Source organism: Acinetobacter sp. 12966, assembly GCF_031196995.1.
Classification (GTDB): Bacteria; Pseudomonadota; Gammaproteobacteria; order Pseudomonadales; family Moraxellaceae; genus Acinetobacter; species Acinetobacter geminorum.
Window position 1 is genome coordinate 1 of record NZ_JAVIMC010000009.1, and the last position, 51,399, is coordinate 51,399.

Genomic DNA, 51,399 nt, shown 5'->3' on the forward strand with positions numbered 1-51,399 from the left:
AATTCTCTTAATGATCTTCTTACTGGTTCGTCACCAGCAAGCTAGGTCGGCTATATTACTCTTAATCTCTTAAAAGTCAACAGGTAATTTCGATATTTTTAAAACTTATCTCTCAAACCAACTTACCATCAAATTCACTGCTCAAAGCAACTAACTCAATCACAAGTAACTGTTTTTCAACAAGTTTCTATCTGCATCACCGCCGATGGATGTGCATTATAGATGATTAAGATCCCTTTGCAAGGGGTATTTCAGCCTTTTTCACTTGAGTGCCGTTTTTTTCTACTATTTTGCGAAAAAAGTGATATATGTGGCTTTTTTTTAGGCATTTTCATTACTTTTTATTAGTTTTTATATTTAAGAATTTAGGACATTTTTAATTTTCTATATCTTCAATAGACGTTATAGACATATATAGTCCCTTAATTCTAAAGAATCTAAAGAATCTAAAGAATCTAAAGAATCTAAAGAATCTAAAGAATCTAAAGAATCTAAAGAATCTAAAGAATCTAAAGAATCTAAAGAATCTAAAGAAATAATAGAGTAAATACTCTACCCTGCTTTATATTTCTTATTATTTTTAATTTAATTCTTTAACTATTAATTATGTTTAGATGGTTCCACGTGGAACGCTTTAATTGATTTTGTGATCCAGAAATAAAAAAAGCAGGATTACTCCTGCTTTTTTAATCTATAAATTTTTTATTAGTCAGTGAAAATTACACGTGCAATTGCTTTTTTACCTGATTGAATAATAAAGCTTCCGTTTTCTTTTACAGAGAAGCTTGCATCAACAGCATTCCAGTCAACTTTTACCGCACCACGAGCAACCGCATCTTTTGCCGCAGCTGCATTTGGGTTTAGCCCCGCTACACGTAAAATCGTGGCAATAAAGATTTCTCCTCCAAACTCACCAAGTGAAATAGTCACTTCTGGTGTGTCTTCAGGTACTTCACCTTCTGTAATACGGTTACCAGCACTCTTATGGGCATTAGCAGCAGCTTCTGCATCATGGAAGCGTTCAACTAACTCAAGCGCAAGGATACGTTTTACTTCTTGCGGATTACGACCAGCAGCAATTTCATCTAATAGAGCTTTGATCTCATCAAGAGATTTGAAGCTTAATAAATCGAAATAGCGTTCAATTAAAGAGTCTGGCATTGATAAAACTTTTTGGTACATGGCCCCTGGTGTATCAAATACACCAATATAGTTACCTAAAGATTTAGACATTTTATTTACGCCATCTAGACCTTCTAGAATCGGCACAGTGATACACACTTGAGATTCTTGGCCATAACGGCTTTGTAAAGTACGACCCATAAGTAAGTTAAAGGTCTGGTCTGTACCGCCTAACTCAACGTCAGCTTCAAGCGCAATTGAGTCATAACCTTGAACTAAAGGATATAAAAACTCATGAATTGCAATCGGCTGATGATTGCTATAACGCTTAGTAAAGTCATCACGCTCTAACATACGTGATACGGTTTGCTGACTTGCTAATTGAATAAGGTCAGCAGCAGACTTTTGATTAAACCATTCTGAGTTAAAACGTACTTTTGTTTTATTCGGATCTAATATTTTGAAAACTTGTTCTTGATAAGTTTTAGCATTGGCTTCTACTTGTTCACGTGACAACGGCGGACGAGTTGCGCTTTTACCAGTTGGGTCACCAATCATCGCTGTATAGTCACCAATTAAGAAGGTAACCTCATGGCCCAAGTCTTGGAAAGTTTTTAGTTTATTAATAAGAACCGTATGTCCTAAATGTAAATCTGGTGCTGTAGGGTCAAAACCAGCTTTAATTTTAAGAGGGCGATTCTCTTTAAGCTTTTTCAGTAAATCTTCTTCTGAAATAATTTCGTGCGTGCCTCGTTGGATGAGGGCAAGCTGTTCTTCGGCGGGCAAGAAATTTGACATCACAAAACCTAAACACATCAGTTATTCAATTTGTGCGATATACTAACATTTTTTCAGCGTCTTGCAGGGGAAGTTGCATATGAGCGCAATCTATATCGGCGTAATGACTGGCACTAGTATGGATGGTGTGGATATTGTTGCGGCTTCATTTGAGCCACTACAGCTTCATGCCACTCTTACAGTTCCATTCGAACCCGAGTTACGTGATGAGCTTATGGCATTAACTTTACCTGATGACAATGAAATTGACCGCATGGGTAAAGCTGATGTTGCTCTAGCCCAAATGATTGGTCATGGGATTAATACTCTCATTGAAAAGCACCAATTAGACCGTAGCCAAATAAAAGCAATTGGGTCACACGGGCAAACCATTCGTCATCGTCCAGAACATGGCTTTACGTTACAAATTGGTGATCCAAACATCATTACTGAAATCACTCAGATTCCGGTTGTTTCAGATTTCCGTCGTAGAGATATGGCAGCAGGTGGTCAAGGAGCGCCATTGGTTCCGGCTTTCCATCAAGCATTATTTCAACATCCAAGTATTCATCGTGTAATTTTGAATTTGGGTGGTATTGCTAATGTGAGTATGCTGCCTGCCAATAACAGTGACGGCGTATTTGGTTTTGATACAGGTCCTGCAAATATTTTGATGGATGCTTGGTGCCATCGCCATACAGGTCATCCATATGATGAAAATGGTGACTGGGCAGCTTATGGTCATCCTATCCGCTCTTTACTCGACCGTCTCCATGCCCACGAGTATTTTTCTAAAGAACCGCCTAAGAGCACAGGACGTGAAGACTTTAATATTGACTGGTTGGATGATCAGTTAATCGATTGGCGAAATGATTTAACTTATGATGAGTTAGAAGATACCCCTGAAAACATTCAAGCAACCCTATTAAAACTTACTGTTCGTGCAATTCAAAAAGCAATTTATCGCTCTGAGATGGAAACAGGTGAAGTATATGTTTGTGGTGGTGGAGCTTATAACTCTTATTTACTAGAACAATTACGTTGGCGTTTACGTAAACATAATTGGTCTGTTCAACCTACCGATGTGTTAGGACTTTCCCCTACTTGGGTCGAGGCTACAGCATTTGCATGGTTAGCAATGCGCTTTGTAGATGGTTTAAGTGGAAATTTGCCAGCAGTCACAGGCGCTTCGGATTTCAGAATCCTAGGTACGATCACAGCAGTATAAAACTATTTATTGATTTGTTTGGTTAGATTCGACCTCATAGCACATTTACTGACCCGAAATGCTGTTATGTAAATGAGCATAAAAACTCATGATAAATGCCGATAAAAATAATTTAAGGCATGTTTGTATGGATCTGACCAAACGTATTCATCAATATACACGCGGGGCTTGGACATTCGATGTGATTGATTCAGGCCCTATAGATGCTCCTCTCGTTGTTTTATTGCATGGTTTTCCAGAAACTGCTCATAGTTGGGAGCAGACTTCGGAATTATTGCATGAGCATCAATTTAGAACACTTGCGATTCATCAACGTGGTTATAGTTTAAATGCTAGGCCTCAAAGCCGATTTAAATATTCATTGAGTGAACTTGTAGAAGATGTGGCAAGTTTAATCGAACAGCTTGGCCAGCCAGTTTATTTAATTGGGCATGACTGGGGCTCGGCAATTGCTTCAGGCGTTGCTATGAAGTATCCACAATATATTCAACATCTCACTTTAGTTTCTGTACCTCATCAAGCTGCATTTTTAAAAGCTTGTTTAAGCAGTAGACAACTTTTTAAATCTTATTATTTTGCAATTTTTCAGTTACCGATTCTGCCCGAACTTTTATTTAAAAAGATACCTAAATTGGGTCGTAAGTTTCTAAAGTCATCAGGAATGACTGAACAGCAAATTGCGATATTTGAGGCTGAGTTTATAAAGGAAAATAGATTAACCACGGCGTTGAATTGGTATCGTGGCTTTTTTTGGGACAAACCTCAAAATCCGTTTAAAGCCATAGATGTCCCCACTCTTTTTATTTGGGGTAAACATGATATTGCCGTTACAGAAAAAAGCGCCGAGCTAAACTCACATTATTTTAAAAATAGTTATGAAGCAGTTTTTATGAATGCGTCGCACTGGATTCCATATCAGAATGCACCTGAACTGGTACAATACTTTTTAGAATCTGTCCTTAAAAAATAATGATTTGATCAATAAAAAAACCTCTCAAAATAGAGAGGTTTTTTAAATTTTAGAATTCTTTTAAATCGAGAATGAAGAACCACAACCACATGTTGTTGTTGCATTCGGGTTTTGTACGATAAAACGCGAACCTTCAAGACCTTCTACATAGTCAACTACTGAACCAATGAGGTATTGGTAGCTTAGTGAGTCAACCAGCATTTTCACATCACCATTTACGAATTCTGCATCATCTTCATTTACGCTTTCAGCAAAATTGAAGCCATACGAAAACCCTGAACATCCGCCTCCCGTTACATATACACGTAACATGAGATCGTCATTCCCTTCACTATCACGGAGTTGGCGTACCTTATTGGCAGCATTATCTGTCAAAACTAGAGCTTGGGCATTCATGATGATTGTTCCTCGGATTTTGCTGTGCCTTTCAAAATAAAAAAGACCCTATATTGAGTATAGCATAATCAATATAGGGTCTGTCTTCGAAGTTTAAAGCGAATCTTGAGTATTTTTATCAAGATTATTTGTAATTCTCGTCTTGTAAGCCACATTCGAAGTTTTTAGCATCTTGCTTACAACGGAATTGCCATAATAGTTTCATCATGCGTTTATCATATACACCACGTTGTGTAAGGTTAATTCGAGACTCACGCATGAGCTTTTGGTAGCCCGGTTTATCGGCTGCTGGGACATCCATCCAGTATTTTTGTGGAATATCAGCTTTCATTTTACCCAAGATGGTAAAAGCACGTGGTAACTGACCGGAAACCCATTCCCTAGATTTCTGGCCAAAACCAGCTGGGAACTTATCAGGACGGATAATAATATTTCCTGTGACCTGTAAGATTGGATAATTCACGATCGCACCTTTTGTTCCTAAACCTTTTTGTAGTTCCAAAGGTTTAAATGCTGCTGCTGGCGCACCAATAATATCAACTTGATGGTTATTAAATTTCGCACCAAAATTTGTTACATCAGCACTAACCGCCTGTGCCCCGACCTGCTGAACCATAATTTTTTGTGCTTCATCATAGTCAAGAACAGCAATTTTCTTACCTGCGGCTTTCGCTACTGTATTGATACTACGGTCATTTACTAAAAGGTAAGCATCACCAACCGGAATAACACCGACGACCTCATAGCGACCATTCACCATATATTTACTAAAAGTCGGACTTGCTAAACCTTGCATCACTTTTACAGCAAGCTTGAGGTCAGGAATCGCTCCAATTGCGTCTAATGAACCAGTAAATGAGTTAAATTGACGCCCGCGCATCCCTGACACGCTAATACCATCACATTTACCCGCTTTAAAATCTTCAGCAATCACGGCTTCATTCTGGTTTACTTTAAGCTCGATATCAGCTCCCCAGTTTTTTGCGGCAAGTTGATAATCCTTCATCAGCGCATAAACGTCGCCATTTTTTCCAACGAAGTCAAAAACACATACTGTTTGTTTAGCCTCGGCTGCAAAAGAAACTGTGGTAAGTCCCATCGCAAGTAATAGCGTTTTGGAAAATTGCATATTCTTTTTCCTTTCCTTGTGGAGTTTTTGTTTTTCGATACCAAGAAATTTCACACCATCAGGTATGAATCGGATAGGCTTCATATAAAAATCATGATGGAATATTTGTATAGACCGTTTTTGCTTTTATGATTTTATTTCCCTGAAAAATAGATAGCGAATGACCTATCTATTAGCAATTATTTTAATCACTCAAGTCCTTGATCCATTTTTATACCTTCATGTTTCCTTATGAAGTTTTTATCTAAATTTAGCTTAACGTCTTTCTATTTATCCACAATGGCAGAACTGACAGCGCATATAAAACAAAAAGCCTAGAACTCAGTCTAGGCTTTTTTAGAAAAATTAAGATTATTCACCAGGCATTGAACATTCAAAGTTAGCCTTGTCTACAGAACAACGTGCTTTTTTAAGTACAGACATCATTCCAGCATCGTAAACACCGCGTTTAGTTAAGTCCATACGGCCATCACGCAACATTTTTTGATACTTAAGTTTGTCTTCTGCACTTAAGTTCATTTTGTATTTGCCAGGAATTTGCGCTTCTAAACGGTTGATCATTGCAAAGCTCTTCGGTAACTGTTTAACAAACCAGTCACGAGATTTTTGACCAAAACCAGCTGGGAATTTATCAGAACGTAATACTAGATCTGCTGTAACGTGTAATACAGGGAAATTCCACATTACACCGTTTGCGCCTAAACCTTTATTTAATTCTAATGGTTTGTAAGCATAAGCAGGCGCACCTACCATATCTACCTGACCATTGTTAAATTTAGCAGCAAAGTTTGAGATATCAGAAAGAACTGCTTGAGCACCTACACGTTGCACCATAATTTTTTGTGCATCGTCATAGCCAAGTACAGCGAATTTTTTACCCGCAGCTTTTTCAACAGAGTTAATGTTTTTGTCGCGTACGAAAATGAATGCTGAACCTAGCGGAGAAATACCAGCAACTTCGTATTTTTTACCACCCATATTTGTGGTCATTTTTGCTGCATTACGCGCATCTAATACATAAGTAATTGCACGTTGAGCGATTTGGTTATTTGGAACACCACCAAGTGAGTCGATAGATCCTGCGAATTTGTTATATTGGCGTGCACGCATTGCTGTCATTGCTACAGCATCACATTTACCCGCTTTAAAATCATTATCGGCAACAGCCTCGTCCTGACGAGGAACTAAGTTAATTTCAGTACCCCAGCCTTTTGCAGCAAGAGCCCATTCTTCCATCATTTTATATGAGTCGCCTGCTTTTCCTAAGAGGTCGAATACACATACGGTACTCGCTGCTTGCGCTGAAGCAGAAAAACCAACAACAGAAGCGGCAGCCATAGCAAGTACGATTTTTTTCATTTTCTTCATCCTTCCACGGAACAGATTTTTTGTTTGAAGTTTCCTTTCAAACACAGATATTAATCATGTTTTTTAGAAAAAAATAGAGCTTTTACTCAAATATTTTTATCTCATTGAACCATTGTTTGTTGGTTTTAAATTATTTATTAAAAGGAAAAATCGCTAATTTTCCGTAAGTTATTTTTTATATTCACAATTTTCATACCCATATTCAGCTTTGAAATATATGTAGCGTTTTTGTGTTTAAAAAATAAACTACTCTCCATTAAGCGTACATTCAAAATTTGTCCGTTCAACTGTACAGCGGGCACGCTTTAGCACACTCATCATTGTTGCATCGTATACACCTTGTTTTGTTAAGCTGAGGCGACCTTCACGTAAAATTTTTTGATACTTGGTTTTATCTTCTACTGAAAAATTAATTTTAATTTTTGAGGGTACACCCATTTCTAGCCGCTTTATCATGGCAAAATTCTGAGGTAATTTTTGTATAAACCAAGTACGTGACTTTATACCGAAATCTGTAGGGAACTTATCACTTCGGGCAATTAAATCACCTGTGACGTTAACCACGGGGAAAGTAAACATTGCCCCTTTTACTCCCACCCCTTTACCAATCTCTAAAGGTTTATAAGCATAGGCTGGTGCCGCAATTGCATCGACTTGGCCACTATTAAACTTTTTCACAAAATCGGTAATTTCTGAAGGAATGGGCTGAGCGCCAACGCTTTCCACCATAATTTTTTGTGCTGCGTCATATTGCAAAATAGCAAACTTAGTCCCACGTACTTTTTCAATTGAATTAAGGTTTTTATCTCTCACAAATAAATAAGCTAATCCAATCTGGACAATACCAACGACCTCGTAATTAGTTCCATTTTGTGCAGTCACCAGGCGATGTTTATTACGCTTATCTAAAACATAACTAATAGCTTTTTGAGCAATTGCATTACTGGTTACCCCTCCAATCGCATCAATTGAACCTGCAAATTTATTATAATTTCGCGCCCGCATGGAGGTCATATAAGCGGCGTCACACTTACCTTCACGCAGTCTACGGTCAACTAAGCTTTCATCTTGAAATGGAATTAAAGTGATATCTGCTTGCCATTCTTTCGCTGCAAGCGCCCACTCTTCCATCATTTTATAGGACTCACCTGACTTTCCTAATAAATCAAACACACAGACACTTTGTCCTGCATGTACTGTCCCCACAGCACAGCAAAATGCTGCACCAATTATCCCCAATCTTTTTTTCATTTGACTTTCCTTAGTCTAGTTTTATTAGTAGCTCATTAATCAACCAAATTTCAAACTGTTTTTATTTTAGCCATATTTTTTTAAAAGTATTCTATCTTGTTCAATATTTTGAAAATTTCGGATGAATAGCGAAATTTAGAATGTCTAGATATATCTAATTATTAATACCTACTCACTAAAATCCGGAAAGTTTTGTTTTCATCGGCAGTTCTCTTTAAAATACAGCATCCCTAACTCACCTCGATACAATAAGATGATTCAATTTGACCAAGTTTCTTTACGCCGCGGTGGACGTATTCTATTTCAAAAAGCGTCTATGCAATTACACCCAGGTTGGAAGATTGGTCTAACTGGGGTAAATGGTGCAGGTAAATCGACCTTATTTGCTGCATTACTTGGAAGTTTAGGTGCAGATGAAGGTTCACTTACTCGTCCTTCAGGCTGGACCGTGGCGCATATGGCGCAAGAAGTAAAAGCCCTAGATATGCCTGCAATTGATTTTGTTCTTTCAGGTGATGAAGAGTTTTGGGATATTCAAAATAAGCTTGCTCAACCAGATCAACTAAGTGATTTTGAATTGGCTAAATTGCATGGCCGCTTCGATGAAATTCATGGTTATTCAGCGCCCTCTAAAGCTGCGCAGCTCATGGCAGGCCTTGGTTTTCTAGAAAATCAATTACGTTTGAATGTTGAGAGCTTCTCGGGTGGATGGCGTATGCGTTTAAATTTAGCGCGTACCCTCATGAGTCGTTCTGATCTACTCTTACTGGATGAGCCAACAAACCACTTAGATTTGGATGCAATTCTGTGGTTAGAAGATTGGCTTAAAGCCTATGAAGGTACACTCATTCTAATTTCGCATGACCGCGACTTTTTAGATGCGATTACAGATCATATTCTTCACATTGAAAATCAAGAACTCACACTTTACACCGGAAACTACTCTACATTTGAAACCACACGTAGTGAACGTCTTGCCCAGCAACAACAAGCTTTTGAAAAGCAGCAAGAAACACGTGCTCACTTACAAAAGTTTATTGATCGTTTTAAAGCAAAAGCGACTAAAGCTCGTCAGGCACAAAGTCGTATTAAACAACTTGAGCGCATGCAGCAACTTGCACCAGCCCATGTAGATACGCCGTTTACTTTTAGTTTCCGTGAACCAACTAAAATGAGTTCACCTTTGCTGACTTTAGACAACGCCAGCATTGGTTATGGTGATAAGCAAATAGCCGAAAAAATCAGATTACAAATTACGCCAAACTCACGTATTGGTTTACTGGGTATGAACGGCGCAGGTAAGTCAACATTGATTAAGAGCTTGGTAGGTGATTTACCACTCTTGGCAGGTGAACGTAAAGCTTCCGAGCTGCTTAATATTGGTTACTTTGCGCAGCACCAGATGGATGCTTTAGATGGTCACGCTAGCCCAATGCTACAGCTTGCACGTATAGCAGATAAACAAATTAGTGAAGCCACTTTACGTTCATTCTTAGGTAGTTTCGGATTTAGTGGTGAACGCATGGATACACCATGCGAAAGCTTTTCTGGTGGAGAACGTGCTCGTTTAGCCCTAGCACTCATTGTATGGCAGCGTCCAAATGTTTTAATTCTCGATGAACCGACGAACCATTTAGATCTTGATATGCGTCATGCACTGAGCATGGCATTACAAGATTTTGAAGGTGCCGTTGTTCTGGTTTCCCACGAACGTCAACTTATTGCAAGTGTATGTGATGAGCTTCTTTTAGTACACGGCGGTAAATGTACTGAGTTCGAGGGTGATTTACAGGACTATGCTAAATGGCTACGTGAAGCACGTCAGCAGCAAATCAATGCTCAGACTGCGGCACAGAATAATTCGTCCTCTGCCGCTCCAGCGCCTGCTAAAGTTGATAAAGAAGCGCAGCGTAAAGAAGCAGCTCGCCGTCGTGAACAGACTCGACCTATTCGTAAAAATATTGAAAAGGTTGAATCACAAATTGAAAAGCTACAATCACAGCTCGCCAAAATTGAAGAATCCTTAGCAGACACATCTTTATATGAGGCTGCACGTAAAGACGATTTACTCAAACTTATGAATGAACAGACTGAGCTGAAGGCTAAACTTGAGCAACATGAAGAGCAGCTTTTAGAACTCATGATGGAGTTAGAAGAAATGGAAGCTTCTTTTGATTAATCTGTTTTCTAAAATAAAAAAGCCGATTTCTTAATCGGCTTTTTTATTAATTAGTAAGGGGTATAAAAAGCCCCTAATTCATTTAAATTGCTATTTACAGGTAAAGGCCAAATATCGCTTGATAAGCTGTCAGCAATATATAAATCGTATCCGCCTCGACTCCCTGTTTGTCCTGCAAGAGATACCACCATGTAACGCTGATCTAAAGGAGCTGGATCGGAAGTATCATAATTAATATTGTTAAATGGCAAACGTGTAGTTTGTTTATTAGCCATATCATAAATATAGATCTGGTCATGAGGATTTGTTGGGCTATACCAGCGCACATATAAGAACCGACTTCCTTGCCACCATACTGGATAATATGAAGCGATATTGGTCAGCTGTGTATCATAAGCACCCGACTGATCAATACTAAAAATTCTAGAATTATTTCCAGCACCTTTTGCATACAAAATTTGAGTGGTATTCACCATCGGATAAGGCATCGATTCTTCTATATCCCAACCATTTTGAGTCACAGAAGTCATCGTCCGATCCGTCATTTTAATGATTTTTAGATCGCCATTTTGTTTAAAAATAATACGCTGGTTATCTATAAATTTAGGGTCTTCATCGCGCTTATTATTGCCTTGAGTTAAGTTAATAGGTAACTCAGTGCTTCCGACCTTCCACACATATACATCCCATGCATCACCATAATGCTGTCCAGAATTCACTCCCATAAACGTTAACCATTTTCCATCTGGAGAGAAATGGCCATTCATCATATGGTCAATTTTCCAATTTGCGCCGAGTAATGTGGTCTGCTGTGTTGTGAAGTTATAAAGATAAAGCTTACTGTCCCATGCCTCATAATCACTATAACGATGAAATACTAATTTTCCATAAAAGGTGGGGGCTATCGCAGCATGCAGTTGAAATAAACAATTAAAAAATATGATTCCAATGCATAAGAGTTTTTGTATTTTTTTCATAATTATATTTCCTATTGTTATTAGAAAGTACCGCATAGAGAATATAACTTCGAATAGTTTACTTGTTAAACAAAATACTTTTTTCGGATACAAAAAAGGGCTAATGATGATTAGCCCTTTACCATAAAAAATCAATTATCTAAATTTTTTATGATTTTCATTTCGTATTTTGACTAAATTAATTGCTTCAGTTTTGGCTTGATCTAATTGTCCTTGCTCAACTAAAACAGTTACTTTATCAATTTCGGCAACAAGCTGATCTAAACCAGCTTGGTACTCTTTTACCTTTACATTTTCTGATGGCAAACCTTCGAGTTTATGCGGCAAATATTGCTTAGAAGAAACTGCTGCTTCACGCATTACAACAAGCTGTTTTTTTGCGTTATCAGCATCTTTCGCTTCAGCAAATGCTTTAGTACTCTTAGCTAAAGTTTTCATATTCGTTTCTAGGTCTGCCGCCCAAACAGCAGAACTTCCTAAAAACACACATGAAATTAATAGGCTAGCTAATAATTTCTGACTCATCATTCTCTCCCTAGACTGATTTAGAATCATGTTATGAATTAAGCATCAATATCCGCATTTAAAGCATTCTCTTCAATGAATGCACGACGTGGTTCAACATCATCACCCATTAAGCAAGAGAACATACGATCTGCTTCAATCGCATCATCAATTGTCACCTGCAACATATTACGGTTTTCAGGATCCATTGTTGTTTCCCATAACTGTTCAGCATTCATCTCTCCAAGACCTTTATAGCGTTGGATCATCATACCGCGGCGTGAATCTTGTAAAATATGTTGCCAAACTTGATGGAAATTAGCCACTTGAATACGGCGGTCGCCTTTTTGTAAAAAAGCACCCTCTTCAAGTAAAGTGAACCAACTCTTCGAGTTTTTTAATAAACGTGCATATTCAGCTGAATTCAATAAAGCTGCATCAAGCAAATACGCATGCGGCAGATTATGAACATAGACAGTAATACGCGGCCAATAATGCGCAGATTTTTCACCTTGAGCATTTTCACGCTCAAATGCCTCTAAAGAGATTTCTGGACGTAAACTTGGCTGTAATCTGGTAATGATATTGCGTACCTGATCTGCCCATTGTTGTACATAAGCTTCATCATGGTTTTGATCACTCTTGAATGCTTCTACTTCAAGTAAAGCATCAAGTAAGCTAGCTGGATAACGTAAAGTTAAGCGCTGTAAGCTCTTTTGTGAAACTTGGTAGTCTTGGATCACTTTCGCCAGTGCTTCACCTGTAATTGCAGGTGCTTCAGCATTGGTATGCAAAGATAGCTCATCAATCGCATTTGAGATGAGATAAGTTTCTAAAGCATCATTATCTTTGATGTATTGTTCTTGCTTACCTTTCTTCAATTTATACAAAGGTGGCTGAGCAATATAAATATGACCACGCTCAACCAACTCCGGCATTTGACGGAAGAAGAACGTTAACAACAAGGTACGGATGTGCGAACCATCGACGTCGGCATCGGTCATGATAATGATTTTATGATAGCGAAGCTTATCAGGGTTATATTCTTCACGACCAATACCACAGCCAAGTGCAGTGATTAAAGTACCGACTTCCTGACTAGAAATCATTTTGTCAAAGCGTGCACGTTCAACGTTCAGGATTTTACCTTTCAACGGTAAAATAGCCTGCATTTTACGATTACGACCTTGCTTAGCACTACCACCAGCAGAGTCACCCTCGACTAGATATAATTCAGAAAGTGCCGGGTCTTTTTCCTGACAATCTGCCAATTTACCTGGTAAACCTGCAATATCAAGTGCACTCTTACGACGTGTCATTTCACGCGCCTTACGTGCAGCATCACGTGCACGCGCAGCATCAATAATTTTACCGGCAATTGATTTTGCAGCTTGCGGATTTTCAAGTAAGTAAGCAGAGAACTCTTTGTTCATTGCTTGCTCAACCGCTGGTTTTACTTCACTCGATACTAGTTTTTCTTTAGTTTGAGAAGAGAACTTCGGATCAGGTACTTTGACCGAAATAATCGCGGTTAAACCTTCACGGGCATCATCACCTGTCACATTGACTTTTTCTTTCTTGAGAATGTTTTCATTTTCAAGATATTGGTTAAGACCACGTGTTAAAGCCGCACGGAAACCTGCTAAATGAGTACCGCCATCCTTTTGAGGAATATTGTTGGTAAAACAACGCACGTTTTCTTGATAACTTTCATTCCACTGTAATGCAACTTCTACACCAATACCGTTTTCTGTATCAGCAGTGAAATGGAAAATCTCGTTTAGATGAGTTTTACCTTCGTTAATGTATTTTACAAACTCAGATAAACCACCTTCGTAGTCATATACGTGCTCAAGGTTAATACGTTCATCACGTAAAACAATACGCACGCCCGCGTTTAAAAATGAAAGCTCTCGTAAACGACGCGCTAAAATTTCAACGTTAAAAATAGTTTGACTAAAAGTTAGTTCACTTGGCCAAAAACGTACAGTTGTACCACTGCTATCCGTTTCACCAATCACACGTAATGGATATTGCGGATCACCGTGGTGATACTCTTGTTCGTGCACTTGGCCAGCGCGATTAATAATTAAATGCAATTTACTTGAAAGCGCATTTACAACTGAAACGCCTACGCCGTGCAAACCACCTGAAACTTTATAGCTGTTGTCGTCAAACTTACCGCCTGCGTGCAAGATCGTAAGAATTACTTCCGCTGCAGACACCCCTTCTTCAGGGTGGATATCTGTTGGAATACCACGGCCATTATCAGAAACACTTACCGATTCATCTTCGTGAATTGTGACAATAATTTCGTCACAATGCCCAGCTAAAGCTTCATCGATTGCGTTATCGACAACCTCGAATACCATATGGTGTAAACCGGTACCGTCGTCTGTATCCCCAATATACATACCCGGACGTTTACGAACTGCATCTAATCCACGTAATACTTTAATACTAGAGGAATCATAAGCCTTTTCATTGGTTTGTTCTGTTTGAGAGGCTGATTGAGACTCTGAACTCATGGTTTCTCCCTAGCAAATATAGGTTTATTCAAAGATGGGTAACATCAAAAAATTATGGTGAAGCAAGACTAACTTGACCGGATTCAACATTGAATAATTGATATGAAATAGACAGATCATGTAAGTGTTTTTTTACCGATGCATGATCTAAAGTTGTCATAAAAACCTGGCTACCAAGTTGGCTTAATCGTTCAATTAAACGTTGTTGTGCGGTTAAGTCTAATTCTGCTGTCAGATCATCTAATAATACCACAGTTTCCTTATTACTCGCATGTAACATTGCAATTTGTGACAGTTTTAAAGCAATAATCAAGAGTTTTTTCTGACCTCTTGATAAAACTACATCAGCATGTCCAAACGGGGTTTTTAAGCGCAAATCTGCACGATGTGGGCCATATTCGGTATAGCGTCGTTCGATGTCTTTTTGGTGTTGATTCAGCAAGTCTTGCATGAGTCCCTGCTCTGTATGAAAACCAGGACTATATTCCAGTTCAATCTCTAGATCAGGTAGCAATTGACTTAAATCATTTTGAAAAAAGACATTCCATTGTTCCACAATACTTAAACGCTGAGAGTGTAAAATTTCACCATAATCACTCAACATTTTATTCCACGGCTCTAAATCCGCTAGAGAAATATTCCGTCTGGTTTTAAGTAAAGTATTACGCTGCTTTAATGCACGAGAATAATATTGCCAAGCAAAATAAAACTCAGGTTCCACGTGGAACATCAGCCAATCTAAAAGCTGGCGCCGAGGTTTCGCCCCATGGTCAATAATATCTGTACTTTGTGGATCAATATGCTGCAAAGGAAGCAGTTTAGCGAGTTGTCCTTGTGTAGCCACTGTATCGCCATTGACCTTCATCAACTGCTCACCAGAGGCCAACTTTTGCATGCCAATTTTTTCAGTTGCAGATTGCGCGAAAACAATCGCATCTTCAGCAGAGTATTGAATATAATTTTTAGGTATGTGGGTGCGGAACGACCGCCCTGTTGCAAGCAAATGGATTGCTTCCAGTATTGAAGTTTTTCCTGAACCGTTAGCGCCATAAAATACATTAAACGGTTGCAACCCTTGGAGTGCAACCGTTTTTAAATTACGCACACGTTCAATATTTAAACGCGTAAGATGCATATTAGATAGCCAGATTATACACGCATCGGCATAACGACATAGGTTTGATCAGGATGTGCCGGATCTTGAACCAATACAGATTGATTTGCCTCAGTCATGCTCATATTTACATCATCACCATCAAGCACACCTAAAACATCCAGCAAATATTGCGCATTAAATGACATTTCAAGCGGTATGTTTTGATACTGAATCGCTAAATCTTCAATCGCTTCGTCTTGTTCAGGGTTATTTGCACGTAGCTGTAAAGAATCTTGATTAAAATTCAAGAAAACACCACGTAATTTCTCATTACTCAAAATTGCGACGCGTTGTAATGATTGTTTGAACACATCATGGCTAATTAACACATGTTTATCGCCACCACGTGGAATTACACGACGATAATCAGGGAATTTTCCATCAATCAACTTTGTAGTAAAGCGAACAGTGATATCGCCCTGCTCTTTGTCACGGCTTGGCGTATTAATTGTGACATTTAACAATTCACGACCAATCAGCAACGTTAATTGTTCATCTTCAATGCTAAGTAAACGCTGTAATTCACCAACAGCTTTACGAGGCACAATTGCTTGGACCAATTGAGATGATGTAGAAGAAGCAGTAATTTCACAAAGTGCTAAACGGTGACCATCTGTTGTTACTGCACGCAATTGATTTTCATCAATTTCTAATAAAGTACCCGTTAAATAGAAGCGTACATCTTGTACGGCCATAGCAAAAGCCGTTTTTTCAAATAAACGCTTTAACTCACGTTGAGTGACCTGTACTTGTGTACCTTGACTATTTTCAGTGGTCAATAATGGATAATCTTCTGCCGGTAAAGTACCTAATACAAAACGGCTATTACCAGATTTTAAAATACATCTTTGATCTTCAGTAATTTGTAAGTCAATCAATGCAGCTGTAGGCAATGATTTACAAATTTCCATCAACTTACGAGCAGGAACAGTTGTTTCACCTGCTTCAATGCATGCCCCTTCTGTTAAAACAGTACTGGCAACCAGCTCAACTTCTAAATCAGAACCGGTAATGGTGAGTGCCTGAGCATTAGTCTGAATTTTGACGTTTGAAAGAATATTCAATGTATGACGACGTTCTACCGCACCGACAACATGCGATAAAACATTGAGTAAGCTTTCTTTAGCGATTTTCAAACGCACGATTCATTCCTCTAGCAACTTGGAGCAAATATTTCATTTTTTAGCTGTGTACTATGCTGCACTTACGTAGACTTTGCAACAACGTCTTATCATTTCATTAACTCTGGAGTAGACGCAGTAAATTTTTATAATCTTCGTCAAAAATCGGATCTTCTTCACGTAGACTTACTACTTTTTCGCAAGCATGCATCACTGTACTGTGGTCACGTCCACCAAAAGCCATTCCAATTTCGGGAAAACTATCACCAGTTAACTCACGAGCAAGTCCCATTGCTAACTGACGTGGTCGCGCATAGATTCGAGTCCGCTTTGGTCCTACCAATTCTTTTAAAGGAATACGGAAATATTCACTCACCACACGTTGGATATTTTCTACACTAATTGTACGTGCACGGATTGCCAACACATCTTTTAAAGACTCGCGGACAACATCAAGATCAATTGGTGCACCTTTAAAACGAGAAATTGCGACGACTTTATTGAGTGCACCTTCAAGTTCACGTACGTTGGCAACTACTTGTTGTGCAATAAATAATGCACAATTTCGAGGTAAATCAACGCCGCTATTTTCGGCTTTTTTCAATAGAATTTCGATACGAGTTTCAATATCTGGCGGTTCAACGCCTACAGAAAGTCCCCAAGAAAAGCGAGAAACCAAACGCGGGTCTAACTCGGTCAATTCTTTTGGATAACGATCTGAAGTTAAAATAATCTGTTTAGATTCATCAAGTAAAGCATTGAATGTATAGAAGAATTCAACCAAGCTGGCTTCTTTACCGGCTAAAAGATGAATATCATCGACCAACAATAAATCTAAAGAACGGCAATTTTTCTTAAATTCTTCAACTTTGCCTTTTTGCAAAGAACTTACAAAATCCTGAACAAAGCTCTCAGAGGTCATATACATCACCCGTGCATTAGGCTTGGCTTGCAATAAAGCATTACCAACTGCCTGCATCAAGTGAGTCTTACCCAATCCTGTCGGACCATATAAGAATAAAGGGTTATGCTGTGAAGCACCTAATTGTGTTAATACCTTTCTACATGTTTCAGCAGCCATCTGGTTCGAACGGCCTTCAACAAATAAAGAAAAAGTAAATTGGGGATTTAATAGTTTCTTTTTCGGTGTTTTTGGGTTCACTACACTATTAGTAGTAGGTGAACTGGAAATAGAATCTGGTTCTTTTTTTACTTTAATACTTTGTTGGGGCGCAGTTTGCAAAGCAGCAGTTGTAGTTGCTGGCTGCTCACCTGATGACAAAATACTACCAGGACGAGAATCAACTAAAATCTCAACCTGACGTACACGCCCTTCTGATAACTGTTCGGCCAATATAGAAATTAATTCTAGATGGTTCTCTTGAATGTAACGCGTCCAATAAGGATTAGGTGCATAAAGACGCAGTGTCCCTTCTACTTCTTCAGCAACTAATGGGCGAATCCACATCGCAAAGACGTTATCAGAGAGCTCTTGTCGCAAGCGAGTTAAGCAGTCTGTCCAAAGCATGTGTATCCCCTATTTCTGCGTTTTTAAATTCAAATAATCTAAAGATTAACCCTTCCTGATGAGAAGGGGTCGCCATTCTAACCAAGTTATCCACATCTGTCATGACGATTTCAGTTGATTTTGTCTAAAAAGAAATCTCTTGTGAATAAATTTAAATTCAAAATGGCTTGTGTATAACTTTTTGCACAACCTGTGGATAAATTAACACATAAACTTATCCACAATCCATAAATATAGTAAAAACAGAGTTATCAACAACTCAAATATATGTTTTTTAAATTTAAAAGTGCGAAATCCACAGAAAAAGTTATCCCTAATAAGAATAAATTTAAATTTCTAAATTTGAATTTATTTAATAGGGAGGTGATCTTTTGTGGATAACTGCAAAATATGAATTTAAATTCAAATACAGCAAATCCAAACCAAGATGGTATCTTGTTTTGTTGATAAATATGTATATAAGGTGTGTATATATTAAAAGTTCTAATAAAAATAGACAATTACTTTGTGTATAACTTTTAAAGCTATATATTGCACTGAATTATGACCGTGATAAAAAGAAGAGAAGAGATTAAAAATTTGGGTTAAATACAAAACTTTCTTGGTTTTTCATTGACAGCGTAAACATTGCACAATAAAATCGCGGACCTTTATAGAAAGATCATTTTTGGGAGTTTCAATATGAAACGTACTTTCCAACCATCTGAATTAAAGCGTAAACGCGTTCATGGTTTCCGTGCTCGTATGGCAACTAAAGCTGGTCGTCAAGTATTAGCTCGTCGTCGTGCAAAAGGTCGTCATAGCTTAACTGTTTAATACTGTTACGCTGACCAGACTTGGGTGTGATGACACTTTACAGTTTTAGCACAGACGTGCGAATACGCTGTGCTGCAGATTATAAAAGTGTATTTGATGGTGCGCTTTTTAAAGTGCATCAACCCCATTTTTTATTTCTTGCAAAATTAACCGAACAGCCTAAAAGCCGTTTGGGTATTGTTGTTGCTAAGAAAAAAGTGCGCCGAGCGCATGAAAGAAATCGAATAAAACGTCTTGCTCGTGAGAGCTTTCGTCTACATCAGCCGAATTTTGGATCAGACATAGATGTTGTGGTGATGCCGAAAGTTGGTATAGAAACGATTACGAATGCTGAGCTATATCAACAATTAGACTTTGCTTGGCAAAAATTACAGCGCTTAGCAAAAAAACATTCTAAAGTTGGCACAACCTCGCAGAATTAAGAGATAGCCAATGGTCCGTTTTCTACGTTGGTTGATTCGACTGTATCAAATTGCGATTAGTCCGCTTCTTGGACCCCGTTGTCGTTATATCCCGACTTGTTCCCAATATGCGATAGAAGCATTGCAAACTCATGGTGCGATAAAAGGCGTTTGGTTATCTTCTAAACGGATATGTCGTTGTCATCCGTGGGGAGGATCTGGATATGATCCAGTACCGCCAAAAGCAATTCGTTTTATTTCGTTTCATCAAATAGATTCTCAAACGCATCATGTTGCTGTACCCTTTCGTGATCGTTTACTGAAGCAAAATCTCTCTAACCATTTGGGGTAATAGATATGCAACAATGGGCCAGGTTTGCAATTCTCGGGGCCATGTTTGTCACCGCATATTTGCTCATTTTGGCTTGGCAAAAAGATTATGGAAATGCTGCAACTGCTCCGCAACAACAAGCGGCAGCTGTAAGTTCGCATGAAGTATCTGCTGATTTGCCAAATGCTAAAAATGCAACAGTGGCTTCCGATGTGCCACAAGCAAATATTGCGCAGTCACAAACCACAGATGCAACTGCACCTGTGAATCAACAGCTTATTTCAGTACAAACTGACCTTTACCATATTTGGATCAATCCAAAAGGTGGTGATATTGTTCGTATTGAATTACTCTCACACGACAAAAGCAAAGACAGCGATCAACCTTTTGTTATGCTTGAAAATGATGCCAAGCGTACATATGTTGCTCAATCTGGCTTAATTGGTTTGAATGGACCAGATAGTAGTCGTGGTGGTCGTCCATTATATGCTGTTGAAAAGACATCATATACTTTGGCTGATGCTAAAGGTGTACAGGACCAAAAGGGTCAATCTGAAAAAGTTTTAAACGTTCCGATGGTATTTAAAACACCTGAAGGCGTTGAAATTATTAAAACTTTTACCTTTACTCAAGGTCAATATCCAATTGTTGTAAAACATCAAGTCATTAACCGTAGCCAACAAAGCTGGCAAGGTCAGATGTTTGGACAATTAAAGCGCGATAATTCTGAAGATCCAGGTAAATCTTCTCAAGGTATTTTCACTCTAGGAACTTTCTTAGGTGGAGCTTGGGGAACGCCTGATGCACATTACAACAAGCTTAAATTTGCTAATTTCTCAGAAGAAAAAGTAAATACTGAAGCGAAAGGTGGATGGGTTGCGATTGTTCAGCATTATTTTGTAAGTGCTTGGATTCCTGGAAACCTTAAGCTGACTCAAGCTAATGGTCAGCCTTATGTAGCTAAGCTTGAATCTCGTCAATCTGCTGATCACATGAATATCATTGGTTTTACCTCACCAGTGATTAATGTTCCGGCAGGCACTTCAATGGAAGTGGATGCAAAACTTTATTCAGGTCCGAAAGTACAATCTGAATTAAAAGATTTAGCAGTTGGTTTAAATCAGACTGTTGATTATGGTTGGTTATGGCCGATTGCTAAACTCTTGTTCTTAGGTCTTCAATTCTTCCATAGCATTGTGGGTAACTGGGGATGGTCAATCATCTTGCTTACCATTATGGTGAAGATGATCTTGTGGCCTTTATCTTCAAAAAGTTATCGTTCTATGGCGAAAATGCGTGTGATTGCACCAGAAATGCAACGCATGAAAGAAGAGTTCGGTGAAGACCGTATGCGCTTCTCGCAAGAAATGATGGCTTTATACAAGCGTGAACAAGTAAATCCACTTTCAGGTTGTTTACCATTGTTGCTACAAATGCCAATTTTCCTTGCTTTGTACTGGGTACTCATGGAAAGTGTGGAATTACGTCACGCACCATGGCTAGGTTGGATTCAAGACTTGTCAGCAATGGATCCTTGGTTCATCTTGCCGTTAATCATGGGTGCTACCATGTTTGCACAGCAAATGTTGAACCCGCAACCGGCTGATCCAATGCAGGCAAAAGTGTTCCGCATTATGCCGATTATGTTCACGGTATTTATGTTGTTCTTCCCTGCCGGTCTCGTACTGTACTGGATTGTGAACAACAGTATTACTATTTTACAGCAGTCGTTTATTAATAAGAGCGTTGAGAAAAGTCGTATCAATAAGACTGAATCAGTTTCTTAATCGTTGAACTTTTGCTGAATAAATCCGCTTAAGATGGTAATCTTAGGCGGATTTTTCTTTGGCTGGATTTTAGGTTTTTAGGTGAATAATATGCAAAGTCAAACCACGATTGCCGCAATTGCAACGCCACCTGGGCGTGGTGGTGTGGGCGTGATTCGCCTATCTGGACCTAAGGCTTATGAAATTGCTCAAAACCTGACACGAAAAAACTTGCCAGAAGCGCGTATGGCGGGTTTCCGTAAATTTTATGATGCTGATGGCATTATTATGGATGAAGGGATTGTTCTATGCTTTCCTAATCCTCATTCGTTTACAGGTGAAGATGTTGTAGAGCTACAAGGTCACGGCGGTCCAGTCATCCAAAATGCCTTGCTTGGACGTCTATTTGAGCTTGGTGCAATTGCTGCAAAAGCCGGCGAATTTTCCATGCGTGCTTTTGAAAATGGCAAGATGGACTTGGTACAAGCGGAAGCGATTGCCGACTTGATTGATGCGACTTCGCAAGCTGCGGCACGCTCTGCGGTTCGCTCTTTACAAGGCGCTTTTTCAACAAAAATTAATACTGTTTTAGAAAAACTGATTCATTTACGCTTGCATGTTGAAGCAGCAATTGATTTTCCTGAAGAAGAAATCGATTTCTTGGCAGATGGCAAAATTTTAGCTTTACTTGAAGATGTTCAGCAGTCGGTACATGCCGTTCAAATCTCTGCACGACAAGGGCAATTACTCCGTGAAGGTTTGCAAGTCGTTATTGCGGGTAAACCAAATGCGGGTAAGTCGAGCTTATTAAATGCACTTGCTGGTGTTGAGCGTGCAATTGTGACCGATATTGCAGGTACAACTCGTGATGTTTTACATGAAAAAATTAGCTTAAATGGTCTACCAATCACCTTAACAGATACAGCGGGTCTTCGTGAAACAGGTGACATCGTTGAGAAAGAAGGGATTCGTCGTGCAATCAAAGAAATTGAACAAGCTGATTTGTTATTGCTGGTTTATGATTTAAACCAAGGTGATGACCCATTAAAACTCGCTCAAGAGTATTTTGCGGAACATATTGAACCGCGTCGTTTAATATTAATTGGTAATAAATGCGATTTAACTGGTCAATTAGCTGAAATAAGCGATTTTCAAGGTTTCCGTCATATAACCGTTTCTGCAAAACAAGAGATGGGCGTACAAGGCCTCGTAGACGCGATTACAGCGCATGCAGGCTTCCACCCTGAGGAAGACACCTTTATTGCAAGAACACGTCATTTAGACGCAATGAAGCGCACGCAGCTCTATCTTTCAGAAGCACGTGAGCAACTTGTTGTGTTTAACGCAGGTGAACTGGTTGCTGAGTCACTACGTCTTGCTCAAAATGCTTTAGGTGAAATTACTGGTGACTTTAGTGCCGATGACTTATTAGGCAAGATTTTTGGTTCATTCTGTATTGGAAAATAATTACAAAATTCTGAATGATGCACATCGCTGTGTCATTCAGTCACCTTGTTAACCGTATCTTTTTAGAACCTTTAAAAACTCATCTAGCTCATTTTGATCAACTTGTGCATCTTTGAGCACGTGATGATGTAAATGCTGTTCCATTAATTCACTCATCAAACCGTTTATTGCCCCTTTAATTGCAGCAACTTGTTGTAGTATTTCTATACATGAAATATCTGGCTGTTCAACAGCATGCTCAATGCTGTTGATCTGTCCTTTTAGTCGTTTTACACGATTAAGTATTTTTTTATCCTGACCAATGTGACTCATCTGTGTTCTCTTGTATAATTCAATATACTGGTAGGGAGTATATTGGGTTTAAATATTATGCAGGATCATAGTGTATCACGTCATCATCAACATCAGTTTGATGAAGGAAATCCACTTGCACAAAAACGTATTTTGATTGCAACGATTTTAACGGCATCCATGATGGTGTTAGAAATATTCGGTGGATGGTTTTTCAATTCAATGGCACTACTGGCTGATGGTTGGCATATGAGTTCCCATATGTTGGCTCTCGGTTTAGCCTATTTTGCCTATCGCGCGGCTCGTCATTACTCCAAAGATCGTCGGTTTAGTTTCGGAACTTGGAAAATCGAGATTTTAGCGGGTTATAGCAGTGCAATTTTGTTGATGGTTGTCGCCATTTTTATGGCGTTTCAGTCGATCCAACGTTTATTTAATCCAGTTGAAATCTTTTATAATGAAGCGATTCCGATTGCAATTTTAGGTTTGGTCATTAACTTGATTTGCGCATGGTTACTTCACGATGATGGGCACCATCACCATCACCATCACCATCACCATCACCATCACGAGCATGGGCATCATCATCACGATTTAAACCAAAAAGCTGCATTTTTACATGTAGTTGCAGATGCAGTAACTTCTGTTTTTGCAATTATTGCACTTTTCGCAGGTAAATATTTCGGATGGGATTTTTTAGATGCACTTTTAGGAATTTTAGGTGCTATTTTGGTTGCAAAATGGTCTCTGGGATTAATGAAAGAGACAGGAAAAACCCTTTTAGACGCAGAAATGGATCATCCTGTGGTTGAAGAGATCCGTGAAGTCATTGCTGAGTTTCCTAAATATATTGAAATTACGGATATTCATGTCTGGAAAGTCGCGAAAGGTAAGTTTTCTTGTATTTTGGCACTCGAAACTGATGATATTTCTTTAACCGCAGATCAGATTCGTCATGCTTTATCCATTCATGATGAAATCGTGCATATATCTGTAGAAATTAATACTCTAAAACCTATTTATGTTCCACGTGAAACATTGGCATAAATGAGTGGAAGTTTGGTTATAACTCGGTAATCAGTTCTGTTTTAAAAAGCTGAACTGATTAAAATGATCTCCTCTCCTACCTATGAGTCAGTTTTATGCTTAAAAAATTAGGAATATTGGTATTATTTAGCCTAACTGCAAGTGTGAGTTTCGCTAATGTAGATACTGTTAGGGAAAATATTAAAAAACAATATCCTAATTTGAAAATTAGCAATATTCAGAAAACTGAAATGCCTGGGCTATATAGCGCTAATCTTGATCAGCAAATCATTTATGTTGGTGAAGATGGGCAACATATGTTTGTAGGCTCTATGATTCGGTTAAAAGACCAAAAGAACTTAACCAAAGATCTGGTTTTAGGACAGAACTCAATTGATTGGAAACAACTGCCTTTAAAAGATGCGATTAAAACAGTCAAAGGTAATGGCCAGCATGTTTTAGCAGTATTTTCTGATCCAAATTGTCCTTATTGTAAGCAGCTTGAACCTGAACTCGATAAGCTTAAAGATGTGACTATTTATACGTTCATCTATCCTTTAAAACCTCAGTCTATTGTGGTTTCTAGACAAGTTTGGTGTGCACCAAATCAATCTTACTCATGGAAAAAACTGATTCAGCAAGGTGTTAAACCAACAGTTACGAGCTGTGCAAACCCCATTGACCGTAATTTGGAATTAGGAAAAAAACTCGGCTTTAACGGCACTCCTACTTTAATTTTTGCAAATGGTTTCAAACTGGTTGGCGCACGCTCTGCTGAAGAAATTCAGGCCGTATGGAAAGAGTTAGGTCTTTAAAATAAATTAAAAAAAGCACCATAAGGTGCTTTTTTTATAAATGAATTAAAGTTTAGCTTTTTCGTGCAATCAAGTTGTAGATAAAAAGAATAACGATGGCACCAATCACGGATGCGATAAAGCCTGCAGCTGAGTTTTCGCCGTAAAGTCCAAGTAAACGACCACCATAAGTAGCTAGAAGTGAACCCGCAATACCAATTAAGGTCGTTACGATGAAACCTGCTTTATCATCCCCTGGATGCAAAGCACGAGCGATTAAGCCAGCAAAGAAACCAACTACAATAGCGACAATAAGTGACCACATATTTGTTCTCCAGTTGTTTTTTTGATGAAGTTAATGATTTTGCTTCATATTCTATCGTGCGGTAGAGCTGTCTATTTTGTCTGTAGCAGATTGCGACTTTTTGTGTCTTTTTTGTTCAAAGCTAAGGCTTTATATAAAAAAATAGCACCTTGCGGTGCTATTTCTCTGAAATTTATAAACCAATTTCACCAATAAATGGCAAGTGGCGATATTTCTGGTCGTAGTCTAAGCCGTAACCCACAATGAATCTGTCTTCAACTTCAAAACCTAAAAATTTCACTTCAAGATCAATTTCACGGCGAGATGGTTTACTCACTAATGTGCACAATTGAATCGAATTTGGCTCGCGAGTTTGCAACATTTCAACGACTTTGCTTAAGGTATTGCCTGAGTCGATAATGTCTTCAACAACCAATACATCTTTACCGCGAATTTCACCGTCAAGATCTTTTAAGATTTTAACATCTCGACTTGAAGTCGTACCGCCGCCGTAGCTAGACACTGTCATGAAGTCGAGTTCATGCGGTTTGGTAATTGTACGGCACAAGTCTGCCATGAAAATAACAGAACCACGAAGTAGTCCAATAAGAACTAATTCTTTATCACTATTTGCATAGTGAGCGTTAATTTGCTCGCCGAGCTCTTTGACTTTTGCTTGAATTTCTTCGGTTGAAATCATGATGCTCATTGCAACAGTCATGGCAGATTCCTACAAGATATAAAAGAAAAAATAAAAAAGGTGTTGACCTGCAACACCTCGAAAATCTGAGTTAATGGTAAAATTTTAAAGCAAAATGACGTTTCATGCACCCTTTGATGGCTGTGAAATTTTATCATTTTGCGGATTATGTCGATCACGCTTTAATGCAAGAGCGCATATTCCAAATAATAACAAAAACTTAACAATGCCTTTTTTATTTGGCTGTTTCTTTTTGATAAGCACGGTTTCCATAAATATAAGTCGCCTCAATATTACGGTCATCACCTAAAGTGAATAATGCAAACAGTGAATCTTCAACAGATTTGGATTTAGACTGGCGAAGTTGCTGGAGTGCGGTTGGTTTTAGGTTGAGTACCACAAAGTCTGCTTCTTTACCGACGTTGAAGTTGCCTAACTGATCTTGTAAATCAAGCGCTTTTGCTCCACCTAAAGTTGCATGATAGAGCGCTTCATAAGCTGAAAGTTTATCACCCTGTAACTGCTGAACCTTATAAGCTTCGTTAACGGTTTGCAGTAAACTAAATGATGTACCAGCACCGATATCTGTACCCAAGCCCACTTTCACTTGTTTTTCCCATGTTTTTTTCAATGGAAATAAACCACTGCCTAAGAACAAGTTTGATGTTGGACAAAATGCGATAGCCGATTGTGTATCATGCATACATTGCCATTCTTGATCTTCTAAGTGAACGCAATGCGCAAATACAGAACGTTTACCAGTCAAGCCATAATGTTGATAAACATCTAAATAGCCTGCTTGTTCAGGAAATAAAGATTTCACCCAAGCGATTTCATCTTTGTTTTCACTTAAATGGGTATGTACGTAAACATCCGGAAATTCTTGTTTTAACTGCCCTGCTCTTTCTAATTGCTCAGGTGTAGAAGTCGGTGCAAAACGTGGTGTAATCGCATAGAGAGCACGGCCCTTACCATGCCATTTCTCAATCAGTGCTTTGGTGTCGCTGTAAGCTGTTTCTGGCGTATCACAAAGCGCTTCAGGTGCATGGCGGTCCATAAGTACCTTACCAGCAATTAAACGCATCTGAAAGTGTTCTGCGGCTTCAAATAAGGCATCAACAGACTCGGGGTGAACTGTACAGAAAACCAGTGCTGTGGTTGTACCGTGTTTCATTAGTTCTTGAACAAAGAACTGGGCAATTTCACTTGCATATGCTTTGTCCTGAAATTGGATTTCAGTTGGGAAAGTATAAGTATTGAGCCAGCTTAAAAGTTGTTCGCCGTATGCTCCAACCATTTCTGTTTGCGGGAAATGAATATGGGTATCAATAAAGCCAGGTACAATCAATTGTTCTGGATAATGTTGAATCTCAACCCCAGCAGGTAGATGCGCCTGAGCGTCTTCCCATGCACCAAACCATTTGATTTTTCCATGTTCACTAACCAATACACCATCTTCTAAATAACGCACTTGATTTGGAATATCAGTTGGCTCAGAGACGGTTTGCTGGATATCTAAAAAACGACCACGCACAACGGTGGTATTTGCGATCAATGACATGGAAAGCCTTTATATTTTCACTTTTTTCGATTGATTGTACCCCAGTTAGCCAATATTTAAACGGTATAACGTTTACTTAGTCCCCATTCAGCCAAAATCCGTCGATAAGTTGTTGATGAACGGTCTGCTTCAAAATGTGCTTCCATCATTAAATCAAGCGGCAGTTCTTCTGGCTTTTGTGATTCGACCATATCTTGGTCTTCGGCAAAAATTTGGGCATTAAACGCATATACCTTTTCTAAATCACCTGTCTGATCAAAGTTACGGGTGAGTGGAACAAATAAACGGGTGTTATTGATTGAAATAGGACAGCACGCATTCAAGATTTTTAAGACCCCACCTTCTGGAAAATCGACTGTAAGGACGGCTGAAAAAGGTGGATAGACATCAAAGGTGCGCTTCCACAAAAAGCCTTCTGGCTCGAGATGTTTTAGTTCATGCGGATAATTACTGACATTGCTGATATAGACCGTTTTTAAACCATAGTCGGTACGTTCAGTGTGATATTTAGGGACGATGGGATTATCGCGATTTGCAAAGGCATTGTGATGTACCCACGCAAAATGAGCGACATCGATAAACCCTTCAAGTTGACGTCCGCTAGAACCACCAATATCGACGAAAGGCGGTAAAATTGATTGATGCTCTGCGTGGTCCCAAGTATCTAATATAGGAATATTAGCTTTAGCAATATTACGACCATGAATACTGGTCCAAATGAGACCATATCTTTGTACAACTGGAAATTTGGTCAGAGAAAAACGATCAGAAATTTTAGTTAGTTCGGGCTGAGCTGGTATTTGGGTACATTTCCCTTCGCTGTTATAGCGTAGACCATGATAAGGACACACAATCTCCTCACCATCCACCCAACCTTTGGTTAATGGCACCCCACGATGTGGGCAAATATCTCGAACCAGATGAATTTCCCCACTTTCTGTTTTATATAACGCCATATTGACGTCTAGTAGCGTGACTCGTTGAGGTGCAGTAGAGACATCTTGAGTACGTGCGACGGGATACCAGTGAGTAGATAAAATTTCCCAATCTTTTGCTTGAAAACTGCTGTTACACGGCATGGCAAGGGGCGTTAAAGTTGGAATCGCATTCATGGCATCACTCCTTAAAAAAATCAGGGCTCTCACGAGCCCTTAAAATCTAGGCTTTTTTCTTTTTAGGAGATGCAAAGAGCTTGCCAATATTGATTTTTAATTAAAGAAATAAGAATAAAAGTATTAAATTACATAACATTAAGTCATTATATTTTTGAATTTTTGTTCTAATTTAGCTTTAGAAACTAAAGTTCATTATTCGCTATATGCTTAAAATGCACTGATTGACTGCGTGGAAGGCACAATAAAAAAGCACCTAAAAAGTGCTTTTTAAAATACCTCTGGGTACTTATTACTCGACAAAATAATGTGCTGCAAAGTGAGCATCATTACTAATAATGTCATAGCAATCTTCACGAATAGACATGCCTGCACATTGATGTCCGACCATCCATAAACCGAGTGTAGGTAGTTGTCCTGAAAATAATGGGGTATCTACCCATTTCTGTGCGACATAACCGTATTTGTCATAGTCATCAAAATAAAAGCTACCAGAAGCCGCACCTTGGTCATGGCCGTCTTGTAAAACTCGAATATTGGCCCCTTCTCTTGCCAAAATTGGCTTTTTCACCCATTTGCCAGACAAAGCTTGTTGCGGGTCATACGTATGGGTTTCGACCAACAATGGATGGTTTGGATAACGCTTCCAAAGCTCAACCAGAATCGCTTTATTTGAAAGTAACATTTTCCAGCAGGGTTCAATCCACTGTGTTTGTGGGTGGATATATTGAGAAAATGCTTCTTCCCAGATCCATTCCCATGGGTAGAGCTTAAATATGTTTTGAATAGGCTGATTATGGAGATCAACAAAATCTTGCCCGTTCCAGCCTATGTTCTCCATAGAAAGCTCGGAAACTTGTAGATGAGCTTGATAAGCGGTATCCATCAAGTACTCTAAATTACCCCAGTCTTCCCTTCCAGCCTCCTGACAAGCAGCAAAATGCACATGGCTACCACGCGGTAAAATTGTTTTCCAGCGTTTAATCAGGTCTTCATGAATGCTATTGAATTGATCTCGGTTTGCAATGCCTGAGACTTGTTCTATCCACAGCCACTGCGCGACAGAGGCTTCGAGTAAGCCAGTCGGCGTGTCGGCGTTATATTCCAGCATTTTGATATTTCGCCCATCGTAAGCGAAATCAAAACGGCCATACAGCATAGGGGCATTTTGTTTCCATGAATGTTCAATATGGTTTATGGCAACTTCAGGAATTTGAAAACAAGCAGGATAGTTTCCCCGTTGAATGAGGTCTCCTACTACTGCTAAACACATCTGATGCAGTTCATTTGCCGCATCTTCCAGTTGTTCAATCTGTTTAAGGGTAAACTCATAAGCAACACCTTCAGACCAGTAAATTGAGCCATCAAGAGAAGGTAAATTAAAATAATCAAAACCAATATTTTGATGCTCCACTTGCCAGTCTGGTCGTGGAGTAAATATTTTTCTTTTCATATTAAGTGAATGCCTAAAGACTTAGCCGCCGAAAGAAAAACCGCTACGGCCAAAACCACCACGAATTGGGGATGAAGAAGATGCGCTTTTCGCCGTACTTGAAATAATGGGGTGACCTACACTCAAGTTGCTGTAAGGATGTAAGGTATTTCCGCGAAAAGAAACTTCCCGATTATTTCGATAATACGCAGGACCTAAATAGCGACCACCAACATAGCTAGAACCATGTCCACTGGAGCTATTTTCTTGTTTACATGTTTCATTATTCCAGTCGCGAGCACAGTCATATTGGTTGTTATATACGTCTTGTACTAAAGGACCATCATTATGGCTACATGCCGTGAGTAATAGAGGGACCACTACAAGATTAATTTTTTTAGAACGCATGAGACTCCACACATTTTAATAAGTATGTTCGGCATAAAATACCGAATAGCTGTTATCTATTATGTTTCTGATTAGGAAAGATAAATTTTAAGTTGGCATATAATATTAATCTGTTTTTTTAAAGTACAGTCTATTTTTAAAATTTAGATAACAAGGCATCTCACGTGTAGATGCCTTGTTGTGATGAATTAAGACTGCAATTGCTTTTTGTTGTGTCGTAGAGAAAGGTAAGCAGTGATTGCTAACACTATGACGATAAAGCTTAATGAGATCCAGATTGGCATGTGGAATACATCAAGCAACAACATTTTTGCACCAATGAACAATAAGATGATGCCTAAGCCATACGGTAAGTAATGCAACTTAGTTGCAGCGCCAGCAAGTAAGAAGAACATTGCGCGTAAACCTAAAATTGCCATTAAGTTCGCCGTTAAAACAATAAACGGGTCGCTAGTTACCGCGAAAATAGCAGGAATAGAATCTACTGCGAAAATCACGTCTGAAGCTTCAACCAAAATCAAAACTAGAAATAACGGCGTTGCCCACAATAAACCGTTCTGACGTACAAAGAATTTGTCACCTTCAAGCTGTGGTGTAATACGCATATGGTTACGTAACCATTTTAAGAGCTTGATATCTTCAATATTGGTTTCTTCATCTTGGCCTTTTAAGAACTTAAAGCCTGTATATACTAAGAACGCACCGAAAATATAAAGCACCCAAGAGAACTCTTGAACGAACCATGCACCAATAAAAATAAAGAGGGTACGCAGTACGATTGCGCCTAATACGCCGTAGAGCAAAATTTTACGTTGTAGTGCAGCTGGAATAGCAAACGCTGCGAAAATCATTAACCAGACGAAAACGTTGTCAATTGCGAGGGACTTTTCGAGTAAGTAACCCGCAAAGTATTCCATGGTTTTTTGGTTTGCTAAGGTCACCCCAACTGTTTGTTGTAGGTAAAGCCATAAACCACCACCAAATAGGGCTGCGACGCTTACCCACGCTACACTCCAGTAAGCAGCTTGCTTAATTGAGACATCCTGACCTTGCTTTTGCTTAAAGCCTAAAAAGTCAATCAGGAGCATGACAATGACTATGCCAAAGAATGCTATGTACAGCCATAAATTACCGATTGTTTCCATAAATCCTCCATACATCCGGCAATTGGGCATAAAAAAACCTCGACCAGTTGCCAGATGAATTAAACATCTGTTTCAACATGATCAAGGTCTTGCCTACATCATGAATTTCACGATGCTCAGATACCGACTTTTTAATAAAAGTGTATTGACGATATCTGACACATAACATTGCTGTTATGTTTGGAGGAGGCTACTCCCCTTGTCAAACTAAATTCTTTTTTGGATAAAACGTATCCAAGTCCACATAGAATGGCAGATTTTTTTGTATTACGCAACTGAACTTAATGTCGTGGTTTGAATGCCAAAAAGATCTATGGGTTATTTAATCAAACCGCGGTCTAAAAGTGGTTTGCATATAATTTGATAAAGGTGAATACAGAATGCCGTCAAACTTGTACCGTAAGCATTCCAGAAGTAATAACCTGCTGTATTGACTAGTAGTGCGACAATAAAAGCCCCTAACATGTCTAAAGGGAAATGCACACCTAAATAAATACGTGACCATGCCACTACAAATGATAAAAATAAAAGGATAACTCCAATTATTTTGCGCTGAGCAAACAAATAAGATAAAGCAATGGTGCTAAAAATCAGCATATGATTACTTGGAAAAGATGCTGTTGGCGCATGTTCAATAAACGTAGTACCCACACCCATGACAAACGGTCTTGAGTGATGGTAAAACAGAGAAATAACGTAACCGACTAAAAGTGATACGCAGGTTAAAAAGACAGATTTAATGACCCTATTTTTTAAATCTTGATCGCCATAAAACCATAAAAATGTAAGGATGAATAAGAGAATATAGAGGAGATCATTAGCAAAAAAGATAGCAAGACGAATGATAAATTGACTCGCATCCTGAGCCCCATTAATCATATGGAATAAGCTAAGGTTGAGTGTTTCTAAAGACATTCATATTCCAAACAAGAACAAAAACGTGAGCTATGATAAAGAATTAAGCTTAAGGTCTTGATAAAGAATTGTCACAAAAATGAAATATAGTTTGTTTGTGAGTAAAGATTAAACAGCAGGTCTAGATAATTTTTAATGCGTGTTCTGGACGTTAATATTAAAGTGTTAACGTGTTGGCACTTTATTCGAGAACGTTATTTTATGACTACTCAAGAAAAACAGAAAAAATTAAGCTTGAGGCCCCTATCCCCAAGAGATCCTGATCAGCAGCATAGAGCAGCGACTCCACTCGAATTATTGTTCGATTTAATTTTTGTGGTGGCGATTGCAACAGCGGGTCAGCAGTTACATCATGCAATTATTGAAAATCACCTCTGGCATGCATTACCAAGCTACTTGATGGTATTTTTTGCGCTGTGGTGGGCATGGATGAATTTTTCATGGTTTGCTTCTGCTTACGATAACGATGATGCATTGTATCGATGCCTTACCTTTGTACAGATTGTAGGTTCATTGGTGATGGCAGCGGGTATCCCTGATGTATTTCGTAGTCAGGATTTTGATGTAATCATTATCGGTTATGTGATCATGCGCATGGCCTTGGTGACTCAGTGGCTCAGAGCAGCAAAACATGATCCTGAACGGCGAGTTACGGCTTATCGCTATGCAATAGGTATAGTCTTAGTACAAATTGGCTGGCTTGTCGCTAACTTTGCTCATGTACTTTCAATACCTCTATTTTTATTTCTGGTTGTAGTGGAATTATTTGTTCCAATCTATGCAGAAAAATATTCACCAACGCCGTGGCATCCTCATCATATTGTAGAACGTTATGCCCTACTCACAATTATTGTGTTGGGTGAGTCGATTGTCGGTAGTTTTAATGCCATACGTGATGCTTTAGCCGCTCAGTCGATGAATATCCCTGCTGTATTCTTGATGATTGGTGGATTGATGCTGATGTTTGCCATGTGGTGGGCTTATTTCGATCGTAGTGAACAACACCATCATGTTAAAGGTGTGCGTCCGTTTGTTTGGGGTTATGGCCATTATTTTGTTTTTGTCAGTATTGCTGCGGTAGGTGCTGCGCTTGCTGCTGCCGTGGATGTTACAACCCATCATGCGCATATTTCTGATTTATATATGGGAATAGTTGTTGCTGTGAGTGTAGTGCTTTATACCACCTGTATTTGGATACTTTATGAGTTCCAATGCTTATCTGGCATCACGAAATGGTTTTACCCGATCACAGCCCTAATTATTTTATGTATTCCGTTTATTTGTAATAACGTGGGATATAGCGTTTTTGCGATGGGCATTGTCTATAGTTTACGTTTAATGGTTTCTAATAAATTTATGGCCAATATAGAGCCAGAAAAGCTTTAAAAGTCACTGACAAAAAAACGGGTTTTAATTTGAAACCCGTTTTTTATTGAATCATCTAGAGCGAAAGTTAAGCAGCTTTTGCCTTTAATGCGCTCATAAGTTTTTGATGTAAGCCACCGAAGCCACCATTAGACATAATCACAACGGCATCGCCCTCACCTGCTTCATTAACAATACGTTTAATAATTTCATCAAGTGAACGGCTCACTTGAGCATGGTTAGAAGCAGCTTCAATCACAGGTTGTAAATCCCAATCTAAGCCTTCTGGCTGATACCAGATCACTTCGTCTGCTAAGCGTGCTGAATGTGCCAAGCCATCTTTGTGACTGCCCATACGCATCGTGTTTGAACGTGGTTCAATAATGGCCCATAAACGGCGTTCACCTAAGCGTTTGCGTGCGCCATCTAAAGTTGTGTCAATTGCTGTTGGATGGTGCGCGAAGTCGTCATAAACCTCAATGCCATTGACTGTGCCGAGTAACTCCATACGACGTTTCACACCGCCAAAGTTAGACAAAGCTTCACAAGCTTGTTCAAGCGTAACACCTACATGTTGAGCAGCTGCAATTGTTGCCAAAGCATTCGCTACACTATGTTGCCCTGTCATGCTCCATTTCACTTCGCCAACGACATTGCCATTTTCGAGTACTTTAAAATGGCTGCCATCAATTGAAATTAATTCGGCAGAGAGAGCAGCTTTTTCATTTGCTTCTAGACTTGTACGAATTACTGGTGTCCAGCAACCCATTTCAAGCACTTCATCAATATGCGTTTCAGTAATTGGCGCAATAATACGGCCTTCACTTGGAATGGTACGCACAAGATGATGGAACTGCTTTTGAATCGCTGCTAGGTCATCAAAAATATCGGCATGGTCAAATTCAAGGTTATTTAAAATCGCCGTTTTTGGGTGATAATGAACAAACTTAGAACGTTTATCAAAGAAAGCTGAGTCATATTCGTCGGCTTCAACGCAGAAGTATTTTCCACCGCCTAAACGAGCACTTTCACTAAAACCAAGTGGAACACCACCAATTAAAAAGCCCGGATTTAAACCAGCCTGATCAAGTACCCAAGCGAGCATAGTTGTTGTGGTTGTTTTTCCGTGAGTACCTGCTACACCAAGTACATGTTTACCTTGTAAAACATGATCGGCAAGGAACTGTGGACCAGAAATATATGGCAGGCCTTCGTTTAGCATGTATTCGACAGCATCAATACCACGTTTCATGGCATTGCCGACAATAACCAAGTCTGGATGAGGCTGTAAATGACTACGGTCATAGCCTTGCATGAGTGTAATGCCTGCATTTTCTAACTGGGTAGACATCGGTGGGTAAACGTTTAAATCGGAACCGGTTACCTTATGTCCTAAATCACGAGCTAAAAGTGCTAAAGAGCCCATAAAAGTGCCACAAATACCCAAGATATGCAGATGCATTGCTCGCCTTCTCCACTGCTTTTGTACACAACATTAAAATGAATTGCTGTGTGTGCATTATTGATAAATTTGCCAGCAACGATAGCAAGGCTAAACTCGAAAAGATAGTCAAAAATCGTTGTTGTTCTATGTGTTTGAGGCCCTGATAAAACTACAGCTTTATTTTTTAGATTTAAGCTGAATTACAGTTTTATCTTTTATAATGTTTTGTATCGTTAAAATACTTAAATCATCGTGATGATGAAGGATGTGCCTTTGAGCCCAACGGTTTTAGCTTTTACGCTATTAATTATTTCTAACTGCTTTATGACACTTGCATGGTATGGGCATCTTAAATTTTTGCACCATGCCCCACTTTGGCAAGCGATTCTATTCGGTTGGATTATTGCCTTACTTGAATACAGTTTTATGATTCCAGCCACTCGTATGCTAAGTGCACAAGGCTGGTTACTCGGTGAAATGAAGATCACTCAGGAAGTGGTTACATTGGTCGTGTTTGTACCTTTTATGATTTTCTTGTTTAAGCAACCCTTTAAACTCGATTACTTATGGGCGATGTTATGCCTATTTGGTTGTGTTTATTTCGTATTTAGAAGCCAGTAAGCTCCTATGGCTTGTGAATTAAATGATTTATTCTATTTAATAACAAGCCATAGTTAGTAGACATAACTATTTATTTAGCTGAATACTTACATGCTTTTTTTAGAATTTTAGAAAATTGCTGATCTCTTGGCGTTGGGTCTTCATAGTCAAAAGCATAATTACTGTCTGTTGTAGTTAAACTTAAGGCGCCATCAGGCTCAAAATTAGACATGGCAAAACCATAGGTCTGATCGTCACAGTAAATGCGATATTCAGTAATTGAATATAAATTTCCTACCTCAGTTGCTCCAAGATAATAACCAGTCATCAGAACTGGTTCTCTCTCATCAGTAGCAGATGTTCCAGTAACAATAAATTTCTCTTGGACTTTACCAGTTAATGCTCCACTTTTGATTTCTCCGTTATAACCTTTTTCTTTATTTAAAGTTTTAATGGTTTTTTGAAATTCATCGATGTTTAAATTTACTAAAGCCGCGTAACTCGTTGTTGTGCAAAGTGTGAGTGTTAGGACTCCAAGAAATTTTTTCATTATTAAGCTCTTATTGATTTGATTAAGCGCGTTATATTAATAAAAATTGAGAATGTGTCACTATTAAAGCATGACATTTTTCTATCAAATTAAAAATATTCACAGAGCTGGTCAGTTAAATTTTCGTGAGATGAAAAATCAGTCTATAATAATGGGCTTCCGAACCATTTAAAACTTGGCTCTCGTCGAGATTTATCTTCTTTTACTTTTGTCTCTGGAACATTAGCAATGAATGCGGCCGCAGCACAAGACGCTCAACCTCTCGTTGGAATTATTATGGGTTCTCAATCTGATTGGGCAACTCTCGAAAACACAGCCAATATGCTTAAACAGCTTGGTGTCCCATTTGAAGCGGAAGTGGTATCTGCTCATCGTACTCCAGATCGTTTATTTGAATATGCAGAAACTGCACGTGATCGCGGTATTCAAGTGATTATTGCTGGTGCAGGCGGTGCAGCGCATTTACCTGGAATGTGTGCCGCAAAAACTGATTTACCTGTTTTAGGTGTGCCAGTTAAATCATCAATTTTAAATGGCGTAGACTCTTTGCTTTCAATTGTACAAATGCCAGCAGGTATTGCAGTGGGTACTTTAGCAATTGGTCCAGCTGGTGCGACGAATGCAGCAATTATGGCTGCACAAATCTTAGGTTTAACTCGTCCTGAAATCGCAAAAAATGTTGCTGATTTCCGTGCTGCGCAAACTGATAAAGTGGCAAGCAAGAATATTCCGGGGCAGGTGTAAGAGGCTGAGATGGATAAAACTATCGGTATTTTTGGTGGTGGGCAACTGGGCCGTATGATGGCTCAAGCAGCGTTACCATTAAATATTCAATGTACTTTTTTTGAAGCAAATACAGATTGTCCTGCAGGTGTTTTAGGCCAGGTCTTTTCTAGCCAAGATGAGCAAGGTTTAAAGCAGTTTATTGAAAGTGCTGATGTTTTCAGTCTTGAATTTGAAAATACGCCAGTTGAAGATGTTGATGTTTTGACACAAACCAAAACATTACACCCTCCCCGTGTTGCTTTAGCAACTGCGCAAAATCGTTTGTCAGAAAAAGCATTGTTTGATGAGCTTACTATTCCTGTTGCGCCGTATCGTGCTGTAGATAGCTTAGAAAGCTTGAAAAAGGCTGTGGCTGAGCTTGGTTTACCGATCGTGCTTAAGACTGCAACTGGCGGATATGACGGCAAAGGTCAGTTTGTACTTCGTTCAGAAGACCAGATTGATACTGCTTGGGCTGAACTTGGTCCTGCAAAAAGTCTAGTTGCCGAAAGCTTTGTTAAATTCTCTCGCGAAGTTTCAATTATTGCGGTGCGTGGCCAAAATGGTGAAGTAAAAACTTGGCCATTGGCTGAAAACCATCATCATAATGGTATTTTATCGCATTCAATTGTTCCTGCACCGAATAGTGAAGCTTTGCAACCCGTTGCTCAAGACTACATTACTCGTTTGTTGAATCACCTTAACTATGTTGGTGTGCTGACTCTCGAGCTATTTGTAACAGAACAAGGTTTGTGTGCAAATGAGATGGCACCGCGTGTGCATAACTCAGGTCATTGGTCCATTGAAGGCGCTGTTTGTTCTCAGTTTGAAAACCACATTCGAGCTGTTGCAGGACTACCATTGGGTTCAACAGATGTTGTTCGCCCAACGGTTATGATCAATATTATTGGTCAGCATCCTAAAACTGAGGATGTACTTGCCTTAAATGGTGCTCATCTTCATCTTTATAATAAGTCTGAACGTGCTGGCCGTAAGTTAGGCCATATCACTTTAATGCCTGTGGATAGTAATGAATTGACGAATTTATGCCGTCAATTGGCAGAAATTTTGCCAGAACCACTTGCTTTAACAGCAGATATGACCCTCTAAAAGTATTTTTAATTCTCTAAAAAGCGATCTTCGGATCGCTTTTTTTATCTTTTAAATTTAAAAAATAATAGAACATACATATTTTAGGGTTGTGGATAACTTTAATTGGAACTTTTGAATTTAAAAAAGCTACTGTAATTTGAATTTAAAACCACAAAAGGTGGTCTTGGTTGTTTTTGAATTTAAAATTAGTTATCCACAAAAGTATTTTTAAATTTAAATGAGAGAGTTGGATGTACCTTTTTAAATTCAAAAATAGAAGTCTATTGGTATGGGGGTTTGAATTTAAAAATTTTGGCTGATCTTTAAATTTAAAAAAATACGGATTTCTGTGGTAGTAGATAGACTCTAGCCTGTAATAAATAATAAGGAGATATAGAATAGGGTTAAGAAATAGAAGTGTTTTTTGCTGTGCTGTGGATAAAGTTATCCACAACAAAGAGAGGTTTATAGTTTAAATTTAAAGAAGTACTTTTGAATTTAAACTTGAGTATCGGTTTTGAATTCAAAAACAATAATTTTGATCTAGAGAATTTTAAATTCAAAAATAAAGTAGAAAATTTGAATTTAAAACATGGGAAATGAATTTAAAGTAGAGATTATGAATTCAAATTTACGTTTTCTCTCTGAAATTTTGGACTCATAATGGTATGGTACTTACAAATTTAAATTTAAAAATCGAACTAGGATAATATGCGACGTTTTTCTTGTATTGTTGGCTCTGTATTTTTAGCGATGACTCAGGCTCAAGCAGAGCTCGTAATTAATGGTTCTACAATACCTAGCAGTGCTACTGTTCCAGTAGTGACGAGTGAAGATTATACGCCTAATAATAATTTCCAAAGCTGTTTGGCAAATTTACGTTCTCAAGCAATTGCTGCTGGAGTATCTGGTACAACTTATGATCGTTATACCCAAAACTTGACCCCAGATTATTCAGTTATTGATAAATTAAACTATCAACCAGAATTTTCGACACCAATTTGGGATTATCTTTCTGGTCTAGTTGATGAAGAGCGCGTTGAGCTTGGTAAACAAAAACTGGCGCAACATCGAGATGTTTTAAACCGTGCTTCTCAAATCTACGGTGTGCCGCCGGAAACAATTGTAGCAGTGTGGGGTGTTGAAAGTAATTTTGGTGATATTTCTGGTAAATATCCTTTATTACAAGCACTCGGCACTTTAAGTTGTGAAGGGCGTCGACAAAGTTATTTCCGCACTGAGTTTTTTGCCACTATGCGTATTTTACAACGTGGTGATTTAACCGAAGATCAACTGAAAGGTTCATGGGCTGGGGCATTTGGTCATACTCAATTTATGCCATCTACCTATGAACGTTTAGCTGTTGATTTTGATGGAGATGGTCGTCGAGATTTAGTGTCGAGTACAGCTGATGCACTGGCTTCAACTGCTAATTTCTTAAATAAAGCAGGTTGGCAAACAGGAATGCCGTGGGGTTTTGAAGTCAAAGTTCCCCAAGGTATGTCAATTGATGGAGAAGGGCGACGTTCAAAGAAAGCTTTAAGTAGCTGGAGTGCACGAGGGGTGACCCGAATTGATGGTTCTCCACTTGTTCAAGGAGCTTTATCTGGTAATACTTCAGCGGGTTTAATGGCACCTGCAGGTATAAATGGTCCAGTATTTTTAGTATTTAAGAATTTTGATGCTATCTACAGCTATAACGCTGCGGAAAGCTATGGACTTGCGATTGCACATTTATCTGATCGTTTAAAAGGTGCTGGTCCATTTGTTGCGTCTTGGCCAACTGATGATCCGGGAACTTCACGTGCAGAACGTCGTGAAATCCAACAATTTTTGATTAATCGTGGCTATGATATTGGTGCAGTTGACGGTCTTATTGGAGATAAAACCCGCGTAGCTATTCGTCAGGAGCAGACTCGTTTAGGTTTAAATCCAACAGGACGGGCAGGGCAGCAAATTTTACGCGCATTCCGTCAAGAACAAGCTCAAAAAATGATGCAATAAACTGGAAATAATAAAAAAGGTCTGCTCATGCAGACCTTTTTTATAGGTACTTATATAAGATAATTACTCTAATTTAACTGCTTCCAAAATATCAAAAATAACTGACGTAACATCTTGGCTTAAATCACGATCATTAAAGATTTCATATGCAGTAATGGTGACATCAGTATCACTTGGTAATTGCTTTTGCTCTTCTTCAATTAAATGTTCAATCGGTAACAGAGTCTGTTTTACTTCAAGATGGAGAATATCTTTATATTCGATATTTTCATCCTCAAGCTCGATTTCATGCTCATTGAAAAAGGGAATTAAAATAGAATGGAGGTATGGTTTAATTTCAATAATATCAAACAGTTCAATATCACGAGTCTGTTCAATCGTGCTGATATGATCATTTACTTCAATCAGGATATGATAATAACTCATCTTGATCTCCATTCTATTTTCGTTAGCTCTTATGACCACAATAACATGACTTTGATATCAATTTCGATGTATCTACATAGAAATAGATACATCATTTTATATCAAGCTTTTAATTATTGAGGTAAAGCACTTAATAGATCACGGTCAGCATCCGTAAGTCCAGTGATTTTTTTGTCACCATCTTTACGTACTGAGTACATCAATGCATTTGGTTGATCACTATGTTTTAAACCCAGTGCATGTCCTAACTCATGAGCAATGGTTAAGCGTAAATCATCAATAGACTTAAACTCATAAATCACAATTTGTTTGCCGTTATAGATACCTTTTTTAAAGACATCCGCTTGAGCATTTTGCTTAAATTGGTTCAATGAATTATTAAACTCATTATTAATCTGATTAAAATGAGTCACTTTGACATTTAAGTCTTTAGCTTGCTGATTATATGCAGCAATTTCTTTCTTTAAAGCAACAGTTTGTTTTTGCAAATCTTTCTGAGTTTTAGCCAAAGATTTAGCGCTGTATTCAGGTGCTAATTTGCCTTGGTTAAGCTCCATCATTAGTTGGTCAAGATTTTTCAATTTGCCATTCAAAATCTGCTTCTTATTTTCAAGCTCAGACTGAGTTTGACCAAGGGTTTGCTTCAATTGCTTAATTTGTTGCTGTTCATCAATTACACGTTGCTGTTCTTGTTGGAACTGAGCTGCGATTTTTTGACGCTGTTCAGAACGGCTTTGACTATTATCGTAAACTAAACGAATTTCTAACTTTGCATTTGGATCATAAGTAAAATAATCCTGTCCAGTACCTTGTTTCCAAATGTCCGCAGCTTGTTGACTAATTTGAATTAATTGATCTTGGCTTAAACCAAAACGTGGATCAATATCAGCAATTTTGTAAGTCAAATGTTGACCTGCTTTTTGCTGGATTTGAGTATGAGCTGGAGTTGCAAGATTAGCATTAGCCTGAAAATTAGAAAAAGCAAAGGCTACGCCTAATAACAAAGATGTTAAACGCATAATCGAAGGGGGGAGATTTTAAAAAAAACGTATTATAAGAATATAAAATGAAAAATCAATCAAAAAACGTACAAATCAGAAAAATAAATGAGACTTTAGTCTCATTATTTTTTACCAAATGCCAAATTATTTTTTAGAAAAAATTTAATATATTTGGTTTTGTTTAGTTTTTTTAATCATTTAACTTTAACGATTTTTCCTTAATTTGGTCTATAAATTGAACTTAATAAATCTAAATCTGAATCTGTTAGTTTAAAGTTATGAATATCTTGCTCTTTTAACCGTGGATACATTAATGATTTAGGATCAGTAGTATGTTTTAGTCCTAATGCATGGCCGAACTCATGAGCAAGGGTCAAACGTAAGTCATTTAAAGAAGCATAGCCGTAAATCTGGATTTGGTTTTGACTGAATAAACCTTTATGGAAGGGTTGAATACTAGTTTTCTGCTCTAGTTTGAATTGTGTTTTTAAAGCGCTTAAATCACTTTGCTCTCGATTTAGCTCTTTAATTTTTAAGTTAAGTGATTGAATCTTAAGATTTAGAGTGTTGGATTCATTTTGTAAATCTTCCGATTTTTGCTTTAGTTGTTTTTGCCATTCTTTTAAATTATTGGCACTAGAGTACTGCTGTTCTCCTTGATTAAAGCGCGTTACCTCTTGTTGATATTGTTCAAACTCCGTTTTTAGATTGGCCTTTTTCTTGTTCAAATCAGTTGATAGTTGAGCAACTTGCTGTTTGTTTAGAACAATTTCTTCATTTTTAATGCGCCAAGCTTCCTGCTTTTGCAAAAGTGCATCCAAATTGTTTTGTTGTTCATCTTTAAGCATTTGATGATCATCATAGATTAAGTTAATTGACAATTGAGCCTGTGAATCATAAACAAAATAGGTCTTCCCAGTTTCTTTTTGCCAGATTTCAGCAGCTTGCTGACTTACCTCGACTAATTGTTCTTTAGTAAGTTGAAATCGTGGATCAATAAAAGCAATTCGGTATTTTAAAGGCTGATGAGATGAATTAATTGGCAGATTGCTTTGAGCAAAAAGTGTTGTTTGTAAGCCCATGCATAAGCATAAGCTCAATCCCCACCATAGAAATTTTTTCATGGCAAAATAAAAAATATAAATAAATCTTATTGTTAGCTACTTAATTTAATTCGTCAAAACGATAAAAATCTCAATAGATTAGGTGAGGTTTGTGATATTGGTCGAAAAATTAAAAAAGATGTTCTCAGACTTGGCAATAATCAATTAATTAATGTAGTAAATAACAGTGGGTTTTTAACAAAAAAATATTATTTAAAATTAAATATTTAGTTTTTATTATTGATCTTTTTGACAGAAATTTTTGAATAATATTATTAAAAAACTTATTGTTACTTTTTGTAAGCAATAAAAAACCGCGCCTAAGCGCGGTTTTTTATTAAAGAAACAAATTATTTTTTGTCATCTTTAACTTCAGTGAACTCAGCGTCTACAACACCATCATCTGCTTTTTGTTGACCCGCATCACCACCTTGGAATGCATTTGGATCAAAGCCTTCAGCACCACCAGCTTGTTGCGCTTGTTCATAAGCACGTTGAGTGATAGGCATCAAGATGTTTTGTAAAGCTTCAGTTTTTGCTTTGATATCTTCTACATCATTTTCTTTTGTTGCTGCTTCAAGTTCAGAAACGGCAGTGCTTACAGCTGTTTTTTCATCTTCAGTAACTTTGTCACCAAGATCTTTAACAGCTTTATTCGAGCTTGAAATTAATGCATCAGCTTCGTTACGAGCTTTTGCAAGTTCTTCAAACTTACGATCTTCTTCAGCATTCGCTTCAGCATCTTTAATCATTGCTTCAATTTCAGCATCAGACAAACCTGAGTTCGCTTTAATCTGGATCGATTGCTCTTTACCAGTGCTCTTATCTTTAGCAGATACTTTCAAGATACCATCAGCATTGATGTCGAAAGATACTTCAATTTGTGGCACACCACGTGGAGCAGGTGGAATATCGCCTAATTGGAAGTTACCCAACAATTTGTTTTGTTGAGCCATCTTACGTTCACCTTGGTAAACTGAAATGTCTACAGCAGGCTGGTTGTCAGCAGCAGTAGAGAACACTTGTGATTTCTTCGCAGGAATCGTCGTGTTTTTCTCAATGATTGGTGTTAATACACCACCCATTGTTTCAATACCTAAAGTTAATGGTGTTACGTCTAATAAAAGAACGTCAGTTTTGTCACCAGACAGTACAGCACCTTGAATCGCAGCACCGATTGCAACAGCTTCGTCAGGGTTCACGTCTTTACGTGGCTCTTTGCCAAAGAATTCTTGTACTTTTTGTTGTACAAGTGGCATACGAGACTGACCACCAACCAAGATCACGTCAGAGATGTCTGAAGTCGAAAGACCAGCATCTTTAAGTGCGATTTTACAAGGCTCAATAGTGCGAGCAACTAAATCAGCAACTAAACCTTCAAGTTTCGCACGTGTTACATTGATTACTAAGTGTTTAGGACCAGTTGCATCAGCAGTGATGTATGGAAGGTTGATTTCAGTTGCATTTGATGAAGAAAGCTCGATTTTTGCTTTTTCAGCAGCTTCTTTCAAACGTTGTAACGCAAGTGGATCATTTTTCAAGTTCACACTTTGTTCTTTCTTAAATTCTTCAACTAAGAATTCAATTAATGCGTTATCAAAGTCTTCACCACCAAGGAAAGTATCACCGTTTGTTGATAACACTTCGATTTGTTGGTCGCCATCAAGGTCTGCGATTTCAATGATTGATACGTCAAAAGTACCACCACCTAAGTCGTAAACTGCAACTTTACGGTCGCCTTCTTTTTTGTCCATACCGAACGCAAGTGCAGCAGCAGTTGGTTCGTTAATGATACGTTTAACGTCTAAACCAGCGATTTTACCCGCATCTTTAGTTGCTTGACGTTGAGCATCGTTAAAGTAAGCAGGAACAGTAATAACTGCTTCAGTAACTGTTTCGCCTAAATAGTCTTCTGCAGTTTTCTTCATCTTTTTCAAGATTTCAGCAGAAACCTGTTGAGGCGCTAATTTTTTATCGTTTACTTCAACCCAAGCATCGCCATTGTCTGCTTTGATGATTTTATAAGGTACAAGACCGATATCTTTTTGTACCGCTTGATCTTCATAACGACGACCGATTAAACGCTTGATAGCGAATAATGTATTTTTCGGGTTAGTTACTGCCTGACGCTTAGCACTTTGACCCACTAAGATCTCGCCATCTTTATAAGCAATGATCGATGGAGTTGTACGTGCGCCTTCAGCGTTTTCGATTACTTTTACTTTATCGCCTTCAAGTACAGCAACGCATGAGTTGGTAGTACCTAAGTCAATACCAATAATTTTTGCCATGTGACGTTTTCCTCAAAAATTCTTTTGCAATGTTTTTGCTTGTTATCCGATATGAGAGTGAATCTATTTTTTTCAAGCGTTTTAGCGAAAAAAAATCTAAAAACTCTCAAAAAATTATTTATTGACCAACCATAACCATAGCAGGGCGCAATAAGCGACCATTTAATGTATAGCCCTTTTGTAAAACACTACCGATTTCATTCGCTTTAGCATTTGGGTCAATACCTACAGCTTGATGTAAATCCGCATTGAAGCCATTTTTCGTATCAGCTTCTACAACACCAAATTTTTCAAGTGTGGTTAACAGCGACTTCAAGGTCAGTTTAATACCTTCAAGTACTGGCGTTTCTTCATCACCAGCCGCTTGAATTGCACGCTCTAAATTATCAACAGAATCTAGTAATTCTTTTGCAAATTTTTCAAGCACAGTCTCTTTATGCTTGTCAGACTCACGTTGAATACGCTCTACACTTTTTTGTGCTTCGTAAACTGCATTTGCAGTACGTGCTTTTTCAAGTTTTAGGCTTTCTTCTAATTTGGTGATTTGCGCTTGTAAAGATTCAACGGTAACGTCGTTTGCTTGCTCTACACCTTCAGCCTGAGTTTGCTCATTAGATTGCTCTGCTTGCTCGTGTTGAATGTCTTGAGCTTGCTCATTTTGCTCATTAGCCATTGATGATCTCCGTTTAAATGGGTTTTTAAACATGTACAGTCCTTTTGGCATCAGCATTTACTGGGTAAAACCTGAACTGCCATGCATATGCTGTAATTCATTAATAGGGATGAAGTATGGGCATTGCCTAAAAATTCAAGCGTACACGGCAATTTAAAGCTTTTAATTTTGCGGTTTTAAGTAAAAATCTAAATTTTCGATCATAAAAGCAATAAATTCCTGAGTTATTTTGGGTAAATGTTGTCTTGAAGCATATACCACCGACAAACTTAATTCAGGAGCCGAATAGTTTTTAAATAAAGGAACCAATCGTTTTTCTTTTAAATCTTTTTTAACTAATAAAGTCGGTAACATTGCCACACCTTGAGCATGTAAACACATGTCATAAACAGCATTTACATCATTACTTTTAAAGGTGACGTTCAAAGGATAGTTTTGAGGTTGCTGTTCAGTATCAAAAAGTGTCCAAAATTGATGTTGGCTATGGTGAGCTAAACATTCATGTTGAATAAGTTGCCTTGGATGGGAGAGGGGACTGTGTTGCTTTAAATAATCAGGATGAGCGCAGAAAACGGACTCAATTTGACAAACAGGTCGTGCAATTAACCCATCTGCAACTTTTTGCGTTATACGTAAGGCTAAATCGACCTGAGCATCAATTAAGTCCATTGTATTTTCAGTAAGATATACATCAAATTGAATATGTGGATGTTGCTGTTTAAATTGGCGGATACATTCCCCAACCCCTAATTGAAATAAAAATAAACCACAAGTGAAGCGAATCGTACCGTTATGTTGTTCTGGTGCGGCTAACTCTTGTAAAAGTTGCTGTTGTTGTAAAATATTCTCGCAGTAGAGTAGGGCTTTTTCACCCGCTGGAGTGAGAGATATTTTTCGGGTATTTCTTTGAAATAGTCGAGTTGAGAAGGTGTGCTCTAGGTGCTCAAGATAGCGAGAAACCATGGCACGGGAATAATTTAGATGTTCGGCGGCTTTGGTTAAATTGCCATGTTGAGCAATAGAAACAAAGACGTGTATGGCTTTTAATGTGTCCATATGCTTTATCATTATTACAATATATGCAACAGTTTATCTTAATTTAGTGCATTTATCTTACAAGAATTGCAATTTAAAGTATTTCTCATGAAATTGGAGATACATAATGAAATTTTTTAAATTAACTGCTTCAGCCCTAGCAACTGCTACTGCTTTAACGGTAGCTTCCTCAGCTTTTGCGCAAGATTTGAAAATCCAAAGTTTTCTGGCTAAACCCGAACATTTTGGTGTGACTTCTACTTTAATTGAAGGCGATAAAGAAGTTCTGTTGGTGAATGCACAATTCTCGAAATCTGAAGCATTACGTATTGCTGCAGATATTCTCGATAGCGGTAAAACACTAAAGACAATTTTCGTAAGTTATGGCGATCCGGACTATTACTTTGGCTTAGATGTATTTAAACAATACTTCCCAAATGTACAAATCATCGCAACGCCAGAAACTGTTAAACATATCCAAGATAATCAAGCGCTTAAAGTGAAATATTGGGGTCCACAAATGGGTGCAAATGCGCCTAGTCAAATTATTGTGCCTCAAGCTTATACTGCTAAAACTTTAAAGTTAGAAAATGAGTCGATCGAAATTAAAGGTAAGAAAGAACTCACTTATTTATGGATTCCTTCTTCTAAAGCAGTAGTAGGTGGTATTCCTGTCTCTTCAGGTATTCATTTATGGATGGCAGATACGCCAAAAGTTAAAGATCGTAATGAAGTGATTCAAGCTTTAGAAAGTATTAAATCACTCCAACCTCAAACAGTTGTTCCAGCTCATATGGTTGAGGGAGCTCCACAAGGTTTGGATGCGGTTAACTTCTCTATCGACTATCTCAAGAGCTATGAGAAAGCGGTCAAAATAAGTAAAAATGCGAGTGAGCTAAGTCAGCTCATGCAGAAACAATATCCAACATTGAAGAGTGTGGATAGCCTAGAACTAGGTGCAAAAGTTGTAAAAGGTGAGATGCAATGGCCATAATTAAAATCGAAACACCATAAATTTTCTAAAAAGCCGTGGTCTATCCCCGGCTTTTTTTATGAAATAAGGCATTTTCAAGTAAAAAGTCTCTGTAACATTCTACGCACCTTATATAGCGTTTCTATGAAGAGAAAATTTTTAACGAGAGTAAAAGGCTAAGATAAAAATTAGAAATTGATAAAAATAAACAAAAGCTTAAGTTGTAGCTTCTATATAAAAGGTAGAGGTGAGGCTAAGGAAGAGGTTTTAATAAAAAATTGCACAATTTGTACTTCTATTACTACAAAAGACAACCAATGATACGCACGCCAGAAAAAAAAATTGTGAATTATAGGCAGCGCGAAGATGAACTTTGCATTTAAATGTTTGTCGTAATGAAAGGAAAGTGATTATGAAAAAATTAGGTCTTATCTCTGTAGTGCTTGCTGGTGTTGCTTTTACAGCTGTTGGTTGTGCATCTGAAGCTGGCTTAAATGCATCAGGTTCAGCTCAAACTAGCGCTAGCCCATCTGGCGTACAAGCTGGTGTTGGTGTAGATGCAGGTGTTTCTGGTCAAGCACAACCAGGTCAAGTTGATGCTGGTGCTTCTGGTTCTGTTTCAGGTTCTGCAACTGCTCAGTAATTCTTAGCGATAAGAACAGTTAAAAGATTATAGAGTACATATATTCAAGATGCCGATTTATATATGAAATGAGCTGCTACTCATTATTCTATAGTCAAGAGAATGTGGATTTCTCAACAAAAAAGCCCCAAGAGATTTTTTCTTTGGGGCTTCCATATTCCCATAGATTTTAGTCATCATCATGATAATCTCTATGATTGTGATCACGATCTTCTAATCTTTTCTTCTCCCATTCACGGTGTCTTTTTTCCCACTCACGACGATTTCTATCCTGTTCGCGAGCATCTTTACGTTGTTGTTCGTATATTCTCTTACGCTCTTCCCAACGTTTTCTTTCCCAGTCACTATAGCGACGTCCATCATTGCGGTCATAGCGATCATCATCATGATCATGGTAACCATAACCACCGCGGTAATAAGGATCATCTGTATAAGCAACACAACCTACAGTTAAAAGACTGGTTGCTAATAAAGTAACAACTAGTTTTGCTGACATAGCACAATCTCCTTTTGTCTGTTAACAATAATTGGCAAAAAAGTCCTGTTTTAAACGACAGATTTGTTAATGACATTTGCTATAAATCAGATTAGCGTAGATTGGTTTTTACCTTTGTATCTTGATTACATGAGTTGTATGCGAATATAGTCAAACAACAAAGAATTCTGTAGAAAATATGAAGGATAAGAGGAATTCATGGAGATAGGCATGACAGCATTTAATCAAAAAATTCAAACATTGCTAGATAAGGGCCAAGGGCCTGCTGCTCGAGCTCTTGATAAGTTACCTCGATTAGCTCAAGAATCACTTGCCAAAATCCTTGGATATGCCTACCAATACCCAGAGCTCGACTCGTTTACTAAATGTATGATGGCCGTACAAATTAAACAGGGACGTATTGGTTTCATTGGTTCAGATCCTATTGAGTCTAGACGGCAGTTTGATACACAAATGTTGGCTATACGCCAGAAATCAACTGAAATTGATTCAGTAGAAGACATTCGTTTGCCGCTTCAAACTGGAACTGTTTTCGCAAGACACTATCATCCGTCACCGAATAAAAAATTACCTCTGATTGTTTTCTATCACGGGGGAGGGTTCGTTGTAGGTGGTTTAGATACTCATGATGAGGTTTGTCGTATATTGGCAAAATATGCAAAAGTACAAGTACTCAGTATTGATTATCCACTTGCACCTGAGGTCTCACCTCAACATTTAATCCAATCATGTGAAGATGCATTAGCTTGGGTATATCAAAATCGCAGACAACTAAAAATATTAAAAAATCGTATTGCTGTAGCAGGGGATAGTGCAGGCGGCAATATCAGTACGGTTGTGGCTCAACGATCAGTAAACAAACCTTATGCTCCACAAGCACAGCTTCTCATTTACCCTACAGTTGATTTTAAAAGCCGACATCCTTCTTTTTATGCTTATAACGAAGGATTAGTTTTGACGGATAGCGATATTAATTATGTCACTCAATATTATGCAACTCAGCATAATGTAGAATTAGACGATCCGATTATTTCTCCAACCTATGGTAATTTGAAAAAGAACCCGCCAGCTTTCGTGATTACGGCTGGTCATGACGTATTGCATGATGAAGCGAAAATTTATAGCTATAAGCTAAGACAAAATGGCGTCAAAATGCATTATGAAGAATATCCAGATCAAACCCACGGTTTTATAAACTTGACACCTATTTCGAAAAAGGCAAAAAGATATACTATCGAGATCAGTAAAAACTTCAGAAAGTTCTGGGATAAAAATAGTTAAATAAAAGCTTAGTCCATGTTTCACGTGGAACGTGGACTAATACTCAAATCTAAAATATAAAGCACTAAATAAAAGATAATAAATACTCACTAGAATTCTTTTATATAGATGATTAAATTTATCCTTCATTAAGTTTGGCATTTTGTTGTAGGGAAAATATGAAAAAATTATTAATGTTATGTTGTTTGGGTATAAGCAGTCATTCAGTCTGGGCTGACACTCTAGTTGAAATGCAAACAAATTTAGGCAACATTGAAATACAACTTTATGATGATAAAGCACCAAACAGTGTGAAGAATTTTAAAGACTATATAAAGTCAGGCTTTTATAAAGATACGATATTTCACCGCGTAATTCCTGGTTTTATGGTGCAGGGCGGTGGACTTACTGCAAATATGCAGGAAAAGACTACGCGAGCACCTATCAAAAATGAAGCTGGAAATGGAATTGCTAACACACGCGGAACGTTGGCTATGGCTCGTACTGCAAATCCTGACTCAGCTACTAGTCAGTTTTTCATAAACGTTGCAGATAATAATTTTTTAAATCGTTCTGCGGGTAATGCTGGTTACGCAGTTTTTGGAAAAGTAATTAAAGGAATGGATGTGGTTGACCGTATTGTTCAGGTCCCTACATCAAACTATGGCATGCATCAAAACGTACCAAAACAGGCTATAAAGATAGTAGATATAAAGTTTAAAACTCTTCAAAAATAAATTAACCATATAAATCATATATTTGTTTATTTTTGAGATTTTTTTTGGCTGAAAAAGAACCGGTCGAACGTGCATATTTATAAAAGTGCTTGCGTACCAGTTTTTTTTCCCTATAATGCACTCATCCCGACGCGATACACGAGAATATCTTAGCTTACAGGGTTAAGATGAAAGCTTAGTATTGCGTTGAATTCTGTCTCTGACGAAGAGCAGAAAAATCATTAAGAGAATTGAAGAA

At 38.2% G+C, this 51,399-nt stretch carries 47 protein-coding genes and 1 pseudogene; 19 read left to right on the plus strand and 29 right to left on the minus strand.

What is annotated here, in order from left to right; all coding sequences use genetic code 11:
• Positions 1-705 precede the first annotated feature (705 nt).
• Positions 706-1,938, minus strand: a complete 1,233-nt coding sequence (tyrS, locus tag RFW85_RS01435; RefSeq protein WP_002115433.1) for a tyrosine--tRNA ligase — start codon at positions 1,936-1,938, stop codon at positions 706-708.
• A gap of 61 nt (positions 1,939-1,999) precedes the next feature.
• On the opposite strand from tyrS, the gene RFW85_RS01440 reads away from it, so the two are divergent.
• Entirely contained in the window at positions 2,000-3,127 is a 1,128-nt protein-coding gene (locus RFW85_RS01440; RefSeq protein WP_017386211.1) for an anhydro-N-acetylmuramic acid kinase, read from the plus strand.
• A gap of 127 nt (positions 3,128-3,254) precedes the next feature.
• On the plus strand, positions 3,255-4,097 hold the full coding sequence (locus RFW85_RS01445) for an alpha/beta fold hydrolase (protein WP_075384101.1): 843 nt from the start codon (positions 3,255-3,257) through the stop codon (positions 4,095-4,097).
• 60 nt (positions 4,098-4,157) lie between these two features.
• Here the strand turns inward: RFW85_RS01445 and erpA are convergent, their stop codons facing one another.
• From erpA to RFW85_RS01465, 4 genes are all read right to left on the minus strand, one after another.
• On the minus strand, positions 4,158-4,493 hold the full coding sequence (gene erpA, locus RFW85_RS01450; protein WP_002115421.1) for an iron-sulfur cluster insertion protein ErpA: 336 nt from the start codon (positions 4,491-4,493) through the stop codon (positions 4,158-4,160).
• Between the two features lie 124 nt (positions 4,494-4,617).
• Positions 4,618-5,622, minus strand: a complete 1,005-nt coding sequence (locus RFW85_RS01455) for a putative solute-binding protein (RefSeq protein WP_005804873.1) — start codon at positions 5,620-5,622, stop codon at positions 4,618-4,620.
• Positions 5,623-5,973: 351 nt separating this feature from the next.
• Positions 5,974-6,981, minus strand: a complete 1,008-nt coding sequence (locus RFW85_RS01460; protein ID WP_002115480.1) for a putative solute-binding protein — start codon at positions 6,979-6,981, stop codon at positions 5,974-5,976.
• Between the two features lie 255 nt (positions 6,982-7,236).
• Positions 7,237-8,241 carry a putative solute-binding protein gene (locus tag RFW85_RS01465; protein WP_309171073.1) on the minus strand — a complete coding sequence of 335 codons (1,005 nt, stop codon included), beginning with the start codon at positions 8,239-8,241 and terminating at the stop codon, positions 7,237-7,239.
• A 253-nt stretch (positions 8,242-8,494) separates the two neighbouring features.
• On the opposite strand from RFW85_RS01465, the gene RFW85_RS01470 reads away from it, so the two are divergent.
• Positions 8,495-10,420 carry an ATP-binding cassette domain-containing protein gene (locus RFW85_RS01470; RefSeq protein ID WP_309171074.1) on the plus strand — a complete coding sequence of 642 codons (1,926 nt, stop codon included), beginning with the start codon at positions 8,495-8,497 and terminating at the stop codon, positions 10,418-10,420.
• Between the two features lie 50 nt (positions 10,421-10,470).
• Here the strand turns inward: RFW85_RS01470 and RFW85_RS01475 are convergent, their stop codons facing one another.
• The 6 genes from RFW85_RS01475 to dnaA all read right to left on the minus strand — a co-directional run bounded on the left by RFW85_RS01475 (position 10,471) and on the right by dnaA (position 18,234).
• On the minus strand, positions 10,471-11,397 hold the full coding sequence (locus RFW85_RS01475; protein ID WP_309171075.1) for a hypothetical protein: 927 nt from the start codon (positions 11,395-11,397) through the stop codon (positions 10,471-10,473).
• A 135-nt stretch (positions 11,398-11,532) separates the two neighbouring features.
• Positions 11,533-11,925: a cytochrome b562 gene (gene cybC, locus RFW85_RS01480; RefSeq protein ID WP_023187717.1), complete on the minus strand. Its 393-nt coding sequence runs from the start codon at positions 11,923-11,925 to the stop codon at positions 11,533-11,535.
• A 35-nt stretch (positions 11,926-11,960) separates the two neighbouring features.
• On the minus strand, positions 11,961-14,429 hold the full coding sequence (gene gyrB / locus RFW85_RS01485; RefSeq protein WP_309171076.1) for a DNA topoisomerase (ATP-hydrolyzing) subunit B: 2,469 nt from the start codon (positions 14,427-14,429) through the stop codon (positions 11,961-11,963).
• 52 nt (positions 14,430-14,481) lie between these two features.
• On the minus strand, positions 14,482-15,564 hold the full coding sequence (gene recF, locus RFW85_RS01490; RefSeq protein WP_002115479.1) for a DNA replication/repair protein RecF: 1,083 nt from the start codon (positions 15,562-15,564) through the stop codon (positions 14,482-14,484).
• A gap of 14 nt (positions 15,565-15,578) precedes the next feature.
• Positions 15,579-16,727 carry a DNA polymerase III subunit beta gene (dnaN, locus tag RFW85_RS01495; protein WP_002115478.1) on the minus strand — a complete coding sequence of 383 codons (1,149 nt, stop codon included), beginning with the start codon at positions 16,725-16,727 and terminating at the stop codon, positions 15,579-15,581.
• Between the two features lie 97 nt (positions 16,728-16,824).
• Entirely contained in the window at positions 16,825-18,234 is a 1,410-nt protein-coding gene (gene dnaA, locus RFW85_RS01500; protein WP_002115442.1) for a chromosomal replication initiator protein DnaA, read from the minus strand.
• 681 nt (positions 18,235-18,915) lie between these two features.
• On the opposite strand from dnaA, the gene rpmH reads away from it, so the two are divergent.
• From rpmH to mnmE, 5 genes are all read left to right on the plus strand, one after another.
• Complete coding sequence (gene rpmH / locus RFW85_RS01505; protein ID WP_000831329.1) at positions 18,916-19,050, plus strand: 50S ribosomal protein L34; 135 nt, start codon at positions 18,916-18,918, stop codon at positions 19,048-19,050.
• Positions 19,051-19,079: 29 nt separating this feature from the next.
• Positions 19,080-19,472 carry a ribonuclease P protein component gene (gene rnpA, locus RFW85_RS01510; protein WP_005063921.1) on the plus strand — a complete coding sequence of 131 codons (393 nt, stop codon included), beginning with the start codon at positions 19,080-19,082 and terminating at the stop codon, positions 19,470-19,472.
• 10 nt (positions 19,473-19,482) lie between these two features.
• Positions 19,483-19,803, plus strand: coding sequence for a membrane protein insertion efficiency factor YidD (yidD, locus tag RFW85_RS01515; RefSeq protein ID WP_003656027.1), 321 nt, complete (start codon positions 19,483-19,485; stop codon positions 19,801-19,803).
• Between the two features lie 5 nt (positions 19,804-19,808).
• Complete coding sequence (gene yidC / locus RFW85_RS01520; RefSeq protein ID WP_161283135.1) at positions 19,809-21,569, plus strand: membrane protein insertase YidC; 1,761 nt, start codon at positions 19,809-19,811, stop codon at positions 21,567-21,569.
• Positions 21,570-21,659: 90 nt separating this feature from the next.
• A complete protein-coding gene (gene mnmE, locus RFW85_RS01525) occupies positions 21,660-23,015 on the plus strand; it encodes a tRNA uridine-5-carboxymethylaminomethyl(34) synthesis GTPase MnmE (protein WP_161283136.1) in 1,356 nt (451 codons plus the stop codon).
• Between the two features lie 48 nt (positions 23,016-23,063).
• On the opposite strand, the gene RFW85_RS01530 is transcribed toward mnmE, so the two are convergent.
• Positions 23,064-23,327 (minus strand): metal/formaldehyde-sensitive transcriptional repressor, encoded by a 264-nt coding sequence (locus RFW85_RS01530; RefSeq protein ID WP_002115414.1) that lies wholly within the window; start codon positions 23,325-23,327, stop codon positions 23,064-23,066.
• A 57-nt stretch (positions 23,328-23,384) separates the two neighbouring features.
• Between RFW85_RS01530 and dmeF the strand changes: the two genes are divergently transcribed.
• Both dmeF and RFW85_RS01540 read left to right on the plus strand, forming a co-directional pair.
• On the plus strand, positions 23,385-24,353 hold the full coding sequence (gene dmeF, locus RFW85_RS01535) for a CDF family Co(II)/Ni(II) efflux transporter DmeF (RefSeq protein WP_214285215.1): 969 nt from the start codon (positions 23,385-23,387) through the stop codon (positions 24,351-24,353).
• 95 nt (positions 24,354-24,448) lie between these two features.
• Entirely contained in the window at positions 24,449-25,147 is a 699-nt protein-coding gene (locus tag RFW85_RS01540) for a DsbC family protein (RefSeq protein ID WP_161283138.1), read from the plus strand.
• Between the two features lie 52 nt (positions 25,148-25,199).
• Here the strand turns inward: RFW85_RS01540 and RFW85_RS01545 are convergent, their stop codons facing one another.
• From RFW85_RS01545 to RFW85_RS01580, 8 genes are all read right to left on the minus strand, one after another.
• Positions 25,200-25,451 carry a GlsB/YeaQ/YmgE family stress response membrane protein gene (locus RFW85_RS01545; RefSeq protein WP_002115476.1) on the minus strand — a complete coding sequence of 84 codons (252 nt, stop codon included), beginning with the start codon at positions 25,449-25,451 and terminating at the stop codon, positions 25,200-25,202.
• 172 nt (positions 25,452-25,623) lie between these two features.
• Positions 25,624-26,151, minus strand: coding sequence for a hypoxanthine phosphoribosyltransferase (gene hpt, locus RFW85_RS01550; protein WP_002115408.1), 528 nt, complete (start codon positions 26,149-26,151; stop codon positions 25,624-25,626).
• A 214-nt stretch (positions 26,152-26,365) separates the two neighbouring features.
• Positions 26,366-27,691: a guanine deaminase gene (gene guaD, locus RFW85_RS01555; protein WP_161283140.1), complete on the minus strand. Its 1,326-nt coding sequence runs from the start codon at positions 27,689-27,691 to the stop codon at positions 26,366-26,368.
• A gap of 56 nt (positions 27,692-27,747) precedes the next feature.
• A complete protein-coding gene (locus RFW85_RS01560; protein ID WP_309171077.1) occupies positions 27,748-28,803 on the minus strand; it encodes an aromatic ring-hydroxylating dioxygenase subunit alpha in 1,056 nt (351 codons plus the stop codon).
• Between the two features lie 292 nt (positions 28,804-29,095).
• Positions 29,096-30,256: a glutathionylspermidine synthase family protein gene (locus tag RFW85_RS01565; protein ID WP_161283142.1), complete on the minus strand. Its 1,161-nt coding sequence runs from the start codon at positions 30,254-30,256 to the stop codon at positions 29,096-29,098.
• A 21-nt stretch (positions 30,257-30,277) separates the two neighbouring features.
• Positions 30,278-30,643: a hypothetical protein gene (locus RFW85_RS01570; RefSeq protein WP_039767306.1), complete on the minus strand. Its 366-nt coding sequence runs from the start codon at positions 30,641-30,643 to the stop codon at positions 30,278-30,280.
• Positions 30,644-30,831: 188 nt separating this feature from the next.
• Positions 30,832-31,788, minus strand: coding sequence for a TerC family protein (locus tag RFW85_RS01575; protein WP_000447689.1), 957 nt, complete (start codon positions 31,786-31,788; stop codon positions 30,832-30,834).
• A gap of 318 nt (positions 31,789-32,106) precedes the next feature.
• Positions 32,107-32,703 (minus strand): undecaprenyl-diphosphatase, encoded by a 597-nt coding sequence (locus RFW85_RS01580; protein ID WP_017386225.1) that lies wholly within the window; start codon positions 32,701-32,703, stop codon positions 32,107-32,109.
• Positions 32,704-32,838: 135 nt separating this feature from the next.
• On the opposite strand from RFW85_RS01580, the gene RFW85_RS01585 reads away from it, so the two are divergent.
• Complete coding sequence (locus RFW85_RS01585; protein WP_057070386.1) at positions 32,839-34,089, plus strand: low temperature requirement protein A; 1,251 nt, start codon at positions 32,839-32,841, stop codon at positions 34,087-34,089.
• Between the two features lie 67 nt (positions 34,090-34,156).
• Here the strand turns inward: RFW85_RS01585 and mpl are convergent, their stop codons facing one another.
• Entirely contained in the window at positions 34,157-35,530 is a 1,374-nt protein-coding gene (gene mpl / locus RFW85_RS01590; protein WP_057070387.1) for a UDP-N-acetylmuramate:L-alanyl-gamma-D-glutamyl-meso-diaminopimelate ligase, read from the minus strand.
• A 240-nt stretch (positions 35,531-35,770) separates the two neighbouring features.
• On the opposite strand from mpl, the gene RFW85_RS01595 reads away from it, so the two are divergent.
• On the plus strand, positions 35,771-36,133 hold the full coding sequence (locus RFW85_RS01595; protein ID WP_075384089.1) for a DMT family protein: 363 nt from the start codon (positions 35,771-35,773) through the stop codon (positions 36,131-36,133).
• Positions 36,134-36,203: 70 nt separating this feature from the next.
• Here the strand turns inward: RFW85_RS01595 and RFW85_RS01600 are convergent, their stop codons facing one another.
• Positions 36,204-36,662, minus strand: a complete 459-nt coding sequence (locus RFW85_RS01600; RefSeq protein WP_057106702.1) for a hypothetical protein — start codon at positions 36,660-36,662, stop codon at positions 36,204-36,206.
• 228 nt (positions 36,663-36,890) lie between these two features.
• Here RFW85_RS01600 and purE point away from each other — a divergent pair, with 228 nt between their 5' ends.
• From purE to RFW85_RS01615, 3 genes are all read left to right on the plus strand, one after another.
• The gene (gene purE / locus RFW85_RS01605; protein WP_002115451.1) at positions 36,891-37,406 is read left to right on the plus strand and encodes a 5-(carboxyamino)imidazole ribonucleotide mutase; all 516 of its coding nucleotides are present in this window, start codon (positions 36,891-36,893) and stop codon (positions 37,404-37,406) included.
• Positions 37,407-37,415: 9 nt separating this feature from the next.
• A complete protein-coding gene (locus RFW85_RS01610) occupies positions 37,416-38,537 on the plus strand; it encodes a 5-(carboxyamino)imidazole ribonucleotide synthase (RefSeq protein ID WP_032038269.1) in 1,122 nt (373 codons plus the stop codon).
• A 693-nt stretch (positions 38,538-39,230) separates the two neighbouring features.
• Positions 39,231-40,523: a lytic murein transglycosylase gene (locus RFW85_RS01615; protein ID WP_214285216.1), complete on the plus strand. Its 1,293-nt coding sequence runs from the start codon at positions 39,231-39,233 to the stop codon at positions 40,521-40,523.
• Between the two features lie 63 nt (positions 40,524-40,586).
• Here RFW85_RS01615 and RFW85_RS01620 read toward each other — a convergent pair whose 3' ends face one another.
• The 6 genes and pseudogenes from RFW85_RS01620 to RFW85_RS01645 all read right to left on the minus strand — a co-directional run bounded on the left by RFW85_RS01620 (position 40,587) and on the right by RFW85_RS01645 (position 47,073).
• On the minus strand, positions 40,587-40,961 hold the full coding sequence (locus tag RFW85_RS01620) for a hypothetical protein (protein ID WP_014207668.1): 375 nt from the start codon (positions 40,959-40,961) through the stop codon (positions 40,587-40,589).
• Positions 40,962-41,062: 101 nt separating this feature from the next.
• Positions 41,063-42,031 (minus strand): annotated as a pseudogene (locus RFW85_RS01625) (M57 family metalloprotease).
• 137 nt (positions 42,032-42,168) lie between these two features.
• Positions 42,169-43,074 carry a matrixin family metalloprotease gene (locus RFW85_RS01630; protein WP_161283144.1) on the minus strand — a complete coding sequence of 302 codons (906 nt, stop codon included), beginning with the start codon at positions 43,072-43,074 and terminating at the stop codon, positions 42,169-42,171.
• A 329-nt stretch (positions 43,075-43,403) separates the two neighbouring features.
• Positions 43,404-45,344, minus strand: coding sequence for a molecular chaperone DnaK (gene dnaK / locus RFW85_RS01635; protein ID WP_002115449.1), 1,941 nt, complete (start codon positions 45,342-45,344; stop codon positions 43,404-43,406).
• A gap of 118 nt (positions 45,345-45,462) precedes the next feature.
• Entirely contained in the window at positions 45,463-46,017 is a 555-nt protein-coding gene (gene grpE / locus RFW85_RS01640; RefSeq protein WP_002115470.1) for a nucleotide exchange factor GrpE, read from the minus strand.
• A gap of 162 nt (positions 46,018-46,179) precedes the next feature.
• Positions 46,180-47,073 (minus strand): LysR family transcriptional regulator, encoded by an 894-nt coding sequence (locus tag RFW85_RS01645; RefSeq protein ID WP_227602458.1) that lies wholly within the window; start codon positions 47,071-47,073, stop codon positions 46,180-46,182.
• A 106-nt stretch (positions 47,074-47,179) separates the two neighbouring features.
• On the opposite strand from RFW85_RS01645, the gene RFW85_RS01650 reads away from it, so the two are divergent.
• Together RFW85_RS01650 and RFW85_RS01655 are read left to right on the plus strand one after the other, a co-directional pair.
• On the plus strand, positions 47,180-48,046 hold the full coding sequence (locus RFW85_RS01650; protein WP_309171078.1) for an MBL fold metallo-hydrolase: 867 nt from the start codon (positions 47,180-47,182) through the stop codon (positions 48,044-48,046).
• A gap of 391 nt (positions 48,047-48,437) precedes the next feature.
• Positions 48,438-48,668 (plus strand): hypothetical protein, encoded by a 231-nt coding sequence (locus RFW85_RS01655; RefSeq protein WP_000733015.1) that lies wholly within the window; start codon positions 48,438-48,440, stop codon positions 48,666-48,668.
• A 169-nt stretch (positions 48,669-48,837) separates the two neighbouring features.
• On the opposite strand, the gene RFW85_RS01660 is transcribed toward RFW85_RS01655, so the two are convergent.
• On the minus strand, positions 48,838-49,164 hold the full coding sequence (locus RFW85_RS01660; protein ID WP_017399657.1) for a hypothetical protein: 327 nt from the start codon (positions 49,162-49,164) through the stop codon (positions 48,838-48,840).
• 210 nt (positions 49,165-49,374) lie between these two features.
• Here RFW85_RS01660 and RFW85_RS01665 point away from each other — a divergent pair, with 210 nt between their 5' ends.
• Together RFW85_RS01665 and RFW85_RS01670 are read left to right on the plus strand one after the other, a co-directional pair.
• The gene (locus RFW85_RS01665) at positions 49,375-50,445 is read left to right on the plus strand and encodes an alpha/beta hydrolase (RefSeq protein ID WP_032063548.1); all 1,071 of its coding nucleotides are present in this window, start codon (positions 49,375-49,377) and stop codon (positions 50,443-50,445) included.
• A gap of 158 nt (positions 50,446-50,603) precedes the next feature.
• The gene (locus RFW85_RS01670; protein WP_032063545.1) at positions 50,604-51,161 is read left to right on the plus strand and encodes a peptidylprolyl isomerase; all 558 of its coding nucleotides are present in this window, start codon (positions 50,604-50,606) and stop codon (positions 51,159-51,161) included.
• The last annotated feature ends 238 nt before the right edge of the window (positions 51,162-51,399 follow it).

Coding starts and splice junctions, on each gene's coding strand:
- tyrS (WP_002115433.1), bottom strand. CDS start 1,938: ATGTGTTTAGGTTTTGTGATGTCAAATTTCTTGCCCGCCGAAGAACAG.
- RFW85_RS01440 (WP_017386211.1), top strand. CDS start 2,000: ATGAGCGCAATCTATATCGGCGTAATGACTGGCACTAGTATGGATGGT.
- RFW85_RS01445 (WP_075384101.1), top strand. CDS start 3,255: ATGGATCTGACCAAACGTATTCATCAATATACACGCGGGGCTTGGACA.
- erpA (WP_002115421.1), bottom strand. CDS start 4,493: ATGAATGCCCAAGCTCTAGTTTTGACAGATAATGCTGCCAATAAGGTA.
- RFW85_RS01455 (WP_005804873.1), bottom strand. CDS start 5,622: ATGCAATTTTCCAAAACGCTATTACTTGCGATGGGACTTACCACAGTT.
- RFW85_RS01460 (WP_002115480.1), bottom strand. CDS start 6,981: ATGAAAAAAATCGTACTTGCTATGGCTGCCGCTTCTGTTGTTGGTTTT.
- RFW85_RS01465 (WP_309171073.1), bottom strand. CDS start 8,241: ATGAAAAAAAGATTGGGGATAATTGGTGCAGCATTTTGCTGTGCTGTG.
- RFW85_RS01470 (WP_309171074.1), top strand. CDS start 8,495: ATGATTCAATTTGACCAAGTTTCTTTACGCCGCGGTGGACGTATTCTA.
- RFW85_RS01475 (WP_309171075.1), bottom strand. CDS start 11,397: ATGAAAAAAATACAAAAACTCTTATGCATTGGAATCATATTTTTTAAT.
- cybC (WP_023187717.1), bottom strand. CDS start 11,925: ATGATGAGTCAGAAATTATTAGCTAGCCTATTAATTTCATGTGTGTTT.
- gyrB (WP_309171076.1), bottom strand. CDS start 14,429: ATGAGTTCAGAGTCTCAATCAGCCTCTCAAACAGAACAAACCAATGAA.
- recF (WP_002115479.1), bottom strand. CDS start 15,564: ATGCATCTTACGCGTTTAAATATTGAACGTGTGCGTAATTTAAAAACG.
- dnaA (WP_002115442.1), bottom strand. CDS start 18,234: ATGCTTTGGACAGACTGCTTAACTCGCTTGCGACAAGAGCTCTCTGAT.
- rpmH (WP_000831329.1), top strand. CDS start 18,916: ATGAAACGTACTTTCCAACCATCTGAATTAAAGCGTAAACGCGTTCAT.
- rnpA (WP_005063921.1), top strand. CDS start 19,080: ATGACACTTTACAGTTTTAGCACAGACGTGCGAATACGCTGTGCTGCA.
- yidD (WP_003656027.1), top strand. CDS start 19,483: ATGGTCCGTTTTCTACGTTGGTTGATTCGACTGTATCAAATTGCGATT.
- yidC (WP_161283135.1), top strand. CDS start 19,809: ATGCAACAATGGGCCAGGTTTGCAATTCTCGGGGCCATGTTTGTCACC.
- mnmE (WP_161283136.1), top strand. CDS start 21,660: ATGCAAAGTCAAACCACGATTGCCGCAATTGCAACGCCACCTGGGCGT.
- RFW85_RS01530 (WP_002115414.1), bottom strand. CDS start 23,327: ATGAGTCACATTGGTCAGGATAAAAAAATACTTAATCGTGTAAAACGA.
- dmeF (WP_214285215.1), top strand. CDS start 23,385: ATGCAGGATCATAGTGTATCACGTCATCATCAACATCAGTTTGATGAA.
- RFW85_RS01540 (WP_161283138.1), top strand. CDS start 24,449: ATGCTTAAAAAATTAGGAATATTGGTATTATTTAGCCTAACTGCAAGT.
- RFW85_RS01545 (WP_002115476.1), bottom strand. CDS start 25,451: ATGTGGTCACTTATTGTCGCTATTGTAGTTGGTTTCTTTGCTGGCTTA.
- hpt (WP_002115408.1), bottom strand. CDS start 26,151: ATGACTGTTGCAATGAGCATCATGATTTCAACCGAAGAAATTCAAGCA.
- guaD (WP_161283140.1), bottom strand. CDS start 27,691: ATGTCATTGATCGCAAATACCACCGTTGTGCGTGGTCGTTTTTTAGAT.
- RFW85_RS01560 (WP_309171077.1), bottom strand. CDS start 28,803: ATGAATGCGATTCCAACTTTAACGCCCCTTGCCATGCCGTGTAACAGC.
- RFW85_RS01565 (WP_161283142.1), bottom strand. CDS start 30,256: ATGAAAAGAAAAATATTTACTCCACGACCAGACTGGCAAGTGGAGCAT.
- RFW85_RS01570 (WP_039767306.1), bottom strand. CDS start 30,643: ATGCGTTCTAAAAAAATTAATCTTGTAGTGGTCCCTCTATTACTCACG.
- RFW85_RS01575 (WP_000447689.1), bottom strand. CDS start 31,788: ATGGAAACAATCGGTAATTTATGGCTGTACATAGCATTCTTTGGCATA.
- RFW85_RS01580 (WP_017386225.1), bottom strand. CDS start 32,703: ATGTCTTTAGAAACACTCAACCTTAGCTTATTCCATATGATTAATGGG.
- RFW85_RS01585 (WP_057070386.1), top strand. CDS start 32,839: ATGCGTGTTCTGGACGTTAATATTAAAGTGTTAACGTGTTGGCACTTT.
- mpl (WP_057070387.1), bottom strand. CDS start 35,530: ATGCATCTGCATATCTTGGGTATTTGTGGCACTTTTATGGGCTCTTTA.
- RFW85_RS01595 (WP_075384089.1), top strand. CDS start 35,771: ATGAAGGATGTGCCTTTGAGCCCAACGGTTTTAGCTTTTACGCTATTA.
- RFW85_RS01600 (WP_057106702.1), bottom strand. CDS start 36,662: ATGAAAAAATTTCTTGGAGTCCTAACACTCACACTTTGCACAACAACG.
- purE (WP_002115451.1), top strand. CDS start 36,891: ATGAATGCGGCCGCAGCACAAGACGCTCAACCTCTCGTTGGAATTATT.
- RFW85_RS01610 (WP_032038269.1), top strand. CDS start 37,416: ATGGATAAAACTATCGGTATTTTTGGTGGTGGGCAACTGGGCCGTATG.
- RFW85_RS01615 (WP_214285216.1), top strand. CDS start 39,231: ATGCGACGTTTTTCTTGTATTGTTGGCTCTGTATTTTTAGCGATGACT.
- RFW85_RS01620 (WP_014207668.1), bottom strand. CDS start 40,961: ATGGAGATCAAGATGAGTTATTATCATATCCTGATTGAAGTAAATGAT.
- RFW85_RS01630 (WP_161283144.1), bottom strand. CDS start 43,074: ATGAAAAAATTTCTATGGTGGGGATTGAGCTTATGCTTATGCATGGGC.
- dnaK (WP_002115449.1), bottom strand. CDS start 45,344: ATGGCAAAAATTATTGGTATTGACTTAGGTACTACCAACTCATGCGTT.
- grpE (WP_002115470.1), bottom strand. CDS start 46,017: ATGGCTAATGAGCAAAATGAGCAAGCTCAAGACATTCAACACGAGCAA.
- RFW85_RS01645 (WP_227602458.1), bottom strand. CDS start 47,073: ATGGACACATTAAAAGCCATACACGTCTTTGTTTCTATTGCTCAACAT.
- RFW85_RS01650 (WP_309171078.1), top strand. CDS start 47,180: ATGAAATTTTTTAAATTAACTGCTTCAGCCCTAGCAACTGCTACTGCT.
- RFW85_RS01655 (WP_000733015.1), top strand. CDS start 48,438: ATGAAAAAATTAGGTCTTATCTCTGTAGTGCTTGCTGGTGTTGCTTTT.
- RFW85_RS01660 (WP_017399657.1), bottom strand. CDS start 49,164: ATGTCAGCAAAACTAGTTGTTACTTTATTAGCAACCAGTCTTTTAACT.
- RFW85_RS01665 (WP_032063548.1), top strand. CDS start 49,375: ATGACAGCATTTAATCAAAAAATTCAAACATTGCTAGATAAGGGCCAA.
- RFW85_RS01670 (WP_032063545.1), top strand. CDS start 50,604: ATGAAAAAATTATTAATGTTATGTTGTTTGGGTATAAGCAGTCATTCA.